Here is a 46343-nt window from a genome sequence, read left to right as displayed (position 1 = left end):
ACGTCCCTGTGGCCTCGAATCGCGCATCCCTGCGCTCAACGGTCCGCGAACCCGCCCGTCACCGATTGCTCACAGGCTACGGTTTGCTGTGAGTAAAACCGGGTGAGATTTGGTGTACTGATTGCCCAATGGCCAGGGTTTCACTGTGGATTCAGGGCGGTAGGGGATACTCGGGCATTCCAAAGCAACGTGATACTAATAAAGGCGGACGATTTGGGGCATTCGAATCAACGCGATGCTAATAAAGGCGAACGTTTTGGGGTATTTCGAAGCAACGCATTGATTGATAAGGCGAACGTTACGGGGAATATAAGCCGGGTGTCTGCGGCAGGGAGGCCGCAGCCAAGCCCACACGGACGTGTTTACGGCGCCCCGGCGTTAGTCCACGTAACGGTCGCCGGAGCACCGAAAGTGCAGCGAAACCGAAGCCTCAGTATTCACGCCCCGAAACGGTCGCCGGAGCACCGAAAGTGCAGCGAAACCGAAGCCTTAGCATTCTCGTTCCAAAACGCTCGCCTGAGCACAGTACCTGGCTGCTTCCTCCACTCACGGAACCAGCAAGCTCCCGGTGAAAAATTCGCGCCGTACAACCCGATCGCTATCAGCCGTTTTTATCGCATTAAACAATAATTCCGCCGCAATCTCCCCCAGCATTTCCGTATCATGATAAACCCCGGCAATTTTCATTCCATAACTGGCTGAGCCTGGTGGCTTATCCACGGAGAAAAATTTCACTCGCGGATAGATATTTAACTCGTGACATATGGACATTGCGCCCAGCGTAATAATCCCATTCAGCCCGATGATATATTCCGGCTGATTCTCTTCCTGCATCAGCCAGTTTCTGACTTCCTGCTCCTGAGATATAAAATCATAATCACCGTTTATAATAGTGATGTGATTTTTCTTGCCGTATAGTGCATCCAGGATTCCCGCAGTTCTACTTAGGGTGATTTCAGAGTTCGCCGGGCCGCCGAGAATAAGCATTTTAGACTCGGGTTGCGCAGAAAGATATTCACCGGCCAGCAAGCCAATCTCATTGTTATTCAGGAAAACACCGCTTAGCTGCCGGTTGAAAATATCCCTGTCTATAAGAATCAATGGGATGTGGTAGGCTTCGGCCTGCTCAATATAGGTGGGCTGATACTGTTTATCATCTCGTACTGCCGAGAGCATAATTCCTCGGGCTTTGTAGCTGAACAGCGCCTGTATTGCCTGGTTTTCCGCTTCTTCGCTACCGTCCGTATCAAATAACATAATCTGATAGCCTTGTTTTCGCGCAATGCGCGACACTCTCTGAATCAGCGAGGAATAAAAAGGGTTGTACAGGCTGCTGGTGACAATACCAATAATCTGGCTGCTGCTGCTTTTTAATCCCTGGGCAAAAGCGTTAGGGACATAATTCAGTTCTTTTGCTATCGCATGGATTTTTTCACGAGTAGCGGGTTTAACCAGTTCAGGTTTATTAAACGCGCGGGATACCGTGATATTAGTGACGCCAGCTCGTCGGGCAATATCCACGATAGTGGAATTTGGAATAGCTTTCGGCACCGTCATTCCTTGCATTTGCTGTGAACAGATCCCTTATTGTAAGGAAGCGCTTTCAAATAAGCCAGATGTAACGCAGGGTGACGATCCTGTTCCGGATAAAGCGCATTTTTGCGCTCGGGTTGCCCGTTTGCTGTAGGTTTAAGCCGTTTGGAAGAGGGGCTGCCAGCGTATAAGAAGATGACGTAGTCTGGGTAGTCTGAGTCTTCCGGGCCGCCCGGGGCCGTAAATTATTACCCGTAGCACGTGGTGATGTGCTCTACACCTCGGAGGGTCGCTTGCTCTGAGGGGATTAGCGCGTTTATGCAAGCTTCAGCCACGCATTCCTGTATGGGGGGCGAAGACGGCTATGCATCTCTGTATATAGCGAGTATGTGCACGCGCGCCCACGCTATGCATATCAGTATATAGCGAAGCATGTGCACTCGTACTTTCGTTATGTACATCTGTATGGAAAAAAGCATGGCAGCCTGTGCTTTTGCGTCTCTCTGTATGTGATGCAAATCATTTATCCACGCGTTTTGTCGCTCTGCGAACCCGGCCCGGCGTTGAAATCATCAGATGCTGAAGTATTCGTTCATCATGGAACCTTTAAACGCTATCTTAACCTTACAAGCGTAACAGTTAAGAATATCGTTTCTATCGCCAGGGGTACTCCGATTTTGGCAGAATCTTGCTGAAGATTCGGTTAAGAATAGAAGTTACTCCTGCACACCGCGGATGCCGGAAAAATTCGTTATAAACGGCATAAGCGATATGAGTTTTTGTAAACCCTGTATTTGTGTCAGTTAGTGCGCATTTCCGGATGTATTTACGGCCAGTTTGCGCTCAATATCGGGCTGAGTGAAAGGCGATACGCTTCAATATTGGCTAAATATCATACTCGCCTGCCATCATATTTGTGCAGCATCTATCGCGGCAAAGTGGCACATGCGATGCGCGTTGGGTGCAAAGGATACGCTGAAGGGAAGGAAGGTATGCTACTGGTTACGACAATGTTAAGTAAAATAACTATTCTATCAAATATCTTTGCCCGTCATTTTTTGTTTTTCTCCCTCACAGGCTGAAAAATCAAGAGCAGAGTTTTTTTTTAATTGCTTTTTTTGTTTAGATTTCGTGCGTGGGAAAGGATTCTGCGTATTTAATACAGCAGGTGAAACCAAATGAATCAGCAACTGATTAAACGACCCATTTCGATAGTGTTACCAAGACCTGAGGGACTGTATCAGTTCCATACGGTTGATACTGCCGAAATAGAAAGTGAATTGCGTTACGAATTTTTAACAACTAATTGTAAACCTTATACAACGGATACTGCGCATAACCGTCGGGCTGGAGATCGGAAGGCCACTCAGTGGCCACCTGACACCGCACAGGGCAGCTTTAGCTCCGTGCTGGGCGGAACCAGTAACGCCATTTTTAACCCGTATAAACCGGACTCTGACAGCCTGTTCATTTCCCTGTTATTACAGGGAACCGTGGAGCTGACCGGGCGGACAATGTTAGAGAGCAAGGTGATGACGGCCGGATCGCTGGCGCTGTACGAGCGGGATAAACCGCTGCACTACAACAGCGGCCATGTAAAGCAGCTGTTTCTGATCCTGCCCTATGCCGATGCGCGTGCCGCGCTGGGCGGCGGTCTGGATGAACTGGCGTTGTCCCTTGACGATCACAGCCGCTAGCACCGTTTATTCGCTCGCAGATGATGCTGCTGGATGCCCACGCGGCCCACCTGAGCACTAAAGCTATATCCTCTGGACGGGCTGTATAATGTCTCGCTGCTGATGCTGGCGGATATTGGCAGAGAGCGAGGCAACCGTATTGAAGGCAGTAAGAATTTTATTTTTTCTGCCGTCAGGCGCTACATTGAGCAAAACTATGCTCAGGTGAATCTGTCGCCGGATGCGATAGCTGTTGCTCTGCGCTGTTCGCGTTCGGGCCTGGATCGTGCGTTTCTTGAACAGCACACTTCCGTGATGCGCGTGCTGCAGGAAGTGCGTCTTAAAGCAGCCCGATACCGTTTAGAATATTTTGCTGAAGAGCATATTGATACCATCGCTTACCAGTGCGGATTCAGCAGCCCCAGTATTTTCAGTAAGCTCTTTAAACTGCGTTTCGGCATGCCGCCTAAGGCATGGCGTCAGGCTTTTATTAACAGCTATTCTTTTTACCCTGCGGAAGAGAGTAACGTCTGCGGCTGATTAAACGCCCGACTGCTCACAGCGCTGTCCCTGATCTGTAAAGACCAATGTAGGCAGCCGCACGGCCTCTGGATGAGGCCATCTCTTTCACCTGACGATTTATCACTGGTTAACGATTGGATAGCTGACCAGCGGTTTGATCTCTTTGAGTACAAACATACTTTGCATCTCTTTAATTCCCGGCAGACGTCGGATCACCGCCATGGCGAAATCCGCGTAGGCATCCAGATCCCGGGCCACCACCTGTAACAGAAAATCCGCATCGCCGCCGATGCTGTAACAGCCCACCACGTGCTCCAGTTCTGCCACCTCCTGCTCGAACCGATGCGCTTCGGACTCGCTGTGGCTGTCGATGGAGACGCGAACAAAGACCATCACCCCAAGGCCAATTTTTTTACGGTTAAGCACGGCGCGGTAGCCCTGAATCACCTCGTCTTCTTCCAGCCTGCGCACCTTACGCCAGCAGGGTGAGGCCGAGAGGCCAATTTCATCGGCCAGGGTCTGATTGGTCATGCGGGCATCCTGCTGCAGCAGTGAAAGAATTTTTATCTCGGTGGGGCCTAAGCTCATGGGCAGACTCTGTCTTTGAAGTGAGTTTTAAAGGTTAATCATGCCCTTAACTGGTCAATTTTCAACTGATTAAGACAACTTTTTCCCGGCTCGTCGGCGCATAATAAAGGCCTGAATATTGATCTGTTAAACGCCTGAGCGTATGGAAATAAGATGAAATTTGATGCCAGTCAGCACCGTTGTACCATTGTAATCAATGACCAGCTCAGTCCGGGGCTGGCGATGAATGCCGCGAGCGTGATCGGCATCAGTTTTGGCCGTACGGTTGAAAATCTGGTGGGGCCGGACCTGCGAAGCGCGGACGGCGTGAACTATCCGGGGGTGATTTATGCCCCGCTGCCGGTGCTGCTGGCCGCGGATGATTACGTGCAGCAGCTACTGCATATCGCCAGCGAGGATGAAGAGATCTACGCTATGCCGTTTAGCGCGCTGGCGCAGTCGTGCAGAACCTATGAGGAGTACGGTGAGCGTATTTCCACGGTGAACAGCCAGCAGATTGAACTGGTGGCGATTGGTCTGATCGGGCCAAAAAAGAAAATCAGCCGCCTCACCGGCAATCTGCCGCTGTATAAGTGATGGTGCGTGGATAAGGCAGCATGCATGCCCGGTGGCGCGGGATTTCGCCCGCATCGCTGGCCTCAGGCTGCCTCTTGGCCTGCTGACGCGCAAAAGCGACAGGCCTCGTCATCCTGCACGCTTGCGGTGCGAACACCGTGCGGCAGGTCGCCATTAGCGGGGAAGTTAACTTGCACCGCGCGTCGGTACATATCACGCTTCCCCGCCCTGATTTACGCCAGGCCGTTATTCACCAGCGAGCTGCGGGTAATGTCGGCGATAGTTTTTGCCCCGGTCAGCGTCATCGCTACGCGCATCTCTTTCTCAATCAGCGTCAGCAGATTTTCCACGCCCGCCTGCCCGGCGGTGGCCAGCGCATAGATAAACGCGCGGCCCAGCAGCACGCTGTCGGCACCGAGTGCAATCATCCTCACTACGTCAAGGCCGTTGCGGATGCCGCTGTCGGCCAGAATAGTGATGTCGCCTTTCACCGCATCGGCAATCTGCGGCAGCGCCCGCGCGGTAGACAGCACGCCGTCCAGCTGACGGCCACCGTGGTTGGATACTACGATACCATCGGCGCCAAAACGCACGGCATCACGGGCATCGTCAGCATCGAGAATGCCTTTAATGACCATTGGACCGTCCCAGAACTCGCGAATCCACTCCAGATCTTTCCAGCTGATGGACGGGTCAAAGTTATTTGCCAGCCAGCCGATGTAATCCTCCAGCCCGGTCGGTTTGCCGAGGTAGGTGGAGATATTGCCAAGATCGTGCGGACGACCGTTAAGGCCAACGTCCCACGCCCACTGCGGGTGCAGCACGGCCTGCATATAGCGGCGCATCGCCGCGTTCGGGCCGCTCATGCCGGAGTGGGCATCGCGGTAGCGCGCGCCGGGCGTCGGCATATCGACGGTAAACACCAGCGTGGTACAGCCTGCGGCTTTGGCGCGCTCCAGCGCATTGCGCATAAAGCCGCGATCCTTCAGCACGTAGAGCTGGAACCACATCGGACGGTTGATCGCCGGAGCCACTTCTTCAATCGGGCAGACGGAAACGGTGGAGAGCGTAAAGGGAATACCTTTTGCTGCCGCCGCGCGCGCCGCCTGCACTTCACCCCGGCGGGCATACATTCCGGTCAGTCCCACCGGGGCCAGCGCCACCGGCATTGAAAGCGTTTCGTTAAACAGCGTGGTTTGCAGGCTCAGCTCGGACATATCGTTGAGCACGCGCTGCTTCAGCGCGATTTGCGCCAGGTCCTCAACGTTGCGCCGCAGCGTGCGCTCGGCGTAGGCGCCGCCGTCGATATAGTGAAAAAGGAAGGGCGGCAGCATACGTTTGGCCGCCGCGCGATAGTCAGTTCCTGCCGAAATAATCATCAGATCTATCCTTTGTTACATCATTCTCTGTCATCCGGCAGCCGGGTAATCCGCTGCTGTCGGGCTTCATCTTCATGCAGGTTTTTCATCATGGTGAGGACAAACCCTAAATGGTACTGAGCCGCTTTACGCGCCCGTTCCGGGTCGCTGGCGAGGATCGCCAACAGCAGCTCTTCATGTTGTTCAGTCAGGCGGGCAAAAATGGTTGGGACGGTGTACATCCGTTCGCGGCTGCGCGCCACCGAGCTCTGCAGCAGGTCGAAGAAGCCGCGCATGGTTTGCAGCAGCACCACATTGTGCGAGGCTTCCGCAACCGCCAGATGGAAGCGCACGTCGGCCTGGTTGGCCATATCGGCTGAAATGCTCTCCTGCTGCTGAATAGCGTCAAAGCAGTTTTGCAGCCGCTCTTTGTCGGCGGGCGTTGCCCGCAGCGCGGCATACCAGGCGGTACTGGCCTCGATGGCGTGACGCGCCTCCAGAATATCGTTGTGATAGTTCGGGTCATCGGCAACCAGCACCTTCAGCGGCTGCACGATGCGTTCCTCCGACCAGCGGGTATTTTCATCACAGAGCCAGGTGCCACCGCCGCGTTTGCTGTACAGCACGCCTTCACCTATCAGCGAGCGAATAGCCTCGCGCAGTGAAGAACGTGAGACGCCCAGTTCCTGCGCCAGCTGGCGCTCGGCGGGCAGGCGTGCCCCCGGCCCCAGCCGACGCTGATGGATCAGGGTTTTGATACGTCCTGCGAGGAGCAGGGTGCCGGAAGGCGATGGCGCAAGAGTCATGGGATCATCCAGGTGAGCACGTAGGCTTGTAAGGTGGTAATGACCCCTACCATACAGGTGAAAATCAGACTGTGCTTCACCGTAAAGCGGAACAGGTCAGATTCTCTGCCCACCAGGCCCACGGCGGCGCAGGCAATGGCGATCGACTGCGGCGAGATCATCTTGCCGGTCACGCCACCGGTGGTGTTGGCGGCAACCAGCAGCAGGTCCGACACGCCAATCTGCTGCGCGGTGGTGGCCTGCAGCGCGGCGAACAGGGCGTTAGATGAGGTATCCGAACCGGTCAGGAATACGCCCAGCCAGCCGAGGAACGGCGAGAAGAAGGTAAACGCGTGACCGGTGTGAGCCAGCGCCAGCGCCAGCGTGGCGGAAAGGCCGGAGTAGTTGGCGATAAACGCGAAGGCCAGCACCATCCCGATGGAGTAAATCGGCAGCGTCAGCTCTTTCAGCGTGCTGGTAAAGGTGCTCAGTGCATCGGCCGGTTTCATCTTCAGATAGACGATGGAGATCAGTGCGGCAACGATAATTGCCGTCCCGGTTGCAGACAACCAGTCGAACTTATACACCGCGGCATACGGCGTGATTGCCGCTACCACCGGCGGCATTTTCGCCACCAGCTTGTCGAGGAACGGAACCGGGATATTGACCACCAGGTTATACAGCTCACCGCCCGGGGCAAACAGCGCTTTGAACGGCGGGATACTCCACAGGGTAACGGTGGCGGTCAGGAACAGGAACGGCATCCAGGCGCGGATAATCTGCCCCGGGCGATACTTTTCTACCACCAGCGGCTGCACGGTGCTGTTTTCCGTGGGGGCAAAGCGGAAGATGCGCACTGGCTTCCACACGCGCAGGAACAGCGTGAGGCACACCAATGACACCAGCGACGAGATAATGTCCGGCAGTTCAGGGCCGAGGAAGTTAGAGCTGAGGTACTGCGCCAGGGCAAACGAGCCGCCCGCCACAATCACCGCCGGCCAGGTTTCTTTAATCCCGCGCCAGCCGTCCATGATCGCCATGATCCAGAACAGCACGATAATGGTCAGGAACGGCAGCTGGCGGCCGACCATCTGGCCGATCTCAAAGCTGTCCAGGCCGGTAACCTGCCCGGCAACGATAATCGGAATGCCCATTGCGCCAAAGGCTACCGGCGCGGTGTTGACGATCAGGCACAAACCGGCGGCGTAGAGCGGGTTAAAGCCCAGTCCTACCAGCAGTGCGGCGGTGATCGCCACGGGTGCGCCGAATCCGGCGGCGCCTTCCAGGAAGGCACCAAACGAGAAGCCGACGATCAGCATTTGCAGGCGCTGGTCAGGGGTGATCGACAGGATCGAGGCGCGGATAATATTAAACTGCCCGGTTTTCACCGAGATTTTGTAGACGAACACCGCGGCGACGATGATCCACGCGATCGGCCAGAGTCCGTAGAAGAAGCCGTAAACTACTGAAGCCAGCGCGCGATCGACCGGCATACGGTAGAGGAACAGCGCCACCAGCAGCGCCAGCGCAACGGTGATCGTTGCGGCTACGTACCCTTTCAGCTTGAGCTTAATCAGGGCGAAGAAGAAGAAAATGATCGGAATAGCGGCGATCAGGCTGGACAGCCAGATATTGCCGAGCGGATCGTAAACTTGTTGCCAGGGCTGCATGGCGGCGTCTCCAAAAACATTCTTTTTATAACCATATTGGTCGGACCAAAGTGACGATTTCGTGTGTGCTGCCGCTGATGGTTAATATTTTGTTAGTATAAAACAACAGATGTGATGTTTATTTTGTCTTTCTGTGCGTGGTATTCACATTTTATTTAAATTGGTCCGACCATATTATGGAGTTCTGACAGGGAAGGCAGGAACGGCTGCATGAGCCAGGAGCAGGAGATCGCGATGGAGTTATCCGCAGGAATAACGGGCAGCCAGACCACCCGTTATATGCAGAGATTTAAAACACGACTTAGAACGACATAGTGACACCGGCGTAATACGCACGGCCCGGTTCGTTATAGGTCGATGCGCCGTCGTTGGCGCGGTACAGCTGTTTATCCAGCAGGTTGCTGACGCCGCCGTTGAGGCGCAGATCTTTGGTCAGCTCGTAGTTGAGGCTGATGCCAACCACCGAATAGGCACCGATTTCAGTGCTGGACATCCCTTCCACTTCCAGTCGGGTTTCACTGTACTCACGCGGCTTCTGACGGCCATACATCGTCCAGTTCACGGCGGTGGATAGCTTCTCGGTCACCTGATAATCCAGCATGGTGTTGATGGTGTATTTCGGAATAATCGACAGCGGGTTGCCGGTTTCCTTGCTCTTCGACTCCATCATATAGGTAGCGTTGGTGCGCCAGTCGAGCACGTCACGCAGTAGTGGCACGGTCAGGTTGGCTTCCAGCCCCTCTACCAGCGCCTTACCGCCATTTTCCCACTGCAGTACGTTATAGCCGCTGGTGGTGGTGCCAATAATGTCGGTACCGGCGACGATTTTGTTTTTGTAATCGTTGCGGAACCAGGTGATACCCGCAGAGTAACCCTCGGCGGCGAACTCCAGCCCCAGCTCTTTGTTCACGCTAACTTCGGCATCCAGATCGGTGTTACCCAACAGATAGCAGCTGCCGCTGGAGATGGTCTTCGGACAACCGTTGCCGCGCGTGCCCAGCAGATAGCCTTCGCTGGACTGATACAGGTTCGGCGCTTTAAACACTCGGGCGATACCTGCTTTAACTTTGAAGAACTCGCCGAGATCCTGCGACAGGTTCAGGCCAGGGCTCCAGTTATTACCGAACTGGCTGTGGTGATCGAAGCGCAGACCGGGGATCAGGAAGGTGCCTATCCACGGTTCGATGTTGTCTTCAAAGTAGACGGCCGCGGTGGTAGCGCTGTTTTTGGCGTTACGCTCGTCCGGATTGCCCGATACGCCGCCAACGGCCACGCCGCTGGCATCGGTGGCGCTAATCGAGGCCGGGTCGTTCAGCTCTTCACGGTTCCACTCCGCGCCGAGGGTGACGGTTTGCGATAACCACTGCTCAATCGGGATATTCACTTCGCCGCTGGTGCGGTAATTTTCCAGGCGGCTGGTGCTGAACTCGTCGCTGTTAATCATCCCCTCAACGCGGCCGGAGGAGCCTTCGTTCAGACGCGTGTTGTTGGTCTTCTCATAGGCGGCGGTGAATTTTGAGGTGCCCCATTCCCAGAAGCCATTGTGGGTCAGGCCGTACGTCTGGCGGTACAGGCGATTGGTTTCAGATCCGTACAGCGAGTCCACCAGGCCATTCGGGCTGAGGTTGCCGTTGCTGTACTGCGTGTCTCCGGCGTAGATATTGCCCTGGCGGCTGTAGCCGTAATCGAAATCAACGATTTGCGACGGCGTCAGTTTCCAGGAGAGCAGGGCGTTAATGTCTTTGTTACGCACGCCTTCACGACCGGCGGCGTAGGAGCCGTTCTGTGCGTTGTTGATATCGGCGGCGTCGGCGTCGGTTTTGTTGATATTACCGTACAGACGCATGGTCAACACATCACCGGCCAGCGGGCCGCTGAGGTTAAAGTTGGCGCGTTTGGTATCGCCCTCTTTGCCGTCTTCCGGCTGGTTGGTGAACAGGGAAAGCGAACCGCGCCAGTCTTTGGTCGGGCGCTTGGTGTAGATATTGATGACCCCGCCCGCTGCGCCGGAGCCGTAACGCGCCGCCGCCGGGCCGCGCAGCACTTCAATGCGATCAACCAGCTCGACCGGCACCCAGTTGGTGTCGCCGCGCGTGTCGCGTTCGCCTTTCCAGCTGTAGCGCACCGAACTGCGGGAATTGACCGGTACGCCATCGATCAGGATCAGCGTGTTTTCCGGGCCCATGCCGCGAATATCGATCTGTCGGTTGTTGCCGCGGCTGCCGTTGGCGCTGTTGCCGGTCAGATTGACGCCGGGCATTTTGCGGATGATGTCTGAGAGGTCGTTGACCGGTGGGCTTTTGGCAATATCGTCGGCGGTGATAATTGAAACGCCGGGCTGCTGTTTCAGTTCCTGTTCAGCGGTTTTCTGAACCGTCATCACGGCGTCGCTGTCGTTAGTTTCTGCGTCTTCCGCTGCACTGGCGTCGATCACCATTAAACCGGTAAGAAGCAGAGCCAGAGGGTGAATCCGAAAACGTCCATATCTGTTCATCAAATAATCTCAAATTGTGGATGATTGTAAGATGATGTGTATGATAACGAGAATTGTTATCATTTAAAGGTTTGTCAGGACGAATTCACAATATCTCCACAATTGGTGGCTTTTGTCAGTTTTTATCTGCGAAATGCCAGTAAATGCGGATTTTTCAGCTCGTTAAGTGTCATTTTCGTCTTTACATTCCGCGAAATTGTGCAGATTTTGTGTAGAACTCTGGCTTTAGCACGATGTGTTGATCTTAAACACTACACATTTCAGTCTTTTGCCGTTATTATCCCGCAACAAATTTAATACGAATAGTTCTCATTTATATCAGTTTTCTGATTCTCAGGAGAGAGAAAATGCGTTTCCCTCAGGCCATTACGTCATCTCTGTTTGCGCTGTCCCTGGTTTGTTCACCCGCTGCGTTTGCTGCCACTGAAGGCTCAACGGTCAGCATCGTTCATGCCCAGGGCACCACGGCGGTACCGAAAAATCCACAGCGTGTTGTGGTGCTGAGCCCGGCCGCGCTGGATATTACCGATGTGCTTGGCGTGAAAGTGATTGGCGTACCGAAAACCAGCGCCCACTACCCGGCGTACCTGGCAAAATATAATGGCCAGGACTATTTGGATGCCGGTACGCTGTTTGAGCCAAACTTTGAAGCTCTGAGCAACGCCAAACCTGACCTGATTATTGCCGGTGCCCGCGCGCGTGATGCCTACGGCAAACTGAGTGAAATTGCACCGACTATCTCTCCCGATCTCGACCCGCATAACTTCCTCGCGAGCATGACCGAACGCACCGAGCAACTGGGTGAAATCTTTGGCAAGCAGGAGAAAGCCAAAGAGGTGCTGGCCGCGTTTAACGCCCAGATCGCCGACGTTCGTAAAGAGTCCGCCAATGCCGGTAGCGCGATGATGCTGATGGTCAACGGCGGCAAGCTCAGCGCCTACTCACCGGGTTCCCGCTTCGGTTTTATCTATGATGTACTGGGCTTCAAACCGGCCACCAACTTTGCGGAAACCGGCAACCACGGCAACTCGGTATCACCCGAGTTCGTGATGGAAGCTAACCCGGAGTGGCTGTTCGTGCTGGATCGCGATAGCGCGATTGGCCGTAAAGAGGGCAGCTCGGCACAGCAGGTGCTGGATAACCCGCTGGTGCGCAAAACCAACGCCTGGAAAAAGCAGCAGGTGGTTTACCTGGATTCCGGCTCGCTGTATATCGCCGGTGGTCTGCAAAGCTACAGCCTGTTGATGACCCAGGTGAAGCAGGTACTGGATAAGTCGAAAACCCAGCCGTAAATGAAATCTTTCGCCTTTACCGCAGGCCTGGCATTATTGCTGGGCCTTACTGTTTTTAGCCTGTTTGTGGGCGTCAGCCGCGTTACCCTGGTCAGTCTGTGGACCGATCCCGAGATGCGCGAGATCCTGCTTATCAGTCGTTTCCCCCGTACTGCCGCGCTGCTGCTGGCGGGTAGCGCCATGAGCGTTGCCGGCCTGATTATGCAGATGCTGACGCAGAACCGCTTTGTCGAACCCTCCGTTGCCGGCACCACCCAGTCGGCCAGCCTCGGCCTGCTGCTGGTGATGATCGTCAGCCCCGCCGCGCCGATTATGCTGAAGATGGGCGTGGCCTCGCTGTTTGCGCTGTTCGGCACCGCGCTGTTTATGCTGCTGATTAACCGTATCCGGATGAAATCGTCGCTGATGGTGCCGCTGGCGGGCATTATGCTCGGTGCGGTGTTTAGCGCGGTCACCACCTTCCTGGCAATGAAGTTCGATTTGCTGCAGGCGCTGGGTGCCTGGGAGTCCGGTGATTTTTCCAGCGTGATGCAGGGCCGTTACGAGCTGCTGTGGGGCGTGGGGATTATTACCCTGCTGGCCGCGCTGATCGCCGACCGCTTTACCGTGGCGGGTATGGGGCGCGACTTCTCGGTGAATATTGGCCTGCGCTACCAGCAGACCATGCTGATCGGCATGGCGATGATCGCCCTGATCAGCGGCGTGGTGATCGTGGTGGTGGGCGTGCTGCCGTTCCTCGGCTTAATCGTGCCGAATATCGTCAGCCTGGCGCTGGGCGATAATCTGCGGCGCACCGTACCCTGGGTAGCGCTGCTGGGGGCGATGCTGGTCCTCGCCTGCGATATCATCGGCCGCCTGATTATCCATCCGTTTGAAATTCCCGTCAGCGCGCTGCTCGGCGTGCTGGGCGCGGTTATTTTCCTCGTGCTGATTGTGAGGTCAAAACGCCGTGTACACTGAGAATTCAACGTCCAGCCGGTTCACGCCGGGCCGCCGCCTGCTGCTGCTGAGCGCGCTGGTACTGGTGCTGATGGCAATCTTTATAACCATCCAGCTCCACGGCAATATCGCCTACATCCTCAAGCACCGCGGGCAGATTCTGGCGACGATGGTGCTGGTGGCGTTTGCGTCCGGCATCGGTACGCTGCTGTTCCAGACGGTGACGCAGAACCGCATTCTGACACCATCGGTGATGGGGCTGGAGTCGCTGTTTGTCTTGCTGCAAACCGTGCTGATCTTCGCGCTGGATGTCGGCGGTCTGAGCATGCTCGGCAGCGTGGGCCGCTTCCTGGCGGAAGGGACGCTGCTGGTGACGTTCGCCACGCTACTGTATCGCTGGCTGCTGAGCGGCTCCGGGATGGATCTGCACCGCGTGCTGCTGATTGGTCTGGTGTGCGGCACGCTGTTCCGCAGTGCCTCCGGGTTGATGCAGCGGCTGATGTCGCCCGGCGAGTTTGCCGTGCTGCAAAGCCGGATCTTTGCCACCTTTACCCGCGCTGACGGTGGTGTGCTGATAGTCTGCGCGCTGATTGTCGCGCTGGTGTCGCTGCTGGTCTGGCGGATGCGCCACCGGCTGGACGTGATCGCGCTGGGGGCTAATTCCGCCACCGCGCTGGGCGTGGCGTATCGCCGCAACGTGACCGGCATTCTGCTGCTGGTGGCGTTGCTGGTCGCTACCTCGACCGCGCTGGTCGGGCCGATGATGTTCCTCGGCCTGCTGATCGTCAACCTGACCTATCCGCTGATCGGTTCCTGGCGGCATCACTATCTGCTACCCGGCAGCGTGCTGATCGGCATGGTCACGCTGATTGGCGGCCAGCTGGTGCTGGAGCGCCTGCTGGATATGGCTGGAACCCTGTCCGTGGTGATTGAATTTACCGGCGGCGCGCTGTTTATCTACCTGTTGCTGAAGAAGGCCAAAAAGTGATTGAAGTAAAAAATGTCAGTAAACACTATGACCAGCAGCCGGTCCTGCAGGATATCTGCGCCACACTGCCTTCCTCGGGCGTGACCTCGATTATCGGCCCCAACGGCGCGGGAAAATCCACGCTGCTGTCGGTGATCAGTCGCCTGTTGGTGACGGACAGCGGCAGCGTCAGCGTCGATGCGCTGGAGGTCAGCGATGCCAACAGCGAAAAGCTGGCGCAGGTGCTGTCGGTGTTGCGCCAGGAGAACCATTTTACCAGCCGCCTGACGGTGTACGATCTGGTCAGCTTTGGCCGTTATCCCTACAGCAAAGGGCGGCTGACCGCCGACGACCGCCGCCACGTTGACCAGGCGCTGGGTTTTCTGGATCTGATCCCGCTGCAAAACCGCTATCTGGACGAGCTTTCCGGCGGCCAGCGCCAGCGCGCCTTCGTGGCGATGGTGTTATGCCAGGACACCAAGTACGTGCTGCTGGATGAGCCGCTGAACAATCTGGATATGAAGCACAGCGTGGCGATGATGCGCCAGCTGCGCCGTGCGGCGGATGAGCTGGGTAAATCGATTGTGCTGGTGATCCACGATATCAACTTTGCTTCGGCGTGGTCGGACTACATTCTGGCGATGAAGAGCGGCAGGCTGGTGTTTCGCGGCACGCCGCAGGAAGTGATGGTGCCGCAGGTGATTGAGGATATCTTCGATCTGCCGGTCACCATCGAAGAGCTGAACGGCCAGCGCATCGCGGTGTACTACCGCTGATTGCGCCGGCGTCCGGTCATTACGCCAGCTTGATCAGCACCATACCGACCAGCAACAGTAGCAGTCCGGCCCAGCCCTTGCGATTCAGGCGCTGGCCGAACAGTACCCAGCCCGCGGCGACGGTAGCGACAATACCGAAGCCGCCCCACAGCGCGTAGGCCACCGACAGATCGATCCCCTTCACCGCCTGGGACAGCGCGCTGAATGCCGCCAGCACCGCGCCCAGCGACAGCACGCCGTAAATCTTACGCCGGAAGCCGTCGGACAGTTTCAGGAAGATATTGGCGACAATTTCCAGCACGATGGCACCCGCCAGCCACGCCGCGTGCACCCACTCAAACGCCTGCATGCTGCACCTCCACGGTTTTCTTCGCCGCGCGGGTCCCGGACTTAATTAGTGCGATACCGGCCACCAGCGTGGTCAGGCCGAGCAGCTTAGTCAGCGACAGCGACTCTTCAAACAGCAGCACGCTGAACAGGGTGATAAACAGAATGCCGATCCCTTCCCACATCGCATAGGCCACGCCAAGAGCGATTTTCTTAATCGAAAATGACAGGGTGATGTAGGAGAGGGCGATCATCAGCAGCATTAAAAAATAGCCGAGCAGATTACCGCTGACGCCGGACCACTTCATCAGCAGGGTGCCGGTAATTTCAAAGGCGATGGCCAGCGCCAGTAATAGCCAGTAAATCATGATGCATCTTCCGTAAGATGTGAATAGCGAGCCTGAAAGCGCGGATTAACCGACGCAGGCTGAAATTGAGCGGGCAGGTCTACGCACGGGGGGCGTAATGCCAAAAACGGAAGATCGGGACTAAAGCGCGTTGCGCCAGTGTTGTTCACCGGAAGGGGAGTGGGGGAAAGCGAGTACGACAGTGGGTGTAGAGCGTTCGTTTCTGAACTGATTGTCCATAATTTTTACAACTTATCCGCGCTGTTGCTTCTCATCGATGCGGAAAGGAAATTGTCCTCGGTAGTTAAACACCGGATATTTCTACCACAGGGCATGTTTTTTAGCTCGTCATTTGCAATTCTTTACGCTGCTTTTGGTGATAAATCCAGTTAATCAGGCCTTTTATCCGTATTTAACTGGCGTAATTGACTAGATGGTGCAGGGTTTACTGGCAGTAGCCAGCAAATATCACGCCTTTAGCGCTCATGGTGCTCTGCCAGCGGGCGGCGCTGGTGGCGAAGCGAACGTTGTTCACGCCGAACTTCGCCAGATTTGCCTGCGACCATGAGAACCATTTTTCCGGGAATTTCTGATGATAATCGGCCTGCTGCTGCGGGCACCAGGCGAGATCGCCATTGACGCCGATCTGCTGATAAAATTCCGCTTCCTGCTGCTTTAACGCCGTGAACACCGTTGAAGTCAACAGCTTTTCGTGTGTCTGCCCCTGGTCGTCTGACTCCAACGCGATTCCATCGGTCGGGCTGTGCAGGCTGCCGTGCCACAGCAGGTAGGCGTTTTGAGTAATGAACTTATTTTTTCCCGCAGGGAAGATATAGTTGGCGCAGGCGGAGGCACAAACGTTTCTGACTTCCACATCCATTTTGCGCTTGTGAATTTCACGGCCCATCTCCATCGCTTCTTTGGCATCGCCGCCGATGCTGTTGAACGAGACTTTTTCCACTCGCCGCATCTCCAGCTGGCGATGCAGCGCCTCGGCGGAGCCTTCAATGATTTTGCCGTCGAAGTAGAGTGTACCGTTACGCACCGCAATCGAGGGCGGGGAACGCAGCACGCTGTCGTCATCAATATCAATCGGCTGCCACGCGTCGGCGGAGGCAGAGAACAGTGAGGTAGCGGCGAAGATGAAGCCTGCCAGCCGCGTTTTAACCTGTGGGAGGGAGTGTATTACATCCATTTCGGTCCGGTTCCTTTATTTATCAATAGTCAAAGTATACATCCGGTCGGCGACCGGATGTATTTAATGACGTCAGCGGGCATCGCCCGTAAGTCCCTCGGCTTAACGGGCACCGCCGCCGGTGCTGCCCGATTTCCCTCTCCAATGAAAAAAAGTGACCGGTGCGATCGCGTTTTCCTGGCCTGCGGCAAAGAAACGTTTCGCTAATAGCGGTATTTTATTCCTCTTACCGGTTGTGGATGGCAGGGAATGTACGAGTTCAAGTTAGTTTTACTGCTGTTACAGCAGATGTGTGTTTTTCTGGTTATTGCCTGGCTGATGAGCAAAACCCGCCTTTTTATCCCGCTGATGCAGGTGCAGGTGACGGTGCGCCTGCCGCACAAACTGCTGTGCTACATCACCTTCTCCGTATTCTGCATTATGGGCACCTACTTTGGCCTGCACATCGAAGACTCTATCGCCAACACACGTGCGATTGGCGCGGTGATGGGCGGCCTGCTCGGTGGCCCGGTGGTCGGTGGGCTGGTCGGGCTGACCGGCGGTTTGCATCGTTATTCGATGGGCGGGATGACCGCGCTGAGCTGTATGGTTTCCACCATCACTGAAGGGCTGCTCGGTGGTCTGCTGCACAGCATTCTGATTAAGCGTGGGCGCATCGATAAGCTGTTTAATCCGCTGACCGCAGGTGCAATCACCTTTGTGGCCGAAGTGGTGCAGATGCTGATTATCCTGCTGATAGCCAGGCCATTTCAGGATGCCTTACACCTGGTGGGCAGCATCTCTGCGCCAATGGTGGTGACCAACACCCTCGGCGCGGCGATGTTTACGCGCATTCTGCTTGACCGGCGGGCAATGTTTGAAAAATATACCTCGGCGTTTTCCGCCACCGCGCTGAAGGTGGCCGCCTCGACCGAGGGGATTCTGCGCCAGGGGTTTAACGAAGAAAACAGCATGAGGGTGGCGCAGGTGCTGTACAAAGAGCTGGATATCAGCGCGGTGGCGATCACCGATCGGGAGAAGCTGCTGGCGTTTACCGGTATCGGCGACGATCACCATCTGCCCGGTAAACCGATCTCTTCCATCCACACCTGTCGCGCCATCGAAGGCGGTGAAGTGGTTTACGCCGACGGCAACGAAGTGCCGTACCGCTGTTCGCTGCATGCTAACTGCAAGCTGGCCTCCACGCTGGTGATCCCGCTGCGCGGCGAGAATCAGCGGGTGATTGGCACGATCAAGCTGTATGAGGCGCGTAACCGCCTGTTCAGCTCGATCAACCGCACGCTGGGGGAAGGGATTGCGCAGCTGCTGTCGGCGCAGATCCTGGCGGGGAAATACGAACGGCAGGAGGCCCTGCTGGCGCAGTCGGAGATCAAGCTGCTGCATGCGCAGGTTAATCCTCACTTTCTGTTTAACGCGCTGAATACGCTGAAGGCGGTGATCCGCCACGACGGCGACCGTGCCGGACAGCTGGTGCAGTATCTATCAACCTTTTTCCGCAAAAACCTCAAGCGACCCTCCGAGATTGTTACACTGGGCAATGAGATTGAGCACATCAACGCCTATCTGCAAATTGAGCTGGCGCGCTTCCAGTCGCAGCTGCGGGTAGAGATGCAGGTACCGGAAGCGCTGGCGCATCAGCATTTACCGGCTTTCACGCTACAGCCGATTGTGGAAAATGCCATTAAGCACGGCACTTCGCAGCTACTGGGCAGTGGGGCGATAACCATTCGTGCCCACAGTGAAGGGCAACACGTTATTGTCGAAGTAGAAGATAATGCCGGGCTGTATCAGCCGAAAAGCAGCGGCAATGGATTAGGCATGAGTCTGGTGGATAAGCGCCTGCGTGCGCGTTTTGGTGACGGCTACGGGCTGACGGTCAGCTGTGAACCGGACTGTTTTACCCGCGTGACGCTACGCCTGCCAATGGAGGAAACGGCATGTTAAGAGTGCTGATTGTGGATGATGAACCGCTGGCACGCGAGAACCTGCGCTTTCTGTTGCAGGACGAGGGCGACATTAAGATTGTCGGCGAATGCAGCAATGCCATTGAGGCGATTGGCGCGGTCAATAATCTGCGACCGGACGTACTGTTTCTGGATATTCAGATGCCGCGCATCAGCGGGCTGGAAATGGCCGGGATGCTCGATCGGCGGCATCGTCCCTATATCGTGTTTCTGACCGCCTTTGATGAGTACGCGATTCAGGCGTTTGAGGAACATGCCTTCGACTATCTGCTAAAGCCCATCGAGCAGCAGCGGCTGGGCAAGACGCTGGCGCGGCTGCGGCAGGAGCGGCAGGTGCAGGATACTTCTCTGCTGCCGGAGAACCAGCAGCCGCTAAAATACATCCCCTGTAGCGGCCACAGCCGCATCTGGCTGCTGCAAATGGATGAGGTGGCGTTCGTCAGCAGCCGAATGAGCTGCGTTTACGTCACCAGCCAGGACGGGAAAGAGGGATTCACCGAGCTGACGCTGCGCACGCTGGAAAGCCGCACGCCGCTGCTGCGCTGTCACCGCCAGTATCTGGTGAATATGACCCAACTGAAGGAAATCCGCCTGGAGGATAACGGCCAGGCGGAACTGTTGCTGCGCGACGGCCATACCGTGCCGGTAAGCCGCCGCTATCTGAAAAGTCTGAAGGAAGCGCTGGGGCTGTAGGCCAGCTGGCCTGCAGCCCGTTAAACGCGGGATTACATGTGTGCGGCAATCAGCTGCCGGTTGTCCTGATACATGGCAAACAGGTAGTTGTTGTAGCTCTGACCCCGGGTGGAGTAGCCCTTCAGCTTGTGGATCATCGCCGTTGCCGTCACTTCCTGATCCGCTTTGCGCAGCTGAGCACGGGACTTACGGAACGATGCGTAGGCCGCGTGGGTATTCAGGTTAGCCGCGTAAGCTGCGACTGACTCCTGAACGGAATCGTAACGCGAGTACCCCTTCACCTTGCCAGGACCGTTTTTACACGCCCCTTTCGCACATTTCATGCCGAAAAGGTTGTTGTTGCTGCGCGTCAGCTTCGAGGTACCCCAGCCGCTTTCCGCGGCCGCCATGGTGGCGACCATGCTGTCGGGGATAATATCCACGCGATCCAGCAGCGCGTTCCACGGTATACGGCGTGTATTGCCGGACCAGCTCACTTTATAGCGAGTGGCTATATCCTTCATGCGCGCACGCTCGGCGGGCGACCACTGGCTGGTGTACTGTTTACTGAGCAACCAGTTACGCTCGGCGGTAATCGCCGCGTTCTGGCTGGTGATATAAGGCATAACCGTCCGGAGAAACGCTTTTTTCCTTGGTGTTCCGGAAGGGTATTTTCGCAAATCAGGAAGTGAACTACTCTTTACACTATTGCGAGAATACTCTTGTTTACTGCTTGCCTGTTTCTTAACGCTGGTCTTGATGACATGGGCTTTGTGACTCGCTGTTTCTGCGTGCGTCTTTGCCAGCACGCCCCCTGAAAACATCAGGGTGAAAAACATGAGTATCGCTGCCCCAGGTCGTCGCTTGGGTATCGATATCATTAGCTCTCCTGGTCGAATGTAAGCATTCCAATCCTTTCGTTATGCGCTTTTTTGCCGGGTGAATCGAAAATTGTACCAAAAATAACCTCGCAGGGCACGTACAGAAATAGTCCAATTCCGAATTCATGTCATCATAAATCGGTTGAAAATTGCACAGATATTGATGTGGGTAATGTTTTCCGCCATGACGGACACGCCGAAAATGGTCTGTTTTCTCCTCCCTGCCTCTACTCCCTGTGGATTCGTAAAGGGGATGATCCACGCGCTCTGCCCTGGCAGCACACTGGGGAAAATCGCCATCACGGGGCTCTTTAATGAAACACTCAGCGTTACTTCTGATCTTGCTGCCCGGTATTGCCTGCGCCAGCTGGACAGCGTCTAACTTTTCTCCTTTGACCGACGACGGTACCGGCGTCTGGCGCAGCCAGGCCGCGCTGAAAAAAGGCGCGCAGCCGATAACTCTGAAGCAGGGGGAGCAGTGCTGGCAGCCGGCGAGCGACATCAGGCTTAATCAGATGCTCTCACTGAAACCCTGTAGCGGCAGCGTGCCACAGTGGCGAATTTTCCGCGACGGCGATTATCAGATGCAGCTGGATACCCGTTCCGGCACGCCTACGCTGCTGCTGAGCGTGAAAGGCGCGAGCGATGCGCCTGCCGCCGTGGCCCGCCAGTGCCCGGTGAGCAGTGGGAAACCGCTGACTATCCCCGTTGGGCAAACCTTTGCCGAAGGCAGCGTGGTGCGGGACTTTTACAGCCAGCAAACCGCCACCGTCCGGGACGGAAAAATTACCCTGCAGCCGGCGGCGGAAAGTAACGGACTCCTGCTACTGGAACCTGTGCAGAACCATGACGTCGCGCCCTTTCAGTGGCACAACGCCACGGTCTATTTCGTGCTGACTGACCGTTTTGCCAATGGCGATCCGTCAAACGATAACAGCTACGGACGGCATAAAGACGGCATGCAGGAGATCGGCACTTTTCACGGCGGCGATCTGAAAGGCCTGACCGGCAGGCTCGATTATTTGCAACAGTTGGGGGTTAACGCACTGTGGATCAGCTCGCCGCTGGAGCAGATCCACGGCTGGGTGGGCGGCGGCACAAAAGGTGATTTCCCGCACTATGCCTACCACGGCTATTACACTCAGGACTGGACGCGGCTGGATGCCAACATGGGCGATGAAAACGATCTGCGCACGCTGGTTGACGAAGCACACCGGCGCGGTATCCGCGTACTGCTTGACGTGGTGATGAATCATGTGGGCTACGCGACGCTGGCGGATATGCAAACTTATCAGTTCGGTGCGCTCTATCTGAACAATGAGGAACGCAGGAAGATCCTCGGTGAACGCTGGACCGACTGGAAACCCGCCGCAGGGCAGAACTGGCACAGCTTCAATGACTACATCAACTTCAGCGACAAAACCGCCTGGCAAAACTGGTGGGGAAAAAAGTGGATACGCACCGATATTGGTGATTATGACAACCCTGGATTTGGCGATCTGACCCTGCCGCTGGCCTTTTTGCCGGATCTGAAAACCGAATCCACCGAGCCTTCCGGGCGGCCGCTGTTTTATCGCCATAAGCCCGACACCGCCGCGCGGGAAATCGCCGGAGCCACGCCGCGCGATTACCTGACCCACTGGTTGAGTCAATGGGTGCGCGACTACGGCATCGACGGTTTCCGCGTGGATACTGCCAAACACGTGGAGCTGGAGGCCTGGCAGCAGCTGAAAACTCAGGCTTCGGAGGCGCTGGCGGCGTGGAAGCAGGCCAATCCGCAGAAAAAAATCGATGATGCGCCTTTCTGGATGACCGGTGAATCCTGGGGGCACGGCGTGATGCAAAGCGCCTTCTACCAGCACGGTTTCGACGCGATGATCAATTTTGATTACCAGGATCAGGCCGCCGGCGCGGCGGATTGTCTGGCGAATATGGATGGCGTCTGGCAGCAGATGGCGGAAAAACTGCAGGACTTCAACGTCCTGAGCTATCTCTCTTCGCACGATACCCACCTGTTCCGCGAAGGCGGTTCACGAACGGCAGAACTGCTGCTGCTGGCACCCGGCGCTGTACAGATCTTTTACGGTGATGAATCCGCACGCCCGTTTGGCCCGACCGGATCGGACCCGCTACAGGGAACGCGATCGGATATGAACTGGCAGGATCTGAATGGTAGCGCGGCGGCCAGCCTGCATCACTGGCAGCGGCTCGGGCAGTTTCGCGCCCGCCATCCGGCGCTGGGCGCGGGGAAACAGACCACGCTGACCCTGCCGCAGGGCTACGGTTTTGTACGTGAGCAGGGGGATGACAAAGTGATGGTGGTGTGGGCTGGCCGGGAAAAATAAGGCGTCTGTCAGGCCGTCAGGCCGTGATGCAGTGTCAGCTGGCCGGTAAGGGAAAGGCCGTGGAGGGGATACGCTGCCGTTGTGCGACGGCTAAACCACCCGGGTTCGCCGTCGCTTTCTGAACAGGATGAAATGGCTACTGTGCGGCAGGCGGGTTCACCTTCAGCCCGTCAAAGGCGCTTAGGATCTCTGCTTTCGGCAGATTCACACCGATAAACACCAGCGTGCTATGCGGCTGCTCGTCCGCTTCCCACGGGCGATCCCAGTCGGCGCTGTAGAGTCGCTGCACGCCCTGGAACAGCAGGCGGCACGGCTGGTCGGCGATCCACAGCATCCCCTTATAGCGCAGCAGGCTTTCGGCGAAGCTGCCCAGCAGGTTTTCCATAACCGCCGACACGTCTCCCAGCACCACCGGGTAGTCAAACTCCACCACGATCGACGAGATGGCGTTCTGCGCCTCGTGAATGCGCTGGAAACGGGGTTTCGCCACCACCACCTGCTCCTCCAGCATAAATCCGCGAGTATCAAACAGCAGGGCGAGATCGATCTGACCGTGGATCACCGGATAGATCGGCGCGCGGGCGTTGATGCGCTGAAGGCGTTCGGTCAGCGCCGCGTTATCGCCGGAGACGTCGGTTTTGCTGAGCAGAATGCGGTCCGCGTAGCCGATCTGCGACTGCGCCAGGCTGAACTGGTTTAACTGCTGGTCGGCATGCACCGCATCCACCAGGGTAATCACGCCGTCCAGCAGATAGCGCTCGCAGATAATTTCGTGGGAGAAGAAGGTTTGCAGGATCGGGCCGGGGTCCGCCATGCCGGTGCATTCAATCACCAGTCGGTCAAAGCTCAGGTCGCCGTTGTCCAGACCGTCGAGCAGATCCAGCAACGCATCCTCCAGTTCGTTGGCGCGGGTGCAGCAGATGCAGCCGTTGGTCAGGGTGGTAATCTGACTGGCGCGATCGCCAATCAGCAGGGTATCTACCGAGACTTCGCCGAACTCATTTTCAATCACGGCGATTTTGTAGTCCTGCTGTTCGTGCAGGATATGGCGCAGCAGGGTGGTTTTACCTGCGCCGAGGAAACCGGTTAAAACGGTGACTGCAATCGGGGTCATAATTGTTCCTGTTAACAGCAGCGCATTCCGCCTTTGCCGTCGCCGCCGTAGCGGGCCTGCTGGCGTTCGCGGAAAAATTCCTTATAGGTCATCACCGGTTTGTCCGGGTGATTGGTCTGCATATGCAGGACGTAGGTATCGTAATCGGGGATGCCTACCAGCATTCTTGCCGCCTGACCGAGGTATTTTTTTGCCGCGCCTAAGTTATCAAACATACGCCGCTCCTTAAGTGATCCCCCGCCTTCAGGCAGGAGACAGCCCCGCATCGCGGGGCCGAGATTCAGAGATTATCAGTGGCCGGAAGAGACTTTCACCCCTTCTTTCGGCACCGGGACATAAGGCGTTTCTTTGTCGGTGCGCTGGTCCGTCCGGCGCGCCTTCATCCACGCTTTAATGCCGTAGAAGATAATACTGTACACCACAATCAGGAATAGGATACTCAGTCCGGCGTTAGTGTAGTTGTTGATCACAATATGATGCATATTGTCGGTCTGCTGCTGGGTCAGCTCGGCACCGCCTGCCTGGATGCGCGCTTTATACTGCCCGGCCATATAGAAGAAGCCTTCCATCTGCGGGTTGTTGCTGAACAGTTTCAGGCCTAGCGCCCAGGTGGTGCAGATCAGCAGCCATACGGCTGGCAGCACGGTCACCCAGATGTATTTGGTGCGCTTCATTTTCACCAGTACCACGGTCGCCAGCACCAGCGCCACGGCGGCCAGCATCTGGTTAGAGATACCGAACAGCGGCCACAGGCTCTTCACGCCGCCCAGTGGGTCAACCACGCCCTGATACAGCAGGTAGCCCCACAGTCCCACGCAGCCCGCGGTACCGATAATTCCCGCCACCAGCGAGTCGGTTTTCTTCAGGAACGGCACGAAGTTACCCAGCAGATCCTGCAGCATAAAGCGGCCTGAACGGGTTCCGGCATCCAGCGCGGTCAGAATAAACAGCGCCTCAAACAGAATACCGAAATGATACCAGAATCCCATATCGGCGACAGGCACAATTTTGTGGAAGACGTGGGCGATACCGACCGCCAGCGTTGGCGCACCGCCGGCGCGGTTCAGCACCGAAGGCTCACCGATGTCCTTCGCCGTTTGCAGGATCTGATCCGGGGTAATCACAAAGCCCCAGGAGCTGACGGTTGCCGCCGCGTGCGCGGTAACGTCTCTCAGCTGCGCCATAATCATCGGCGCGTTTTCACCGCCCAGCTCGTGCAGGTTCGGCATCGTGATACCCAGACCGGCCGGCGGGGTGTTCATCGCGAAGTAGAGGCCCGGTTCGATAATCGACGCCGCTACCAGCGCCATCACCGCCACGAAGGACTCCATCAGCATGGCACCATAGCCGATAAAGCGCGCGTCGGTTTCGCAGGCCAGCAGCTTCGGCGTGGTGCCGGAAGCGATCAGCGCGTGGAAGCCGGACACCGCGCCGCAGGCGATGGTAATAAACAGGAACGGGAACAGCGCCCCTTTCCACAGCGGCCCGGTACCATCGATATACTGGGTGATGGCCGGCATTTTCAGCTCAGGATTAAGGATCACGATACCGATGGCCAGGCCGACGATCACCCCGATTTTCAGGAAGGTGGCCAGATAGTCACGCGGGGCCAGAATCAGCCACACCGGCAGCAGAGCGGAAACAAACGCGTAGCCGATCAGCGTAAAAGTAATGGTGGTGTCTTTGAAGGTCAGCGCCGGACCCCAGTACGGGTCGTGCGCAATCACGCCGCCGTAGTAAATGGAGGCCACCAGAAGCACGATACCGATCACCGACACTTCACCCACGTGGCCGGGCCGCAGGTAGCGCATGTAGATGCCCATAAACAGCGCGATCGGTACCGTCGAGCAGACGGTGAACACGCCCCACGGGCTTTCCGCCAGCGCCTTAACGACGATCAGCGCCAGCACGGCGAGGATAATAATCATAATCAGGAAGCAGCCGAACAGCGCAATGGTGCCGGGAACCGGACCCATCTCTTCTTTGATCATCTCGCCAAGCGAGGCGCCGTTGCGGCGGGAAGAGATAAACAGCACCATAAAGTCCTGCACCGCACCGGCCAGCACGACGCCCGCCAGCAGCCACAGCACGCCGGGCAGGTAGCCCATCTGTGCGGCGAGCACCGGACCGACCAGCGGACCTGCACCGGCAATCGCGGCAAAGTGGTGGCCGAACAGCACGTTGCGGTTAGTCGGCACATAGTTCAGGCCGTCGTTATTGATCACCGCCGGCGTGGAGCGCGTCGGATCGAGCTTCATCACCTTCTGGGCGATATACAGGCTGTAGTAGCGGTAGGCGACAAGATAGACCGACACGGAAGCGACGACGATCCACAGCGCACTGATGTGCTCGCCGCGCCGCAGGGCGACAACGGCCAGACAGCATGCCCCGATGATTCCAAGAATCATCCAGGGGATATGCTTGAATAATGAGTTTTTATTCATAGGAAACCTGGTTTTTATAATTGACGAAAACGATCTCAGCATCCCGGCTGAGCCTCTGAGTTTTTATCGAAGGGCACAAAATCATGCTGGATATATGGTGGCAATTTTTCCCCCTTAGCGGTGGAAAGAGTGGTTAAGCGGTCATATGCAGCAGCGAGCGGTTGCTTGAGGGGCTGAGCGGTTTCGCCATGAAGCTAACCCACTGAATTCTGTGATACAGATCTCGCTGACGGCGTGGGCTGCGGGGTTTCATGCGGATGTCACCGGCAAGTGCTAATCTGAGCAACGTTGCGAAGCGACGGTAACTGGCTTAAGGTGATGTTTATCAAAGATATGTTTAATCTGGCATGGGGATGGCTGGCGATGGAAAACGGTACAGATATTGTTTATCGGGTGAATTATCCAATCACTTCGCAGCAGTTTATCGATCTGCTGAGTGAAACCTCGTTAGGCGCAAGAAGGCCGCTGGCGGATGATGAGCGGATTGCGCAGATGCTCAAGCATGCCAACCTGACGGTGACCGCATGGCAGGGGGAGGTGTTGGTGGGTGTTGCCCGTTCACTGACGGATTTCACCTTCTGCTGTTATCTGTCCGATCTGGCCATATCCGAAAAGGTGCAGAAGGGCGGCATTGGCAAAGCGCTGATTGCCGAAACCTGCCGCCAGCTTGACGCTGCCTGCCGGCTGATCCTGCTGGCCGCACCGCTGGCCGAAGGCTATTATCCGAAAATTGGTCTGGAGCAGCACCACAGTGCCTGGACTATTAAAGCCGGGGAGTTTCCCGGCTAAGTTCGTACTACTCTTCAGGATGATAATGCGTGATTTTGCGGAAAAGGAACCGAGAGTGAAACAAAAAAACAGAGTGATGGCATGGGTGCTGGCAGCAGGCGGTGCGGCGTTATTCAGCCAGTGGGCGCAGGCTTCGTCAGATATGGGAAACTGCCCGTGGAGTGCTAAGGGATGTCTGATCAGCAGCCCGCCGGTGCTCGATATTGGTAACGACACGCGCGATAACCTGCTGCGACTGCTGGGTGAGAAAAAAGCCTTTGTGCTGCCGGTGCTGCCCGATTCCATCGATGTTGTTCACAGTCGTAACTACTACTTTGCGCCGCATTTATCAGAATGGTATGACCATATGCAGGATGAGGCTGCGCAGGAGACGTCGGTGGCCGAGCTTCCGCTATATATGCAGGCCCGTCAGATCGGCGTTGACGATGCGCTGCTGGAGAGCTTCCGCCAGCAGAACGACGGCCTGGAAGATCGCCACGTGTCCAACACGCTCGGTTCCGTCGAGCAGTTCTACCGCGCGCTGCTGGCGGATACGTCGATCACCCCGGAACAGCGCCAGTCGCTGGCGCTGGCGCGGCTGAAGGTTAACGGCAGCGCAGAGGCGCAGGCGGCGATCGCAGCGCTGACCCTGCCGGAAAATTCCACTGCCGCGCTATTTCAGCACTATCTGCTGGCGGCAAATCAGTTCTATGCCGGGGACTATCCTGCTGCGGCCGCCGGCTTCACCGTACTCGGCGACAGCCAGCAGCCGTGGCTGGCTGAAACGGCAGCCTATATGCTGATGCGTACCAGTCTGAACCGCAGCAGCGCCAGCGCCAGCGGTATGTACGGTGATTTTGATGTGAAAAACATTGATAAAACCGCCGCGACGGAAGCACTGAATCAGGCGCAAACCTATCTGCAAAAATGGCCGAACGGGGCATATGCCGAGTCTGCACGCGGCATGCTGCGCCGCATCAACTGGTATCTTGAGGGCTGGGACTCGCTGGCGCAGGAGTCCGAGCAGGCGCTGAAAAAGGCGGGCAGCGTTGAGGCGCTGACATCGCTGGTGGCGGAAATCGATGACAAGTTGTTGAGTAAAGATCTGACCCGCAACGAGGCCTGGTTCCTCAGCGCGCCGGATGCCCCGCTGCTGACCTTTACCCAGACGCTGCGCCTGATGCGCAGTACGGAATGCGATGGCAAAATCCCCTGCGTTGACCGGGCGTATCTTGAGCAGATCAAACCGATTTTCGACAACGGCCAGCAGCTGCCGCTGTGGCACTATCTGACGCTGCTGCTGGCGGAACAGAAACAGGATTACGCCACGGTGCTCGGCGCAATTAAACCGGCTGAATCCCTACCCGATCATGACATTCTGGCCTTCAGCAATCAGGTGCTGTACGGCGACGTGCTGATGGATCAAAAAAACTGGGATGCCGCTCGCCAGCACTGGTTGCATCTGCTCACGATAGCCAAAGATAAAGAGCAGCAGCAGATGCTACAGGCGATGCTGGCGGCCACGCTGGTCAGCAGCGGCCACCCTGAGCAGATTTTTGCGGCGGGCAGTCAGGTCACAAACCTGCGCTACCGCTCGCTGGTGTTAAAGAAGCTGGCTACGCCCGATCTGCTGCGCCAGCAGGTGAAAGAGGGCGCAAGTAGCGAAGAGAAAACTATCGCCCTGCACACCCTGCTGATGAAAGACCTGATCGCCGGGCGCTACGGCGACTGGCTACAGGATAAAACGCTGGCCAGTCACATCACGCAGACGCTGGCAGACAACAGTTTTTCCGATGTCGATCTGACAGTGTTTAACTGGGCGGGTGAAAAAGCCGAGCCGGGATATCACTGCGCTTCACTGGAGCAAACGGTAAATACGCTTAATGCCCGCTCCGATGATGCCCATGCGCTGAACTGCCTCGGCGAATTTTTCCGCACCACGCAGGCGAAGGTGGACAGCTGGCCGGAACAGGACGGAACTCTGGCCCTGGGTGCCGCCGTGGGCGAGGGGAGCGGCGGCGCGCCCGATCGCCAGACGTACTACACGCAGGTGATGCAGAATCCGCGCGCGGAACCGGAAGATAAAAGCTTCGCGCTGTACCGTGCAGTGATGTGCTATGCGCCGTCGGGCTATAACGACTGCGGCGGCAAAGAGGTTGAACCGGCGGTGCGTAAAGCCTGGTTTAACCGATTGAAAGCGGACTACCGGGGCGGGCCATGGGCGCAGCGGCTCAAATATTACTGGTAATAATGCTGTGCAGCCTGGCGGCCTTCGGCAGTGTCAGCGCGAACGATTGTGCTGATGCCGGTGAGGAAAATCCAGGTGCCGTTGCGAATAATAACGCGGGCGTGATTCGCGCTGATGGTCGCCCAAATAAACCTCTCGCTGCCAGCACCAGCTCGACTGGAATCGTTGTTTCATCCGCCGATAGCTATCGCGTACGTGCCGCCGATCATCGTGCATTCTGGCTGTGGTCCGGGGTCGGCAGCTCGGAGGACATGCGCAGGGCAGAGGTGGTCTATCTGCACCAGGGTGAAGTGAATCTGTATCGCGGCAGGCCGGTATTCGAACGGGTGGGGCTGCCGGTCAGCAAGCTGACCTTTCCCCGCATCTGGCTAACCGTGCGTTTAACCACGCTGGAGATGCCGGATGACATCGCGGCAAGAATTATCGGCCTGATGGCGCGCTGGAGCCGCAGTGGTAATCACGTTGTCGGCCTGCAAATCGACTTTGATGCCGCAACGCGCCGCCTGGGGGACTACGCGCAGTTTCTGACCACGCTGCGGGAAAAGCTGCCGCGAGAGTACGCTCTTGGCGTCACCGGGCTGCTTGACTGGGCCAGTACCGGAGATATCGCCACGTTGAATCGCCTGCCGGTGGATGAGCTGGTAGTACAGACCTATCAGGGGCGGCACAGCGTGCAGAATTATGCCCGCTATCTGCCCGCGCTAAGGAAGCTGGAAATCCCTTTCCGTATCGGGCTGGTGCAGCATGGCGAATGGGAGCCACGCTATGAGCGCGAACTTTCCGCCTCACCCCGGTATCGCGGAACCGTGGTGTTTATGCTGCGCCCCAGTCGATAAATTGTAGCGAGAATTTCTCTCCCCACTGCGCTTTATCGTTCCTGAACGTTTTAAGCTAATTAGTTTTTTAACGACTTCGAGTGGCGTTTTTTTGTCTTATCCTTGTGGCTTAGTTTGCTATCTACTGATAGCCGTAGTGGTAAGTTTAATACCCCATCAATTTTGTTTAATTTATGCTCTGCCAGTCTGATTTTTTATGTATTAAAGTACATTATCAGCGACTGATGCTGTTTATAATGCTTTTTAACTTTGCTTTTTACATGTAGTTGTTATGTTTTATTCTAATGTATATTACTATTGATTTGTTGTTAACTGGATTTTATTGGTTTTATTTGCGGTTTTTTGTTGTGATTTACTGTCTTTTTTACCCTTGCTTCTTGGTTGTTTTGGTGTTTTTTTAGGCGGGGAAGGGTGTTGTTTTCTCTACTGATATGATTTTAAATTGTTTTATTTTCCTGCCTGATCAAATCTGGTTGCTTTTTTATTGCGACTGGTTTTTAAAGTTGTGGATAAAATATTATTTACAGGAGTTATTAAGCTCATTATAGCGATAAATAACATGTTAATTTTACTGGTCTGTTATTTCTATTTTCGTAAAAGATTAAGGAGTTTGCTTTTTTGTTTGTTGTAGTTTAGCTGAATATTCCAAATATTAATCTGAGTCTGATATAAAACTGCGCCTGTTGATTGATTTTTTCTATCATGATTGACAATATGCTCGATTTAAACGATTTAACTTCTGTTGACTATCTGGTCTATATTGCGCCCGGCAATAAGTTCATCGAAGCAATACCCCCTTTAAGGCAAGGAGTGCTATCGCTGAGTGTATGCTCGGTGCGGGAGACATTTCCGTTACTGAATCGATATTTTATTGTTCTTATGGAGCTATACATGAAAAAAGTATTACTGCCTTTAATGGCCCTGGTATTGTCTGCAACCACTTACAATGCAATGGCCTCTCACGGCACTGTTAAATTCACCGGAGAAATCAAGCGTTCTGGTTGTGAGGTTACCGCAGATACCCAAAATAAAGAGGTGTATTTAGGGACTTATCCAACGTCGACATTTAAGGAGATTGGCGATAAATCCGCCTCTAAAGGTTTCCAGGTTTCTTTAAAAAATTGCGATCCGGGTGATTACACCATGCGTTTCGATGGAAATACCGTTCCCGGGCACTTTGAACTGCTGTCCGTCAGCGCGGAAGGCAATGAAGGTACCTCAGCCGCAACGGGTATTGGTATAGAGATCACCGACAACAACGGCAATATATTGCCTATCGCAGACGGTACTAACATTAGCGATAGCGTAGCAAAAGTGAATGTTCCTGTTGGGCAGACCACCGCGGTATTTAATTTTCAGGCACGCTACCGTTCATTTGGCGTCGTGACGCCAGGACTGGCTAACGCGACCAGTTCATTCACCATCGAATATAAATAATTCCTCTTCAGGACAACCAGGGCCAGGGATGGCCCATTTAAGGAAAGCGATGAAACAGTTCTTCGTTGCTCTGCTGATGCTGGGCGCTTTCAGCAGCTACGCCGGTATCCAGGTCGATGCAACCCGCGTGATTTATAAAGGTGCTGATAAATCGGCTTCATTACCCATCCAGAACGACGCTTCTGAAGCCTATATGGTGCAAACCTGGCTGGATACGGGAGATAAAGGTCAGGTACCGAAAAATCTGCCTATCGTGGTTGTGCCGCCCATCCTAAAAATGGACGCGGGGAAAACGGCCATCCTGCGTTTTATCTATTCAGGAACAGGTTTACCTCAGGATAAAGAAACGCTGCTGTGGATTAACGTTCAGGAAATTCCACCCAGCCCCAAACTGGATAATGTTCTGCAGATTGCGGTACGTACCCGAATCAAACTTTTCTACCGTCCGGATTCTCTGAATACCTCACTCGAAAAGCAGGTGAAGAAATTACGCTGGCAGCGTACCGATTCAGGTTTGCAGGTGATTAACGATGGGCCGTTACATATTACGTTTGGCACTCTGCATATGAAAAATCACGCAGGAAAAATGGTCAACATCGAGGCGAATATGGTGAATCCCGGCGGTCACCTGTCGTTTAAATTACCGGCAGATGTCAGCCCGGGAAATAGCGTTTCATTTAGCTATATCAATGACTTCGGCGGGAAAACAGAAGTTAAGGACGCTCCAGTACAATAAGAGAGACAGGGAATGGCATCTCAACGAAGTGGGAACAATGGAATAAACAAGCTGGCACAGTCGATCCACATTGCGATTGCCGTGGCCAGCTTACCGCTGCTGTGGAGCAAGATCGCGGCGGCAGATAATTTTAATATGTCATTCGTTCACGGTAGTGAAAACCGCAGTAGCGCAAAGGCTGTCGCTCAGGGCGAATCCATACCTCCGGGTAGCTATCCTTTTGATATCTATCTTAACCTCAGCCAGGTCGATCATAAGCGCATCACTTTCCGCCACGTGGGCGAAAAGGCGGCATCGCAGCCCTGCCTGAAGGCCGGGGATCTGTTGAGCTATGCGATTAAACTACCGAAAACGCTCCCTGAAGATGGCTGTGTGGATTTACCCGCGGTTATTCCCGGGGCCAGCGTAAGTTATGATGCCGCGATTCAGCAGATCGACATTACAGTGCCGCAGAGCATGATGGAACAGCGTGCGCGCGGGGCGGTTCCGGTGAATCTGTATGATGAGGGTATTAATGCTCTTTTTGCCAACTACACCGTTAACTACAGTAAAAATAATTATCGGCACAAAGACACCGACGACACTGAATATACCTTTGCGGGATTAAACAGCGGGCTGAACGTGGGTCCCCTGCGCCTGCGTAATAACTCGACGTTTGACAAGCAAAGCGGCAGCAGCGGGAACTGGAACAGCATTGCCACCTGGGCGGAAACCGATATTGTGCCGTGGCGCAGCCGTTTAGCGGCGGGGCAGGCAAGTACCAGTAACAGGGTATTCAACAGCTTCCAGTTTCGCGGCGTTCAGCTGTCCAGCGTGGACGAAATGCTACCGGACAGCCTGCGCGGCTATGCGCCGGTGGTGCGCGGCGTGGCGGCAACTAATGCCCGCGTCGAAATACGCCAGAACGGCTACATCATCTATAGCGCTAACGTTGCACCGGGGCCGTTTGAGTTCAACGATATTTTCCCCTACAGCAATAACGGTGACCTGAGCGTAACGGTTAATGAAGCCGACGGTACGCATAAAAACTTTACTGTAGCCTATTCGTCGGTGGCTAATATGCTGCGTGAAGGGATCTGGAACTTCCAGTTCACCGCCGGGAAGTATCACAGTGGCAACGGCGGCTACCAGCCGGAACTGCTTCAGGGCACTGTCGCTCTGGGAACGAAGTACAACCTGACGCCCTATGGCGGGGTTATTCTTGCCGAGCATTATCGCTCCGCAGCCGTTGGCGTTGGGAAAAACCTGGGTGTTCTGGGCGCGGTTTCGGTCGATGGCTCAATCTCCGATACCGATCTGGCCAACGGCGACAGCAAGCAGGGACAGAGTTTCCGTTTCCTTTACTCCAAGTCGCTTAACCAGGTGGGTACGACCTTCCAGCTGGCGGGCTATCGCTATGCTACCTCGGGTTATTACGATCTCAGCGATGCCGTGAGGGAACGCAGCAACTGGAAAAACGGTATTTATGCCAATGACTACTGGGACCCTACCGACGTGAAGCCGGGGGAAGCTACTCACCAGGAGAGTAAGAAACGAACCCGATACTCCTCGCGCTATGGTAATAAACGCCAGCGGGTAGAACTCTCTCTGAATCAGCAGCTGTGGACCGGTGCCAGCCTGTATGCAAACGTGAGCCATCAAAATTACTGGGGTGACTCAGGCAGCGACCGTACGATCCAGGTGGGTTATAACGACATTTATAAAAATATTTCCTACGGCGCTTACTGGCAGGATACGCATAGCCAGTATGGTTATTCTGACCACAGTATCAATTTCATCGTTTCTATTCCGCTGGGCTGGGGCAATGACAGTAATTCGACTACCGCTAACGTCAGCATGGCGCACAGTAAGCAAAGCGGTAACAGCTATAACACGGGAATAAGCGGCACGTTGCTGGACGATCATCGTATGAACTATGCGGTATCCACCGGCCATACGCGTTCTTCAGATCAGAACAGCAACCTGAATCTGGGCTACAGCAGCAGCGTGGCTAACTTTGACGGTAGCTACTCTTACAGCCGTGGATATCAGCAAATGGGCGCGGGCATTGCCGGCGGCCTGCTGCTGCATTCCGGCGGCGCAACCCTGTCTCAGCCGCTGCAAAACACCTTTATGCTGATCGAAGCGAAGGATGCCAAAGGTGTGCGTCTGGAAAACCAGCCCGGCGTGGCGATCGATCGCTTTGGCTACGCGGTAGTGCCTTCAGCTAACCCTTATCGCCTCAACTATGTGGCTCTGCGTACCAGCGACTTCGGGCCGGAGCTGGATGTGCCGGTGGCCAGTAAGCAGGTTGTTCCCGTGGAGAAAGCGATTGTGAAAGTGGCTTTTGATACGTTTAAAGGGATCAGCCTGTTAATTCACTCGCGTCTGGCTAACGGTGACTATCCCGTGATGGGGGCCAGCGTGTTTAATGCCGAAGGGCGCAACAGCGGTACCGTTGGTCTGAACGGCGACGTCTACGTTTCAGGGGTGAAACCGGGCGAGACACTGACCGTCAGATGGGGCACAACGGCCGACAGACAGTGTGTATTACCGATACCTGAAAGTATCGGTAATCAGCACGTGACCAAGGGTTATCAGGATATCACGTTAGAATGCCGGGGACGTTAAGGTGCAAAACATGACCAGATTCAGGCGTAATGCCTTTCTGACCCTGCTGGGGCTGGCAGGGTTGTTGACGATGCAGCAGGCTTCGGCGATGCAGTGCCGCTACGGCAACGCGACGGGCAGCAGCATACCGAGCGGCGGCGTAAGCCAGGATATCGACATCGGACGACCGATCGTACTGGCCGCCAGCGACTTTGTTACCAACAATGTTATCTGGCGCTCGCAAAATTTCACCACAACCTTTACCTGCTGGGACACCAACGGCCGGGCTCAGGGCGAGCATGCCTGGATTTACTGGAACCCACAAAACGGTTTTAGTGCGCTCGACCCTTCGCTTGCCGTTGGCGTTTCGATTAATGGTATTGATTACGATGCAATTAATCATCAGCAAAGCGTGGAACGCCCAACCGGGCCGAGCCTCGGGTGGGGAACGGTGGCGAACGGGAGCGGTACGGCTGAGCCTCAGGCGATCACCATCAGTTACTCGGTGTACCTTAAGGCGACCGGTACTCGCCCTCCTGCGGGTAATTTTGCACCGCTGCCGCAGGCGTCATTATTCCAAATTGACGGCGATAGCGGATTGAATACCGTTCAGGGCCAGGCTTTTAACGCCCGGCTAAAAGGGCTGGATAAAATTCGGGTGGTGCAGTGCAATCCACAAATTACCGTTAAGGCGAACAACGGTTCCAGCGTCGATTTTGGTTTGCTGAACTCTTCCGGTGCGAAACCCGGCTCAGTGGCGAAGCAGGTTCCTTTTAATATTAATGCCACCCTGACAGGCGGAGACTGTGCCGGGCAGTCGTTACAGGCCAGTTTCAGCAGCACGAATGCAGACCCGGCCAACGACACCTATATTTTGCCGACTACCCGGCCCGGCGTGGCGATTTTCCTGACAAAGCAGAGTGATATGTCCAGAACGCCGATTCCGATGCAGACCACGGTTGATTTCGGCCAGGAACTGCAGGAAAAACAGACGGAAGTGACAGAGACCTTTATCGCTAACCTGAAGTGGCTGACGGATAACCCAACGCCAGGGATATTCAACGCAACGGCGAATGTTGACGTAACCTTTAAGTAATTGTCGTCACTTCAGCATCAGCGCAGCCAGTGCAAACAGGCCGTTAGGAACATTCGTAATGGCCTGAATTTATTCATTGATTCAGACAAAATCCGCCTTCAATGTTTGTAACGGCGCTTCCCGGAACTCCCTGCGCAGCTGTCGTTTATCCTGCTGATAACGTGGATCGACCAGTGGAATGCTGTCGATTAGCCTACGCGTGTAGTCGCTTTCCGGCCGCGTGAAGATGCGTTCCACGCTGCCCCGTTCCGCCACCTGGCCGTTTTTCAGTACCACAATTGACCGGCACAGGCTGCGTACCACCGCGAGATCATGGCTGATAAACAGACAGCCAAACTGATATTCCTGCTGCAGATTGCGCAGCAGGGTCAGAATCGCCTGCTGAATAGAAACATCCAGCGCCGAAGTCGGTTCATCGGCAATCAGGAGCTGTGGCCGTAGCGCAATGGCCCGTGCAATAGCAATACGCTGGCACTGGCCGCCGGAAAGCTCATACGGATATCTGTCCCGCCAGGCGGCAGGCAAACCGACCAGGTCGATCAGCGTGCTGACCCGTTTATCGAGCGCGGCGCGATCCAGCGAGGTGTGAGTTATCAACGGTTCGGCAATCGACAGGCTGATGCTCATCTTCGGATTGAGAGAGCTTGCGGGGTTCTGGAAGATCGCCCCAATTTTCGCCCGACTGACCTTTGTGGTGCGGTGTTTTGCATCGTAAAGCGGTTCTTCCGCGAGGTGGATGGTACCAACGTCCGGTTTGATCATGCCCAGCAGGCTGCGTCCGATGGTCGTTTTCCCCGACCCGGATTCACCCAGCAGGCCAAGAAATTCCCCTTTGCCGATAGCAAAAGAGACATCGTTAACCACCGGATGCCGCCTGCCCAGCGTGGATGCGTAGCTAATGTGCAAATGCTCAACCTGCAACAGCGGTTCGGGCGGCGATGCGGTTGCGTGATATTCTCCCGTCGCAGAAGGCACGGCGGCAAGCAGCTGTTGGGTATAGGCATGAGCTGGCGCGGAGAACAGTGGCTCAACCGCGTTCTGTTCCACGACTCTGCCATGGCGCATGACCAGCACGCGGTGGGCGATATCCGCCACCACGCCCATATCATGGGTGATCAGCAGCACCGCCATCTGATACTGCTGATTCAGGCGAAACAGCAGATCGAGGATCTCCTGCTGGGTGGTGACATCCAGCGCGGTGGTTGGCTCATCGGCAATCAGGATTTTCGGTCTTCCGGCCAGCGCAACGGCAATCATAATTCGCTGTATCTGGCCGCCGGAGAACTGATGCGGGTAGCTGCGCAGGCGTTTTTCCGCCAGGGGGATGCCGGTCAGCGTCAGCAGGTCAATCGCCCGGGAGCGGCGCTGTGCGGCGGAAAGCTGCGGTTCACTCAGCGTAATTGCTTCATCTATCTGTCTGCCGATGGAAAAAACCGGGTCCAGCGATGCGGAAGGGTCCTGGAAAATCATGGCAATTTCCCGGCCGCGCAGCGCCGCCAGCGATCGGCGGTCCAGCTTCAGCAGGTCGCGATTCTGGTAAAGAATTTGCCCGGCCAGCCGCGCATTCCCCGGCAGCAGGCCGGGAATGGCCTGCGCAATGGCGGATTTACCCGCGCCGGATTCACCGATCACGGCGAGGATTTCGCCGGTGGCCAGGGTAAACGACACGCCGTCCACCGCTTTCACCTCGTCCTGATGGGCCGGATAGACAACCGACAGGTTATTCACGGTTAATAGCGGAACGGAGTTAGTGGACGCCATCAATCAGTCCCTGCTCCAGCCAGCGATCCAGGCGGGGTATCGCTACTGCGTACACCTTAAACGCGCGCTTCAGGTTTTCAATCACCACAAACTCATCCGGGCCGTGCGGTGAGCCGTGACCAGCCGGGATAAACTCCGGTTTGGTGCGAACCGACTCGCCCTGGAACAGTTCGCCTTCAATGCGGCGGAAGCCCGGCCCAAAGGTGATCGAGTTCGGCAGGTAGCGCGCGTGGGTGCCGCCGCCCATGGAGTAAGGCTCGGTAATCACCTCGGCGATAGTGTCGTAGGTTTGCTGCAGGCGCTTCACCAGCTCGCTCTCTTTATCGACGTGGATCGGCGATGCATCGCTGGTGATACTCAGGGTGCCGTTCAGCGGTGCAATCGCTTCGCGCAGGATCGCCAGCAAGGCGTCTTTGTCGGTCGCCAGCGGATAGCGGATATCCAGATGCAGATTCAGACCGTTGTTATGCGGGATTAGCAGGCCTCCGTTAAGTGTGAGCTTACCGGTTGGCGCATCTTCGGCCGCAAAACCGGCGCTGATGCCCCAGGGATCGGCCAGCAGCTGGCTGATAATTCGTGCAGCGGTCAGATCGTCCCCCTCCAGCAGGTTCGCGGCAAGCAGCGCATCCAGCAGCAGCGGGATCGCGTTGCGGGTATTTTCCGGGAACGCGGCGTGGCCGGACTGGCCGCGCGCCGTCAGCTGGACGCTCTGCTCAACGGCGGCAGTCGCCAGCACCTGACGCTGCTCTTCCGGCAGGGCGGCAATCGCCTGCTCCAGCCGCGCCGCCTCGCTGGCGGGCAGCGTCAGCGTTGCCGTAGCGGGAACGGCATTCTCCGCCACGCCCGCGTTCACGCCTGTAAGCACCGATCCCACCGGAATATGCAGCACCAGATTCAGCCCGCCTTTCTGCGCGTGGTTCACCGGGAACGCGCCGTCGGTGATGATCGAAAAGCGCGGAACCGGTCCGTGCCCGGCGAAGTATTTAATGTCGGCCATGCCGATCTCTTCCGCTCCGCCGTAAACGATGCGCAGCTTGTGATGCAGCGGCACGCCGAGATCGCGGAAGGCACGCAGCAGATAGAGATCCAGCAGCGCCGGGCCTTTGTTGTCTGACGATCCACGGCCAATGACAAAACCGTCTTTTTCGAACGGCTTAAACGGTTCGAAGGTCCAGTTATCTCCCGGCGGTACCACGTCCAGATGGGAAATCAGCCCCAGCTCCGGCACGCTATCGCGCGTATCGGACAGCACCGAAATGGCATAGCCGTCGTGCTGTTCGGTGGTGAAGCCGTAGCTCTGCGCCTTGTGGATCACATGCTGGAACACGTTTTCCACTTCCTGACCGAACGGTTTACCCGGTTCGGCCAGCTTTTCGTCGCTGATGCTGGGGAAAGCGACCAGTTCCAGCAGGTCCTGCACGAACTCCGCGCGATGCTGCTCAAACCAGCGTTCCAGTTTCTCGGTCAGCGCCTGTTCGTTTTGGCTCAGACTATCGTAGTTTTCAGTCGCCATGACATACTCCTGTTAAGGGAAACGGTCTAATTCAAGATGTCTTTTACCGGCACCGCCGGTCGTGGATTCAGCACGCGGGAAAGCCCTTCGCCGATAAAGTTGATCGCCAGTACCATCAGCACAATGGTCAGGCCGGGCGGCACCCACAGCCACCATTCGTAGTCGATAACCCGAATGCTTTGCGCCGCCGCCAGCATATTTCCCCAGGAGGGCTGCGGCTGCTTAACGCCGAGGCCGATAAAGCTCAGCGCGGCTTCCGCCAGAATCGCATTCGCTACGGCGAGGGTGAGGTTGATAATCAGCGGGGCACAGGCGTTGCGCAGCAGATGGCGGAACACAATCGTGACGCCGCTGGCGCCGATCGATTTTGCGGCAAAGACGTAGCCGCTTTCGCGCAGCGAGAGAAATTCCGCCCGCACCAGGCGTGCAATGCCGGTCCAGTGCAGGATGCCGATAATAAAAATCACGTTCCACGAGCTGGCACCCATAATCGCTGCGAGGGTGATGGCCAGCGCATAAAATGGGAAGCACATAATGATATCGGTCAGGCGCATGATCAGCGAATCCACCACGCCGCCTTTATATCCCGCCAGACTGCCCAGGGTAATGCCGATTGCACCCTGAAAAATGACCGCCGCCAGCGCCACAAATAGCGATACTCTGCCGCCGTAAAGCAGGCGGGACATCACATCGCGGCCGATTTCATCGGTACCAAGCAGGTGCCCATCCCCGGGCGGTGCCTCTATTGCCATCAGGTCGATATCGTCCGGATGGAAGGCGACCAGCCACGGCGCACTGAGCGAAGCCAAAGTCAGCAGCAGCAAAATCACCAGTCCGGTGAGGAAGTAACGATCGCGCAGCAGGGGATGGCCTGCGCGACCTGCGGTCAGATTCAGGGTATCGGGTGTCGTCATTGGCTGAGCCTGATGCGCGGATCGACCAGCGCATAGAGAAGATCGACCAGGAAATTGGTCACCAGAGTAATCACTGCCAGAAACAGCACGATGCCCATCAGCAGCGAGTAGTCGCGTGCCTGGATTGCATCAAAACTCAGGCGGCCGATACCGGGCCAGTTAAAGATGATTTCCGTCAGCAGTGTGGCCGACAGCAGCGAGGGGATTTCCATGCCGACCACGGTAATCAGCGGCCTGGCGGCGTTTTTAACAAGATGGGGGAAAATCACTCGCGAGCGGCTTACCCCACGTGCAAACAGCGCCTTCACAAAGTTTTGATTGATTAACTCACTGATGCCCGAACGCAGATAGCGGCTGAAGATGCCGATATTGGCAACGGCCAGCGCCATTGCAGGCAGGAACAAATGGTTGAGCACGTCCAGCAGGTGCTGTACGCCGCCGTAGTTACTGCCCAGCGTGGTGGCCCCCGATACCGGGAACCACTTCAAATTCATGGCAAAAACCTTAACCAGCAGAATGGCGATGAAAAAGACCGGGACGGACACCACAACAAAGTAGATCAATGAAATGGCCGTATCTACCTTTCCGCCACGGTGTAGTCCAAGGTAAATACCCAGTGGAAAAGCGATCAGCAGGGTTAAAAACAGCGAACTGACCGCCAGTAACACCGTATTCACCATCCGTTCCTGAATCAGCATCAATACCGGCGCACCGCTCTGCGTTGAATAACCAAAATCACCGACAAAGGCGTGCGAGGCCCAGCGCAGGTACTGCATCCAGATCGGATCGAGATAGCCAGCCTGACGCAGCAGCTCCTGCTTCTGTTCCGGAGTGGTTTCCGGCGCAATCATACCGACGAACGGATCGCCTGGCTGAAGCTTAATAAGGAAGAACACCACCACCGAAATTCCGATCAGCACGGGAATTAGGATCAACAGTCGGTGTAACACGTAGCGCAGCATAGCGATTCCTGATTAGTGTTGATGCTGTGGCACGATGTGCCACGGCTGCGGCGGGTTTTATTGCTGATTAACCGTCCACTGAGTGACGTCGGCAAACGGCTCGTAGGGGTAAGCGCTGTAGTGGCTGACCCGCTTGCTGAGCGCGTAGCCCTGATTCGGGATATAAAGCCACACGTGCGGCACCTGCTGATTGACCTCTTTCAGCCAGTCACCGATGCTGGTTTTCAGCTTTTCTGCTTCCACGGTAGTATTAAACTGCTTTGCGAGGGCATCCAGCTTCGGCGTGGAGAAACGTTCCCACCAGAAGTTGTTTTCATACAACCCCGGCCTGAAGGTGCCGCCCATCAGCACGCCGTCGTAGACTTTGTTTTTATCCTGCAGGATGGCTAGCGTGGCACTAAAGTCCGCTACGTTCAGCACCACGTTGATGCCGATCTTTTTCAGATTCTGCTGGATAATTGGCGCGGTTAATTCGCGGGTGCGGTTGCCGGTCGGATAATTCAGGGTAAAGGTCAGGTTCTGGCCATTTTTATCCACGATGCCATCACCGTTAGTATCGCTCCAACCCGCTTCTTTTAATAACGCCTGCGCCTTTTTTGGATCGTAAGAATAGGTGTTAAGGTCCTTCGGGTAATACTGGCTCTGCGGGTGATCTTTAGTATTAAATACCAGACCGTGACCGAAAAGTAATTTATCCACAATCAGCTGGCGTTCGATGCCGTAAGCCAGCGCCTGGCGCACGCGCGGGTCGCTGAGATTAGGGTTTCTCGTATCCAGACTTAAATATTGTGCGGTGACGCCTGGCTGTTCAACAATACGGATACCTGCTTTTTGATAGGTTTCTACATCACGTTTGTTCCACGATGACAGCTCGGCAATATCGACATCACCGTTAATTAATTCATTCTGTACCATCTGGGCATTAGAGACTTTAAAGATAAAGGTTTTGATTTTTGGCGCGCCGCCGAAATAATCGTCGTTACGCTCCAGTTTGACATATTGGTCGGAGACGAACTCAACGAACTTATACGGTCCGGTGCCAACCGGATTACGCAGCAGCGCGGTAGCGGTATTCCACTCTTTTACCGGAATAGCATTCCAGATGTGCTTTGCCAGTACCGGGCGATCGGCGAAGTGGGCAAAGGCAGCGGCGTACGGCGCAGTGAAGGAGAAGCTGACCGTTTGCGCATCAATGACCTTTATTCCGGCGAGATCGGCACTTCTACCGCTATGGTAATCCTCATAGCCGACCAGGTGCTTAACGAAATCAGGCTGGTCGCGTGGGAAATCAGGTGCGGCCTCGGAGCCGTAGGTAAAGGCGACATCCTCGGCGGTAAACGGTTTGCCGTCGTGCCATTTAACACCCTGGCGCAGATGCAGCGTCAGGGTTTTACCGTCGTCAGAATAATCATAGCGTTCGGCCAGAGACGGCTGTGGATTTTGCTTTTTATCCAGGGTGAACAGGCGACTAAAGACGTTAAAAATGACCGCGCGATCGTAATCGGTGAAATAAAGCGTCGGGTTAAAGGTTCCGTTCGGATTGCTCCAGATGGCATAGCGAATCATGCTATTTTCGCTGGCGGCGAAGGCGTTAAATGCGCTTATTCCTACAGCGGCAATTAAAATGGCTTTTGATAATACTTTCATTAAAACCCCGGGTAGTGTTATTTATTATTTTTTAATAACGCAAAGCATTCCATCAATGGGAATAACTTTCAGATGATTATTTGAAACCGCCTGGAATTGATTAATTAATTTTTCAGAGGCCGAATGTTCAAATTCCTGAATAAGATACATGAAAACATGGTGCTGTAATTAAAAGTAACAGAAGGGAAGGGACGCAGGCAAATGCGGAAAAAGGCTTAAAATATCTGATAATTGGATTAGGGAGTGACCTGGCAGGAGGAGATCTCTGCTGATTTCAGCGAAATGAATGCGTTCAAAATTCATCCATAGCAGGCCGCTGGTGTAGCAGAATACGCCGGGTATACGTGAGTATCACGATCATATGCTTGGGCATGAGGCGTTTAGGATGATGAGCAGTCTGATGGTGGTTTGATCGGGCTTTTAAGCGGTGATAGCATGGGATTTCCGGTCAGCGATGACTTTATACTGATGTCTCGTCTGACCGGAATTTTTACCTGGTGTTGGCTGTCTTAGCGACCTGGCCCAATAGGTCAGGTTTTTTAATGCTTTAACAACGGGGATGAGTGTAACCTTTAGGGGTTTATTTGTAATTGGTTCTTAAGTATTGTAATGCCTATACTAAAGTGCAGGTACTGTTCTAACGTTGCCTCAGAATTCGCATGGAGCTCGAATGTTTTCTTTCTTCGATGAAAACCAAACAGTAACGGATACTCTTCAGGCCTATATACAGAGAAAACTCTTTCCTTACGGCAACCCTGCGTATGCCTTTACCGTTGTCAGTAAGAAAAACCCTTCAAATGTCCTTATTATTTCCAGCTATCCCGATGAGTGGGTGAATCTGTATCGCTCCAATAACTTCCAGCTTACGGACCCGGTTATCCTTAGTGCTTTTAAACGAACATCGCCTTTTGCCTGGGATGAGAACATTACCCTGATGTCGGATCTCAGGTTTACAAAAATTTTCTCACTCTCAAAGCAGTACAATATTTTGAACGGCTTCACCTTCGTACTGCACGATCATATGAATAACCTTGCGCTGCTGTCGCTGATCATTGACGGTAACGATCAGGGAGCGCTGGAGCAGCGCCTGTCCACCGGACAGGGCGAGCTACAGATGCTGCTGATTGATTTTAATGAGCAGATGTACCGGCTGGCGGGCTTAAATGCCGAGAGGACCCAGGCAAAGCGTGAGGGCGCAGAGCGGGCGATGTTTACTCTGCGGGAGAACGAAGTGCTCTACTGGTCCAGCATGGGAAAAACTTATGCAGAGATTGCGGCTATCACCGGCATTTCGGTCAGTACGGTAAAGTTTCATATAAAAAATGTCGTGGCCAAGCTTGGGGTCAGTAACGCCCGGCAGGCTATCCGGCTGGGCGTTGAATTGGATCTCATCAGACCGGCAGCTTCAGCGGCCAGATAGCCAGGGATTGTTCATCGCAGGCCGCGCGGCTAAGAAACTTTTTCGACAATATTGCTCTGTCCTTGTTTTCTGTGGGCAGCGTTAGCAGATAAATTCGCTCTTTTTCGCTGAGATAGGCTTCCTTGAGTAGGGTGATATCCCATCCAGAGCGCCGTAAAACCGTCAGCATCGGGCGGCTTACGATGGTGTAAATGCTGGCATAATCATGACGCTGCGCCCAATTAACCATCGCCAGGAACAGCGCCTGACTCACCGGATAGTGTTCACCCAGCAGCTGGCGCGCACGGGCTTTATCAACAAAAAATCGGCTGGACTCAGTACCGTACTCGGGGAGTGCGACAGTATTAAAGCTGGAATTAAAGGTGTGCGTAATCATATTCGGGCGCTTAAGGGCAATAAAGCGTACGCTGCACACCAGCTGACCTTGATAAGTGCCGAGAATATAACGGGTTCCCGGCTCATCAAACTCATCTGATTCCATTCCCTGGCTGCACACAACGTCCCACCCAAGGCGATCGCTGAAGGTTGTTTTCCTCAGTTTATAGAGCTCTTCAGAGCGAGTGGTTTTCAACTCGTCATAACTAACGTCAAACAGTTCAAGCATTCCTTATCCCCCTAAAAAAATCCGCAGCTCTTCTTGCCGCTTCCCACAGGATTCTACAAATTTTTTAACGTTCCGTTCAGTGTAAAAACAATTTATGGTGTAAAAGTGATTTTATGCTACCGAAGATAGATGTTTAACCCACTGCGAGCGTTCCTGCAGCAAAAAACCTTAAATTTCAGACGCAGAATGCCAGGAAACAGGTATAAACGATGGTTGACGCTCGGTTTTTGGGACAGGAAAAAGGGCTAACCTGCTGAAAAATGGCTAAGTGCTATAACGTAAAAAATTAACGTTTTTCATCGTCTAAACCCCGGTTGCGACGGGATTTTCCGCCTGTCAAGCTTCCGCTTGTATCCCGCTGTTGGTAAAGTGAGCAACCGATGCTGAAATGTAGCCAAAAGGGAAGTGAGGGTGGCCGAAAGAATTGATTATCAGATTGAAAAATACAGCTTCGTCGAGCTTAACGAACCTGCGCATATCACACAGCAGTGGACTGACGTCACGGAAAAGTGCCGAGAGGCACACGCCGGAGTTGGCGAGCGCCTGCGCCTGGCCCTGCAGACCGTTGACTACGTTACCAGCTTTGAGCTGCCGTTTCGACTGCTGCTGATTCGCGCTCCGCAGCTGATTGCCAGCGTACGCGACGAGCTTCTCGTCCGGCAGAAAAACGTCATTTTCAACGGTAAGCGATTTGGCTGTGTTTACAGCCTCAAAACCGAACTGAGCGCGATCCCGGACGCATTCCAGTACCGCTTATCAACCCGCATCCGGCGAGAAGATGCCGCAGGCAATTCGGCAGCGCCCTTCCAGCAAATAGCCAAAGAGACCAAAGCACCGCGTGACCGCCTGAGGGCCGCGCTGGAAGGCGGGCTACAGGTGACGGTGCTTGATGGCATGTTCTGGTTCGGCATTCAGCGTATGGCGGCGGATATTCAGCGGCTGAGAAAGAGCGGAATGAGGATTGCGACGGCGGAAACTGATGTGTTTGACAGCCTGACCGGCACGCTGCGTCGGGTGCCGGTGTATCGGCTTGCGGGCTGATAATTCAACGTTTTTGCGAGCGTAATCAGGGCCTGGCTGAGTTAATCGGAAATCGCCAGTCCTGATGGTGTGCCTGTTCCTGAACATATCCTGCAATCTTCCACTTTATAGGTATCCATGTAGCGACGGAAATTTATCCCTGATTAGGGAATGATTGTTTCCTATGATGCGCTATGCAAAAAAAATCCCGAACCATCACTGCTGGCCGCCCGCGCGAGTTCAATACCGACCTCGCGCTTGAGAGTGCCATTGGACTGACCCCGCCCCGGTAGACGATCCTGCCCTATAGTTTGAGCACAGGAGGAGCGTATGGGCACACCACGATTT

General features: G+C 55.2%; 39 protein-coding genes. 19 read left to right on the top strand and 20 right to left on the bottom strand.

Features of this window, described 5'->3' with window-relative positions; all coding sequences use genetic code 11:
* Nucleotides 1-546: 546 nt before the first annotated feature.
* The gene (locus tag AC07U6_RS16365; RefSeq protein WP_494763808.1) at nucleotides 547-1551 is read right to left on the bottom strand and encodes a LacI family DNA-binding transcriptional regulator; all 1005 of its coding nucleotides are present in this window, start codon (nucleotides 1549-1551) and stop codon (nucleotides 547-549) included.
* A gap of 1388 nt (nucleotides 1552-2939) precedes the next feature.
* On the opposite strand from AC07U6_RS16365, the gene AC07U6_RS16360 reads away from it, so the two are divergent.
* Nucleotides 2940-3230 (top strand): hypothetical protein, encoded by a 291-nt coding sequence (locus tag AC07U6_RS16360; protein WP_494763807.1) that lies wholly within the window; start codon nucleotides 2940-2942, stop codon nucleotides 3228-3230.
* Between the two features lie 102 nt (nucleotides 3231-3332).
* On the top strand, nucleotides 3333-3749 hold the full coding sequence (locus tag AC07U6_RS16355; protein WP_494763806.1) for a helix-turn-helix domain-containing protein: 417 nt from the start codon (nucleotides 3333-3335) through the stop codon (nucleotides 3747-3749).
* Between the two features lie 102 nt (nucleotides 3750-3851).
* Here AC07U6_RS16355 and AC07U6_RS16350 read toward each other — a convergent pair whose 3' ends face one another.
* Nucleotides 3852-4319 carry an Lrp/AsnC family transcriptional regulator gene (locus AC07U6_RS16350; protein WP_494763805.1) on the bottom strand — a complete coding sequence of 156 codons (468 nt, stop codon included), beginning with the start codon at nucleotides 4317-4319 and terminating at the stop codon, nucleotides 3852-3854.
* A gap of 153 nt (nucleotides 4320-4472) precedes the next feature.
* Here AC07U6_RS16350 and AC07U6_RS16345 point away from each other — a divergent pair, with 153 nt between their 5' ends.
* Nucleotides 4473-4895 (top strand): DUF2000 domain-containing protein, encoded by a 423-nt coding sequence (locus AC07U6_RS16345; protein WP_494763804.1) that lies wholly within the window; start codon nucleotides 4473-4475, stop codon nucleotides 4893-4895.
* Nucleotides 4896-5107: 212 nt separating this feature from the next.
* On the opposite strand, the gene lldD is transcribed toward AC07U6_RS16345, so the two are convergent.
* From lldD to AC07U6_RS16325, 4 genes are all read right to left on the bottom strand, one after another.
* Nucleotides 5108-6253, bottom strand: coding sequence for an FMN-dependent L-lactate dehydrogenase LldD (lldD, locus tag AC07U6_RS16340; protein ID WP_494763803.1), 1146 nt, complete (start codon nucleotides 6251-6253; stop codon nucleotides 5108-5110).
* A gap of 20 nt (nucleotides 6254-6273) precedes the next feature.
* The gene (gene lldR / locus AC07U6_RS16335; protein ID WP_494763802.1) at nucleotides 6274-7038 is read right to left on the bottom strand and encodes a transcriptional regulator LldR; all 765 of its coding nucleotides are present in this window, start codon (nucleotides 7036-7038) and stop codon (nucleotides 6274-6276) included.
* Nucleotides 7035-8687, bottom strand: coding sequence for an L-lactate permease (gene lldP / locus AC07U6_RS16330; RefSeq protein WP_494763801.1), 1653 nt, complete (start codon nucleotides 8685-8687; stop codon nucleotides 7035-7037). Before lldP ends, lldR begins: the two co-directional genes overlap by 4 nt.
* A 301-nt stretch (nucleotides 8688-8988) precedes the next feature.
* Nucleotides 8989-11181, bottom strand: a complete 2193-nt coding sequence (locus AC07U6_RS16325; RefSeq protein ID WP_494763800.1) for a TonB-dependent siderophore receptor — start codon at nucleotides 11179-11181, stop codon at nucleotides 8989-8991.
* Nucleotides 11182-11528: 347 nt separating this feature from the next.
* Between AC07U6_RS16325 and AC07U6_RS16320 the strand changes: the two genes are divergently transcribed.
* The 4 genes from AC07U6_RS16320 to AC07U6_RS16305 all read left to right on the top strand — a co-directional run bounded on the left by AC07U6_RS16320 (nucleotide 11529) and on the right by AC07U6_RS16305 (nucleotide 15155).
* Nucleotides 11529-12473: a siderophore ABC transporter substrate-binding protein gene (locus AC07U6_RS16320; RefSeq protein ID WP_494763799.1), complete on the top strand. Its 945-nt coding sequence runs from the start codon at nucleotides 11529-11531 to the stop codon at nucleotides 12471-12473.
* Nucleotides 12474-13433 carry an ABC transporter permease gene (locus tag AC07U6_RS16315; RefSeq protein ID WP_494763798.1) on the top strand — a complete coding sequence of 320 codons (960 nt, stop codon included), beginning with the start codon at nucleotides 12474-12476 and terminating at the stop codon, nucleotides 13431-13433.
* Between the two features lie 70 nt (nucleotides 13434-13503).
* Entirely contained in the window at nucleotides 13504-14400 is an 897-nt protein-coding gene (locus AC07U6_RS16310) for an iron chelate uptake ABC transporter family permease subunit (protein ID WP_494764552.1), read from the top strand.
* Entirely contained in the window at nucleotides 14397-15155 is a 759-nt protein-coding gene (locus AC07U6_RS16305) for an iron ABC transporter ATP-binding protein (protein WP_494763797.1), read from the top strand. Before AC07U6_RS16310 ends, AC07U6_RS16305 begins: the two co-directional genes overlap by 4 nt.
* Before the next feature lie 19 nt (nucleotides 15156-15174).
* On the opposite strand, the gene mdtI is transcribed toward AC07U6_RS16305, so the two are convergent.
* The 4 genes from mdtI to AC07U6_RS16285 form a co-directional block, all read right to left on the bottom strand.
* The gene (gene mdtI, locus AC07U6_RS16300) at nucleotides 15175-15504 is read right to left on the bottom strand and encodes a multidrug/spermidine efflux SMR transporter subunit MdtI (RefSeq protein ID WP_123331244.1); all 330 of its coding nucleotides are present in this window, start codon (nucleotides 15502-15504) and stop codon (nucleotides 15175-15177) included.
* Nucleotides 15491-15853 (bottom strand): multidrug/spermidine efflux SMR transporter subunit MdtJ, encoded by a 363-nt coding sequence (gene mdtJ / locus AC07U6_RS16295; RefSeq protein ID WP_494764551.1) that lies wholly within the window; start codon nucleotides 15851-15853, stop codon nucleotides 15491-15493. The genes mdtI and mdtJ overlap by 14 nt, the downstream gene beginning before the upstream one ends.
* Before the next feature lie 117 nt (nucleotides 15854-15970).
* Entirely contained in the window at nucleotides 15971-16069 is a 99-nt protein-coding gene (locus AC07U6_RS16290) for a protein YdgV (RefSeq protein ID WP_494763796.1), read from the bottom strand.
* Nucleotides 16070-16274: 205 nt separating this feature from the next.
* Entirely contained in the window at nucleotides 16275-17024 is a 750-nt protein-coding gene (locus tag AC07U6_RS16285; RefSeq protein WP_494763795.1) for a hypothetical protein, read from the bottom strand.
* Nucleotides 17025-17273: 249 nt separating this feature from the next.
* Here AC07U6_RS16285 and AC07U6_RS16280 point away from each other — a divergent pair, with 249 nt between their 5' ends.
* The gene (locus AC07U6_RS16280) at nucleotides 17274-18968 is read left to right on the top strand and encodes a LytS/YhcK type 5TM receptor domain-containing protein (RefSeq protein WP_494763794.1); all 1695 of its coding nucleotides are present in this window, start codon (nucleotides 17274-17276) and stop codon (nucleotides 18966-18968) included.
* Complete coding sequence (btsR, locus tag AC07U6_RS16275; protein WP_494763793.1) at nucleotides 18962-19681, top strand: two-component system response regulator BtsR; 720 nt, start codon at nucleotides 18962-18964, stop codon at nucleotides 19679-19681. Before AC07U6_RS16280 ends, btsR begins: the two co-directional genes overlap by 7 nt.
* Nucleotides 19682-19713: 32 nt before the next feature.
* On the opposite strand, the gene AC07U6_RS16270 is transcribed toward btsR, so the two are convergent.
* Nucleotides 19714-20541: a protein bax gene (locus tag AC07U6_RS16270; RefSeq protein ID WP_494763792.1), complete on the bottom strand. Its 828-nt coding sequence runs from the start codon at nucleotides 20539-20541 to the stop codon at nucleotides 19714-19716.
* A gap of 314 nt (nucleotides 20542-20855) precedes the next feature.
* Here AC07U6_RS16270 and AC07U6_RS16265 point away from each other — a divergent pair, with 314 nt between their 5' ends.
* Nucleotides 20856-22886, top strand: coding sequence for an alpha-amylase (locus tag AC07U6_RS16265; RefSeq protein ID WP_494763791.1), 2031 nt, complete (start codon nucleotides 20856-20858; stop codon nucleotides 22884-22886).
* A gap of 136 nt (nucleotides 22887-23022) precedes the next feature.
* Here AC07U6_RS16265 and yjiA read toward each other — a convergent pair whose 3' ends face one another.
* From yjiA to AC07U6_RS16250, 3 genes are all read right to left on the bottom strand, one after another.
* The gene (gene yjiA / locus AC07U6_RS16260; protein ID WP_494763790.1) at nucleotides 23023-24000 is read right to left on the bottom strand and encodes a GTPase; all 978 of its coding nucleotides are present in this window, start codon (nucleotides 23998-24000) and stop codon (nucleotides 23023-23025) included.
* Nucleotides 24001-24011: 11 nt separating this feature from the next.
* A complete protein-coding gene (locus AC07U6_RS16255) occupies nucleotides 24012-24215 on the bottom strand; it encodes a YbdD/YjiX family protein (RefSeq protein ID WP_105592421.1) in 204 nt (67 codons plus the stop codon).
* A 75-nt stretch (nucleotides 24216-24290) separates the two neighbouring features.
* Nucleotides 24291-26444 (bottom strand): carbon starvation CstA family protein, encoded by a 2154-nt coding sequence (locus AC07U6_RS16250; protein WP_494763789.1) that lies wholly within the window; start codon nucleotides 26442-26444, stop codon nucleotides 24291-24293.
* Nucleotides 26445-26807: 363 nt separating this feature from the next.
* Between AC07U6_RS16250 and AC07U6_RS16245 the strand changes: the two genes are divergently transcribed.
* From AC07U6_RS16245 to AC07U6_RS16215, 7 genes are all read left to right on the top strand, one after another.
* A complete protein-coding gene (locus AC07U6_RS16245; protein ID WP_494764550.1) occupies nucleotides 26808-27233 on the top strand; it encodes a GNAT family N-acetyltransferase in 426 nt (141 codons plus the stop codon).
* Nucleotides 27234-27288: 55 nt separating this feature from the next.
* Nucleotides 27289-29460: a PA5441 family protein gene (locus AC07U6_RS16240; RefSeq protein ID WP_494763788.1), complete on the top strand. Its 2172-nt coding sequence runs from the start codon at nucleotides 27289-27291 to the stop codon at nucleotides 29458-29460.
* Nucleotides 29430-30296, top strand: a complete 867-nt coding sequence (locus AC07U6_RS16235) for a DUF3142 domain-containing protein (RefSeq protein WP_494763787.1) — start codon at nucleotides 29430-29432, stop codon at nucleotides 30294-30296. The genes AC07U6_RS16240 and AC07U6_RS16235 overlap by 31 nt, the downstream gene beginning before the upstream one ends.
* Before the next feature lie 891 nt (nucleotides 30297-31187).
* Nucleotides 31188-31733, top strand: a complete 546-nt coding sequence (locus tag AC07U6_RS16230; protein WP_494763786.1) for a fimbrial protein — start codon at nucleotides 31188-31190, stop codon at nucleotides 31731-31733.
* A 49-nt stretch (nucleotides 31734-31782) separates the two neighbouring features.
* The gene (locus AC07U6_RS16225; protein WP_494763785.1) at nucleotides 31783-32469 is read left to right on the top strand and encodes a fimbrial biogenesis chaperone; all 687 of its coding nucleotides are present in this window, start codon (nucleotides 31783-31785) and stop codon (nucleotides 32467-32469) included.
* A 12-nt stretch (nucleotides 32470-32481) separates the two neighbouring features.
* Nucleotides 32482-35079 (top strand): fimbria/pilus outer membrane usher protein, encoded by a 2598-nt coding sequence (locus AC07U6_RS16220; RefSeq protein ID WP_494763784.1) that lies wholly within the window; start codon nucleotides 32482-32484, stop codon nucleotides 35077-35079.
* A 10-nt stretch (nucleotides 35080-35089) separates the two neighbouring features.
* Nucleotides 35090-36154, top strand: a complete 1065-nt coding sequence (locus AC07U6_RS16215; protein WP_494763783.1) for a fimbrial protein — start codon at nucleotides 35090-35092, stop codon at nucleotides 36152-36154.
* 81 nt (nucleotides 36155-36235) lie between these two features.
* Here the strand turns inward: AC07U6_RS16215 and AC07U6_RS16210 are convergent, their stop codons facing one another.
* From AC07U6_RS16210 to AC07U6_RS16190, 5 genes are read right to left on the bottom strand one after another with little or no spacing between them, the layout of a single operon-like run.
* Nucleotides 36236-37915, bottom strand: coding sequence for a dipeptide ABC transporter ATP-binding protein (locus AC07U6_RS16210; RefSeq protein ID WP_494763782.1), 1680 nt, complete (start codon nucleotides 37913-37915; stop codon nucleotides 36236-36238).
* Complete coding sequence (locus AC07U6_RS16205) at nucleotides 37902-39428, bottom strand: Sapep family Mn(2+)-dependent dipeptidase (protein ID WP_494763781.1); 1527 nt, start codon at nucleotides 39426-39428, stop codon at nucleotides 37902-37904. Before AC07U6_RS16205 ends, AC07U6_RS16210 begins: the two co-directional genes overlap by 14 nt.
* Before the next feature lie 26 nt (nucleotides 39429-39454).
* Nucleotides 39455-40342 carry an ABC transporter permease gene (locus AC07U6_RS16200; RefSeq protein ID WP_494763780.1) on the bottom strand — a complete coding sequence of 296 codons (888 nt, stop codon included), beginning with the start codon at nucleotides 40340-40342 and terminating at the stop codon, nucleotides 39455-39457.
* The gene (locus tag AC07U6_RS16195) at nucleotides 40339-41304 is read right to left on the bottom strand and encodes an ABC transporter permease (RefSeq protein ID WP_494763779.1); all 966 of its coding nucleotides are present in this window, start codon (nucleotides 41302-41304) and stop codon (nucleotides 40339-40341) included. The genes AC07U6_RS16200 and AC07U6_RS16195 overlap by 4 nt, the downstream gene beginning before the upstream one ends.
* 57 nt (nucleotides 41305-41361) lie before the next feature.
* The gene (locus AC07U6_RS16190) at nucleotides 41362-42951 is read right to left on the bottom strand and encodes an ABC transporter substrate-binding protein (RefSeq protein WP_494763778.1); all 1590 of its coding nucleotides are present in this window, start codon (nucleotides 42949-42951) and stop codon (nucleotides 41362-41364) included.
* A gap of 670 nt (nucleotides 42952-43621) precedes the next feature.
* On the opposite strand from AC07U6_RS16190, the gene AC07U6_RS16185 reads away from it, so the two are divergent.
* A complete protein-coding gene (locus AC07U6_RS16185; protein ID WP_494763777.1) occupies nucleotides 43622-44371 on the top strand; it encodes a helix-turn-helix transcriptional regulator in 750 nt (249 codons plus the stop codon).
* On the opposite strand, the gene AC07U6_RS16180 is transcribed toward AC07U6_RS16185, so the two are convergent.
* Nucleotides 44343-44975, bottom strand: a complete 633-nt coding sequence (locus AC07U6_RS16180) for an acyl-homoserine-lactone synthase (protein ID WP_494763776.1) — start codon at nucleotides 44973-44975, stop codon at nucleotides 44343-44345. The genes AC07U6_RS16185 and AC07U6_RS16180 overlap by 29 nt on opposite strands.
* Before the next feature lie 411 nt (nucleotides 44976-45386).
* Between AC07U6_RS16180 and AC07U6_RS16175 the strand changes: the two genes are divergently transcribed.
* Complete coding sequence (locus AC07U6_RS16175; RefSeq protein WP_494763775.1) at nucleotides 45387-46016, top strand: ECs1377 family protein; 630 nt, start codon at nucleotides 45387-45389, stop codon at nucleotides 46014-46016.
* Nucleotides 46017-46343 lie beyond the last annotated feature (327 nt).

This window comes from Erwinia sp. GW821-FHT03D09 (genome assembly GCF_059420805.1).
This window is presented reverse-complemented; position numbering and strand designations above follow the sequence as displayed.

Coding starts and splice junctions, on each gene's coding strand:
- AC07U6_RS16355 (WP_494763806.1), top strand. CDS start 3,333: ATGCTGGCGGATATTGGCAGAGAGCGAGGCAACCGTATTGAAGGCAGT.
- AC07U6_RS16350 (WP_494763805.1), bottom strand. CDS start 4,319: ATGAGCTTAGGCCCCACCGAGATAAAAATTCTTTCACTGCTGCAGCAG.
- AC07U6_RS16345 (WP_494763804.1), top strand. CDS start 4,473: ATGAAATTTGATGCCAGTCAGCACCGTTGTACCATTGTAATCAATGAC.
- lldD (WP_494763803.1), bottom strand. CDS start 6,253: ATGATTATTTCGGCAGGAACTGACTATCGCGCGGCGGCCAAACGTATG.
- lldR (WP_494763802.1), bottom strand. CDS start 7,038: ATGACTCTTGCGCCATCGCCTTCCGGCACCCTGCTCCTCGCAGGACGT.
- lldP (WP_494763801.1), bottom strand. CDS start 8,687: ATGCAGCCCTGGCAACAAGTTTACGATCCGCTCGGCAATATCTGGCTG.
- AC07U6_RS16325 (WP_494763800.1), bottom strand. CDS start 11,181: ATGAACAGATATGGACGTTTTCGGATTCACCCTCTGGCTCTGCTTCTT.
- AC07U6_RS16320 (WP_494763799.1), top strand. CDS start 11,529: ATGCGTTTCCCTCAGGCCATTACGTCATCTCTGTTTGCGCTGTCCCTG.
- AC07U6_RS16315 (WP_494763798.1), top strand. CDS start 12,474: ATGAAATCTTTCGCCTTTACCGCAGGCCTGGCATTATTGCTGGGCCTT.
- AC07U6_RS16310 (WP_494764552.1), top strand. CDS start 13,504: ATGGCAATCTTTATAACCATCCAGCTCCACGGCAATATCGCCTACATC.
- mdtI (WP_123331244.1), bottom strand. CDS start 15,504: ATGCAGGCGTTTGAGTGGGTGCACGCGGCGTGGCTGGCGGGTGCCATC.
- AC07U6_RS16290 (WP_494763796.1), bottom strand. CDS start 16,069: ATGGACAATCAGTTCAGAAACGAACGCTCTACACCCACTGTCGTACTC.
- AC07U6_RS16285 (WP_494763795.1), bottom strand. CDS start 17,024: ATGGATGTAATACACTCCCTCCCACAGGTTAAAACGCGGCTGGCAGGC.
- AC07U6_RS16280 (WP_494763794.1), top strand. CDS start 17,274: ATGTACGAGTTCAAGTTAGTTTTACTGCTGTTACAGCAGATGTGTGTT.
- btsR (WP_494763793.1), top strand. CDS start 18,962: ATGTTAAGAGTGCTGATTGTGGATGATGAACCGCTGGCACGCGAGAAC.
- AC07U6_RS16270 (WP_494763792.1), bottom strand. CDS start 20,541: ATGATATCGATACCCAAGCGACGACCTGGGGCAGCGATACTCATGTTT.
- AC07U6_RS16265 (WP_494763791.1), top strand. CDS start 20,856: ATGAAACACTCAGCGTTACTTCTGATCTTGCTGCCCGGTATTGCCTGC.
- yjiA (WP_494763790.1), bottom strand. CDS start 24,000: ATGACCCCGATTGCAGTCACCGTTTTAACCGGTTTCCTCGGCGCAGGT.
- AC07U6_RS16255 (WP_105592421.1), bottom strand. CDS start 24,215: ATGTTTGATAACTTAGGCGCGGCAAAAAAATACCTCGGTCAGGCGGCA.
- AC07U6_RS16250 (WP_494763789.1), bottom strand. CDS start 26,444: ATGAATAAAAACTCATTATTCAAGCATATCCCCTGGATGATTCTTGGA.
- AC07U6_RS16245 (WP_494764550.1), top strand. CDS start 26,808: ATGGAAAACGGTACAGATATTGTTTATCGGGTGAATTATCCAATCACT.
- AC07U6_RS16235 (WP_494763787.1), top strand. CDS start 29,430: ATGGGCGCAGCGGCTCAAATATTACTGGTAATAATGCTGTGCAGCCTG.
- AC07U6_RS16230 (WP_494763786.1), top strand. CDS start 31,188: ATGAAAAAAGTATTACTGCCTTTAATGGCCCTGGTATTGTCTGCAACC.
- AC07U6_RS16225 (WP_494763785.1), top strand. CDS start 31,783: ATGAAACAGTTCTTCGTTGCTCTGCTGATGCTGGGCGCTTTCAGCAGC.
- AC07U6_RS16220 (WP_494763784.1), top strand. CDS start 32,482: ATGGCATCTCAACGAAGTGGGAACAATGGAATAAACAAGCTGGCACAG.
- AC07U6_RS16215 (WP_494763783.1), top strand. CDS start 35,090: ATGACCAGATTCAGGCGTAATGCCTTTCTGACCCTGCTGGGGCTGGCA.
- AC07U6_RS16210 (WP_494763782.1), bottom strand. CDS start 37,915: ATGGCGTCCACTAACTCCGTTCCGCTATTAACCGTGAATAACCTGTCG.
- AC07U6_RS16205 (WP_494763781.1), bottom strand. CDS start 39,428: ATGGCGACTGAAAACTACGATAGTCTGAGCCAAAACGAACAGGCGCTG.
- AC07U6_RS16200 (WP_494763780.1), bottom strand. CDS start 40,342: ATGACGACACCCGATACCCTGAATCTGACCGCAGGTCGCGCAGGCCAT.
- AC07U6_RS16195 (WP_494763779.1), bottom strand. CDS start 41,304: ATGCTGCGCTACGTGTTACACCGACTGTTGATCCTAATTCCCGTGCTG.
- AC07U6_RS16190 (WP_494763778.1), bottom strand. CDS start 42,951: ATGAAAGTATTATCAAAAGCCATTTTAATTGCCGCTGTAGGAATAAGC.
- AC07U6_RS16185 (WP_494763777.1), top strand. CDS start 43,622: ATGTTTTCTTTCTTCGATGAAAACCAAACAGTAACGGATACTCTTCAG.
- AC07U6_RS16180 (WP_494763776.1), bottom strand. CDS start 44,975: ATGCTTGAACTGTTTGACGTTAGTTATGACGAGTTGAAAACCACTCGC.